The organism is Kribbella sp. NPDC058245, from assembly GCF_042882005.1.
Taxonomy (GTDB): Bacteria; Actinomycetota; Actinomycetes; order Propionibacteriales; family Kribbellaceae; genus Kribbella.
Genome location: NZ_JBHVWY010000001.1, coordinates 588,224 through 642,121, shown reverse-complemented (window position 1 = coordinate 642,121; position 53,898 = coordinate 588,224). Strand labels below are relative to the sequence as shown.

The 53,898-nt window shown below is 67.2% G+C and carries 65 protein-coding genes and 3 pseudogenes (2 of these 68 only partly in view); 7 read left to right on the top strand and 61 right to left on the bottom strand.

Annotation, left to right across the window (positions count from 1 at the left end):
* The 5 genes in view from ACFVWG_RS03210 to ACFVWG_RS03190 are tightly spaced (each overlapping or abutting the next) and all read right to left on the bottom strand, a layout consistent with a single transcriptional unit that may run on beyond the window.
* A protein-coding gene (locus tag ACFVWG_RS03210) for a class I adenylate-forming enzyme family protein (protein WP_391541463.1) crosses the window boundary here: on the bottom strand, window positions 1-1,270 show its 5' portion. Its footprint begins 317 nt before the window's first position; the window shows 1,270 of its 1,587 coding nt (coding positions 1-1,270); the start codon lies at window positions 1,268-1,270; the stop codon falls past the left edge of the window.
* Window positions 1,267-1,737, bottom strand: a complete 471-nt coding sequence (locus ACFVWG_RS03205) for a hypothetical protein (RefSeq protein ID WP_391541462.1) — start codon at window positions 1,735-1,737, stop codon at window positions 1,267-1,269. The genes ACFVWG_RS03210 and ACFVWG_RS03205 overlap by 4 nt, the downstream gene beginning before the upstream one ends.
* Window positions 1,734-2,747: a beta-ketoacyl synthase N-terminal-like domain-containing protein gene (locus tag ACFVWG_RS03200; protein WP_391541461.1), complete on the bottom strand. Its 1,014-nt coding sequence runs from the start codon at window positions 2,745-2,747 to the stop codon at window positions 1,734-1,736. The genes ACFVWG_RS03205 and ACFVWG_RS03200 overlap by 4 nt, the downstream gene beginning before the upstream one ends.
* The gene (locus tag ACFVWG_RS03195) at window positions 2,740-2,988 is read right to left on the bottom strand and encodes an acyl carrier protein (RefSeq protein ID WP_391541460.1); all 249 of its coding nucleotides are present in this window, start codon (window positions 2,986-2,988) and stop codon (window positions 2,740-2,742) included. Before ACFVWG_RS03195 ends, ACFVWG_RS03200 begins: the two co-directional genes overlap by 8 nt.
* On the bottom strand, window positions 2,988-3,242 hold the full coding sequence (locus tag ACFVWG_RS03190) for an acyl carrier protein (protein ID WP_391541459.1): 255 nt from the start codon (window positions 3,240-3,242) through the stop codon (window positions 2,988-2,990). The genes ACFVWG_RS03195 and ACFVWG_RS03190 overlap by 1 nt, the downstream gene beginning before the upstream one ends.
* A gap of 17 nt (window positions 3,243-3,259) precedes the next feature.
* Between ACFVWG_RS03190 and ACFVWG_RS03185 the strand changes: the two genes are divergently transcribed.
* On the top strand, window positions 3,260-3,868 hold the full coding sequence (locus ACFVWG_RS03185; RefSeq protein WP_391541458.1) for a 4'-phosphopantetheinyl transferase family protein: 609 nt from the start codon (window positions 3,260-3,262) through the stop codon (window positions 3,866-3,868).
* Here the strand turns inward: ACFVWG_RS03185 and ACFVWG_RS03180 are convergent.
* The 14 genes from ACFVWG_RS03180 to ACFVWG_RS03115 form a co-directional block, all read right to left on the bottom strand.
* Window positions 3,799-5,181, bottom strand: coding sequence for a class I adenylate-forming enzyme family protein (locus tag ACFVWG_RS03180; protein ID WP_391541457.1), 1,383 nt, complete (start codon window positions 5,179-5,181; stop codon window positions 3,799-3,801). The two genes, ACFVWG_RS03185 and ACFVWG_RS03180, sit on opposite strands and share 70 nt — an antisense overlap.
* Window positions 5,182-5,490: 309 nt before the next feature.
* Window positions 5,491-6,255 carry a phosphotransferase gene (locus ACFVWG_RS03175; RefSeq protein WP_391541456.1) on the bottom strand — a complete coding sequence of 255 codons (765 nt, stop codon included), beginning with the start codon at window positions 6,253-6,255 and terminating at the stop codon, window positions 5,491-5,493.
* Between the two features lie 9 nt (window positions 6,256-6,264).
* Window positions 6,265-6,972 carry a class I SAM-dependent methyltransferase gene (locus ACFVWG_RS03170; protein ID WP_391541455.1) on the bottom strand — a complete coding sequence of 236 codons (708 nt, stop codon included), beginning with the start codon at window positions 6,970-6,972 and terminating at the stop codon, window positions 6,265-6,267.
* A 980-nt stretch (window positions 6,973-7,952) separates the two neighbouring features.
* The gene (gene murQ / locus ACFVWG_RS03165) at window positions 7,953-8,846 is read right to left on the bottom strand and encodes an N-acetylmuramic acid 6-phosphate etherase (RefSeq protein WP_391541454.1); all 894 of its coding nucleotides are present in this window, start codon (window positions 8,844-8,846) and stop codon (window positions 7,953-7,955) included.
* 91 nt (window positions 8,847-8,937) lie between these two features.
* The gene (locus ACFVWG_RS03160; protein ID WP_391541453.1) at window positions 8,938-9,825 is read right to left on the bottom strand and encodes a MurR/RpiR family transcriptional regulator; all 888 of its coding nucleotides are present in this window, start codon (window positions 9,823-9,825) and stop codon (window positions 8,938-8,940) included.
* Between the two features lie 36 nt (window positions 9,826-9,861).
* The gene (locus tag ACFVWG_RS03155) at window positions 9,862-11,547 is read right to left on the bottom strand and encodes a serine hydrolase (protein WP_391541452.1); all 1,686 of its coding nucleotides are present in this window, start codon (window positions 11,545-11,547) and stop codon (window positions 9,862-9,864) included.
* A 35-nt stretch (window positions 11,548-11,582) separates the two neighbouring features.
* Entirely contained in the window at window positions 11,583-12,863 is a 1,281-nt protein-coding gene (locus tag ACFVWG_RS03150; RefSeq protein WP_391541451.1) for an exo-beta-N-acetylmuramidase NamZ domain-containing protein, read from the bottom strand.
* A 2-nt stretch (window positions 12,864-12,865) separates the two neighbouring features.
* Window positions 12,866-14,653, bottom strand: a complete 1,788-nt coding sequence (locus tag ACFVWG_RS03145; RefSeq protein ID WP_391541450.1) for a glycoside hydrolase family 3 protein — start codon at window positions 14,651-14,653, stop codon at window positions 12,866-12,868.
* Between the two features lie 135 nt (window positions 14,654-14,788).
* A complete protein-coding gene (locus tag ACFVWG_RS03140) occupies window positions 14,789-15,910 on the bottom strand; it encodes a low temperature requirement protein A (RefSeq protein ID WP_391541449.1) in 1,122 nt (373 codons plus the stop codon).
* Window positions 15,911-15,939: 29 nt separating this feature from the next.
* Window positions 15,940-17,025 carry a Gfo/Idh/MocA family protein gene (locus tag ACFVWG_RS03135; protein WP_391541448.1) on the bottom strand — a complete coding sequence of 362 codons (1,086 nt, stop codon included), beginning with the start codon at window positions 17,023-17,025 and terminating at the stop codon, window positions 15,940-15,942.
* Window positions 17,018-17,767: a ThuA domain-containing protein gene (locus tag ACFVWG_RS03130; RefSeq protein ID WP_391541447.1), complete on the bottom strand. Its 750-nt coding sequence runs from the start codon at window positions 17,765-17,767 to the stop codon at window positions 17,018-17,020. The genes ACFVWG_RS03135 and ACFVWG_RS03130 overlap by 8 nt, the downstream gene beginning before the upstream one ends.
* A 10-nt stretch (window positions 17,768-17,777) precedes the next feature.
* Entirely contained in the window at window positions 17,778-18,593 is an 816-nt protein-coding gene (locus ACFVWG_RS03125; protein ID WP_391541446.1) for a carbohydrate ABC transporter permease, read from the bottom strand.
* 12 nt (window positions 18,594-18,605) lie between these two features.
* A complete protein-coding gene (locus ACFVWG_RS03120; RefSeq protein WP_391541445.1) occupies window positions 18,606-19,538 on the bottom strand; it encodes a carbohydrate ABC transporter permease in 933 nt (310 codons plus the stop codon).
* Between the two features lies 1 nt (window position 19,539).
* Entirely contained in the window at window positions 19,540-20,775 is a 1,236-nt protein-coding gene (locus ACFVWG_RS03115; RefSeq protein WP_391541444.1) for an ABC transporter substrate-binding protein, read from the bottom strand.
* Between the two features lie 114 nt (window positions 20,776-20,889).
* On the opposite strand from ACFVWG_RS03115, the gene ACFVWG_RS03110 reads away from it, so the two are divergent.
* Window positions 20,890-21,894, top strand: coding sequence for a LacI family DNA-binding transcriptional regulator (locus ACFVWG_RS03110; protein ID WP_391541443.1), 1,005 nt, complete (start codon window positions 20,890-20,892; stop codon window positions 21,892-21,894).
* Between the two features lie 3 nt (window positions 21,895-21,897).
* Here the strand turns inward: ACFVWG_RS03110 and ACFVWG_RS03105 are convergent, their stop codons facing one another.
* The gene (locus tag ACFVWG_RS03105) at window positions 21,898-22,734 is read right to left on the bottom strand and encodes a LysR substrate-binding domain-containing protein (RefSeq protein WP_391541442.1); all 837 of its coding nucleotides are present in this window, start codon (window positions 22,732-22,734) and stop codon (window positions 21,898-21,900) included.
* A gap of 74 nt (window positions 22,735-22,808) precedes the next feature.
* Between ACFVWG_RS03105 and ACFVWG_RS03100 the strand changes: the two genes are divergently transcribed.
* Window positions 22,809-24,269, top strand: a complete 1,461-nt coding sequence (locus tag ACFVWG_RS03100; protein WP_391541441.1) for a ketol-acid reductoisomerase — start codon at window positions 22,809-22,811, stop codon at window positions 24,267-24,269.
* Between the two features lie 142 nt (window positions 24,270-24,411).
* Here the strand turns inward: ACFVWG_RS03100 and glmM are convergent, their stop codons facing one another.
* From glmM to rplM, 3 genes are read right to left on the bottom strand one after another with little or no spacing between them, the layout of a single operon-like run.
* A complete protein-coding gene (gene glmM, locus ACFVWG_RS03095) occupies window positions 24,412-25,758 on the bottom strand; it encodes a phosphoglucosamine mutase (RefSeq protein WP_391541440.1) in 1,347 nt (448 codons plus the stop codon).
* Window positions 25,759-25,765: 7 nt separating this feature from the next.
* Window positions 25,766-26,287 (bottom strand): 30S ribosomal protein S9, encoded by a 522-nt coding sequence (gene rpsI, locus ACFVWG_RS03090; RefSeq protein ID WP_391541439.1) that lies wholly within the window; start codon window positions 26,285-26,287, stop codon window positions 25,766-25,768.
* Between the two features lie 35 nt (window positions 26,288-26,322).
* Window positions 26,323-26,766, bottom strand: coding sequence for a 50S ribosomal protein L13 (gene rplM / locus ACFVWG_RS03085; protein WP_391541438.1), 444 nt, complete (start codon window positions 26,764-26,766; stop codon window positions 26,323-26,325).
* A gap of 287 nt (window positions 26,767-27,053) precedes the next feature.
* On the opposite strand from rplM, the gene ACFVWG_RS03080 reads away from it, so the two are divergent.
* Complete coding sequence (locus ACFVWG_RS03080; RefSeq protein ID WP_391541437.1) at window positions 27,054-28,340, top strand: citrate synthase; 1,287 nt, start codon at window positions 27,054-27,056, stop codon at window positions 28,338-28,340.
* 105 nt (window positions 28,341-28,445) lie between these two features.
* On the opposite strand, the gene ACFVWG_RS03075 is transcribed toward ACFVWG_RS03080, so the two are convergent.
* The gene (locus ACFVWG_RS03075; RefSeq protein ID WP_391541436.1) at window positions 28,446-28,874 is read right to left on the bottom strand and encodes a nuclear transport factor 2 family protein; all 429 of its coding nucleotides are present in this window, start codon (window positions 28,872-28,874) and stop codon (window positions 28,446-28,448) included.
* A 119-nt stretch (window positions 28,875-28,993) separates the two neighbouring features.
* On the opposite strand from ACFVWG_RS03075, the gene ACFVWG_RS03070 reads away from it, so the two are divergent.
* Together ACFVWG_RS03070 and ACFVWG_RS03065 are read left to right on the top strand one after the other, a co-directional pair.
* Window positions 28,994-29,542: a TetR/AcrR family transcriptional regulator gene (locus ACFVWG_RS03070; protein ID WP_391541435.1), complete on the top strand. Its 549-nt coding sequence runs from the start codon at window positions 28,994-28,996 to the stop codon at window positions 29,540-29,542.
* Window positions 29,539-30,516 carry a hypothetical protein gene (locus ACFVWG_RS03065; RefSeq protein WP_391541434.1) on the top strand — a complete coding sequence of 326 codons (978 nt, stop codon included), beginning with the start codon at window positions 29,539-29,541 and terminating at the stop codon, window positions 30,514-30,516. Before ACFVWG_RS03070 ends, ACFVWG_RS03065 begins: the two co-directional genes overlap by 4 nt.
* Here the strand turns inward: ACFVWG_RS03065 and ACFVWG_RS03060 are convergent.
* The 14 genes and pseudogenes from ACFVWG_RS03060 to infA form a co-directional block, all read right to left on the bottom strand.
* Complete coding sequence (locus ACFVWG_RS03060) at window positions 30,505-32,241, bottom strand: hypothetical protein (RefSeq protein WP_391541433.1); 1,737 nt, start codon at window positions 32,239-32,241, stop codon at window positions 30,505-30,507. The genes ACFVWG_RS03065 and ACFVWG_RS03060 overlap by 12 nt on opposite strands.
* 16 nt (window positions 32,242-32,257) lie before the next feature.
* Window positions 32,258-33,940 carry an ABC-F family ATP-binding cassette domain-containing protein gene (locus ACFVWG_RS03055; protein WP_391541432.1) on the bottom strand — a complete coding sequence of 561 codons (1,683 nt, stop codon included), beginning with the start codon at window positions 33,938-33,940 and terminating at the stop codon, window positions 32,258-32,260.
* A 48-nt stretch (window positions 33,941-33,988) separates the two neighbouring features.
* The gene (locus ACFVWG_RS03050; RefSeq protein WP_391541431.1) at window positions 33,989-34,765 is read right to left on the bottom strand and encodes a hypothetical protein; all 777 of its coding nucleotides are present in this window, start codon (window positions 34,763-34,765) and stop codon (window positions 33,989-33,991) included.
* Window positions 34,758-35,294, bottom strand: a complete 537-nt coding sequence (locus ACFVWG_RS03045; protein ID WP_391541430.1) for a SigE family RNA polymerase sigma factor — start codon at window positions 35,292-35,294, stop codon at window positions 34,758-34,760. Before ACFVWG_RS03045 ends, ACFVWG_RS03050 begins: the two co-directional genes overlap by 8 nt.
* A 4-nt stretch (window positions 35,295-35,298) precedes the next feature.
* Complete coding sequence (locus ACFVWG_RS03040; protein ID WP_391541429.1) at window positions 35,299-35,910, bottom strand: class I SAM-dependent methyltransferase; 612 nt, start codon at window positions 35,908-35,910, stop codon at window positions 35,299-35,301.
* The gene (gene truA / locus ACFVWG_RS03035; protein WP_391541428.1) at window positions 35,903-36,715 is read right to left on the bottom strand and encodes a tRNA pseudouridine(38-40) synthase TruA; all 813 of its coding nucleotides are present in this window, start codon (window positions 36,713-36,715) and stop codon (window positions 35,903-35,905) included. The genes ACFVWG_RS03040 and truA overlap by 8 nt, the downstream gene beginning before the upstream one ends.
* 67 nt (window positions 36,716-36,782) lie before the next feature.
* Window positions 36,783-36,953 (bottom strand): annotated as a pseudogene (locus ACFVWG_RS03030) (50S ribosomal protein L17); the annotation flags it as partial.
* Between the two features lie 168 nt (window positions 36,954-37,121).
* Window positions 37,122-37,460 (bottom strand): annotated as a pseudogene (gene rplQ / locus ACFVWG_RS03025) (50S ribosomal protein L17); the annotation flags it as partial.
* 46 nt (window positions 37,461-37,506) lie between these two features.
* Window positions 37,507-38,532: a DNA-directed RNA polymerase subunit alpha gene (locus ACFVWG_RS03020; RefSeq protein ID WP_132402598.1), complete on the bottom strand. Its 1,026-nt coding sequence runs from the start codon at window positions 38,530-38,532 to the stop codon at window positions 37,507-37,509.
* A gap of 102 nt (window positions 38,533-38,634) precedes the next feature.
* On the bottom strand, window positions 38,635-39,243 hold the full coding sequence (gene rpsD / locus ACFVWG_RS03015) for a 30S ribosomal protein S4 (RefSeq protein WP_132402601.1): 609 nt from the start codon (window positions 39,241-39,243) through the stop codon (window positions 38,635-38,637).
* A 25-nt stretch (window positions 39,244-39,268) separates the two neighbouring features.
* Window positions 39,269-39,676: a 30S ribosomal protein S11 gene (rpsK, locus tag ACFVWG_RS03010; protein WP_012923659.1), complete on the bottom strand. Its 408-nt coding sequence runs from the start codon at window positions 39,674-39,676 to the stop codon at window positions 39,269-39,271.
* Window positions 39,677-39,714: 38 nt separating this feature from the next.
* A complete protein-coding gene (rpsM, locus tag ACFVWG_RS03005) occupies window positions 39,715-40,086 on the bottom strand; it encodes a 30S ribosomal protein S13 (RefSeq protein ID WP_391541427.1) in 372 nt (123 codons plus the stop codon).
* A 185-nt stretch (window positions 40,087-40,271) separates the two neighbouring features.
* Window positions 40,272-40,385 (bottom strand): 50S ribosomal protein L36, encoded by a 114-nt coding sequence (gene rpmJ, locus ACFVWG_RS03000; protein WP_008361054.1) that lies wholly within the window; start codon window positions 40,383-40,385, stop codon window positions 40,272-40,274.
* A 35-nt stretch (window positions 40,386-40,420) separates the two neighbouring features.
* Window positions 40,421-40,642 carry a translation initiation factor IF-1 gene (gene infA, locus ACFVWG_RS02995; RefSeq protein WP_012923661.1) on the bottom strand — a complete coding sequence of 74 codons (222 nt, stop codon included), beginning with the start codon at window positions 40,640-40,642 and terminating at the stop codon, window positions 40,421-40,423.
* Window positions 40,643-40,840: 198 nt separating this feature from the next.
* Here infA and ACFVWG_RS02990 point away from each other — a divergent pair, with 198 nt between their 5' ends.
* Entirely contained in the window at window positions 40,841-41,692 is an 852-nt protein-coding gene (locus ACFVWG_RS02990; protein WP_391541426.1) for an NAD(P)-dependent oxidoreductase, read from the top strand.
* Here the strand turns inward: ACFVWG_RS02990 and ACFVWG_RS02985 are convergent.
* From ACFVWG_RS02985 to rplW, 23 genes and pseudogenes are all read right to left on the bottom strand, one after another.
* Complete coding sequence (locus ACFVWG_RS02985; RefSeq protein ID WP_391541425.1) at window positions 41,679-42,461, bottom strand: hypothetical protein; 783 nt, start codon at window positions 42,459-42,461, stop codon at window positions 41,679-41,681. The genes ACFVWG_RS02990 and ACFVWG_RS02985 overlap by 14 nt on opposite strands.
* On the bottom strand, window positions 42,458-42,907 hold the full coding sequence (locus ACFVWG_RS02980) for a DUF1707 domain-containing protein (protein ID WP_391541424.1): 450 nt from the start codon (window positions 42,905-42,907) through the stop codon (window positions 42,458-42,460). The genes ACFVWG_RS02985 and ACFVWG_RS02980 overlap by 4 nt, the downstream gene beginning before the upstream one ends.
* 80 nt (window positions 42,908-42,987) lie before the next feature.
* Entirely contained in the window at window positions 42,988-43,812 is an 825-nt protein-coding gene (gene map, locus ACFVWG_RS02975; protein ID WP_391541423.1) for a type I methionyl aminopeptidase, read from the bottom strand.
* A gap of 16 nt (window positions 43,813-43,828) precedes the next feature.
* Window positions 43,829-44,401 (bottom strand): adenylate kinase, encoded by a 573-nt coding sequence (locus tag ACFVWG_RS02970; RefSeq protein ID WP_391541422.1) that lies wholly within the window; start codon window positions 44,399-44,401, stop codon window positions 43,829-43,831.
* A complete protein-coding gene (secY, locus tag ACFVWG_RS02965; protein WP_391541421.1) occupies window positions 44,401-45,702 on the bottom strand; it encodes a preprotein translocase subunit SecY in 1,302 nt (433 codons plus the stop codon). The genes ACFVWG_RS02970 and secY overlap by 1 nt, the downstream gene beginning before the upstream one ends.
* A 135-nt stretch (window positions 45,703-45,837) precedes the next feature.
* The gene (gene rplO, locus ACFVWG_RS02960; RefSeq protein ID WP_344144621.1) at window positions 45,838-46,278 is read right to left on the bottom strand and encodes a 50S ribosomal protein L15; all 441 of its coding nucleotides are present in this window, start codon (window positions 46,276-46,278) and stop codon (window positions 45,838-45,840) included.
* A 1-nt stretch (window position 46,279) separates the two neighbouring features.
* Complete coding sequence (rpmD, locus tag ACFVWG_RS02955) at window positions 46,280-46,462, bottom strand: 50S ribosomal protein L30 (RefSeq protein ID WP_132167341.1); 183 nt, start codon at window positions 46,460-46,462, stop codon at window positions 46,280-46,282.
* Window positions 46,462-47,061: a 30S ribosomal protein S5 gene (gene rpsE, locus ACFVWG_RS02950; protein WP_391541420.1), complete on the bottom strand. Its 600-nt coding sequence runs from the start codon at window positions 47,059-47,061 to the stop codon at window positions 46,462-46,464. Before rpsE ends, rpmD begins: the two co-directional genes overlap by 1 nt.
* Before the next feature lie 31 nt (window positions 47,062-47,092).
* Window positions 47,093-47,476 carry a 50S ribosomal protein L18 gene (gene rplR, locus ACFVWG_RS02945; protein WP_391541419.1) on the bottom strand — a complete coding sequence of 128 codons (384 nt, stop codon included), beginning with the start codon at window positions 47,474-47,476 and terminating at the stop codon, window positions 47,093-47,095.
* 2 nt (window positions 47,477-47,478) lie between these two features.
* Complete coding sequence (rplF, locus tag ACFVWG_RS02940) at window positions 47,479-48,021, bottom strand: 50S ribosomal protein L6 (protein ID WP_391541418.1); 543 nt, start codon at window positions 48,019-48,021, stop codon at window positions 47,479-47,481.
* Window positions 48,022-48,048: 27 nt separating this feature from the next.
* On the bottom strand, window positions 48,049-48,456 hold the full coding sequence (rpsH, locus tag ACFVWG_RS02935; RefSeq protein ID WP_391541417.1) for a 30S ribosomal protein S8: 408 nt from the start codon (window positions 48,454-48,456) through the stop codon (window positions 48,049-48,051).
* A gap of 91 nt (window positions 48,457-48,547) precedes the next feature.
* Window positions 48,548-48,733 (bottom strand): type Z 30S ribosomal protein S14, encoded by a 186-nt coding sequence (locus ACFVWG_RS02930; protein WP_132167346.1) that lies wholly within the window; start codon window positions 48,731-48,733, stop codon window positions 48,548-48,550.
* 1 nt (window position 48,734) lies between these two features.
* Window positions 48,735-49,304, bottom strand: coding sequence for a 50S ribosomal protein L5 (gene rplE, locus ACFVWG_RS02925; RefSeq protein ID WP_391541416.1), 570 nt, complete (start codon window positions 49,302-49,304; stop codon window positions 48,735-48,737).
* Window positions 49,304-49,693, bottom strand: a complete 390-nt coding sequence (rplX, locus tag ACFVWG_RS02920) for a 50S ribosomal protein L24 (RefSeq protein WP_132402636.1) — start codon at window positions 49,691-49,693, stop codon at window positions 49,304-49,306. Before rplX ends, rplE begins: the two co-directional genes overlap by 1 nt.
* Window position 49,694: 1 nt before the next feature.
* Window positions 49,695-50,063 carry a 50S ribosomal protein L14 gene (rplN, locus tag ACFVWG_RS02915; RefSeq protein WP_077019238.1) on the bottom strand — a complete coding sequence of 123 codons (369 nt, stop codon included), beginning with the start codon at window positions 50,061-50,063 and terminating at the stop codon, window positions 49,695-49,697.
* A gap of 121 nt (window positions 50,064-50,184) precedes the next feature.
* Entirely contained in the window at window positions 50,185-50,481 is a 297-nt protein-coding gene (gene rpsQ, locus ACFVWG_RS02910) for a 30S ribosomal protein S17 (RefSeq protein WP_391541415.1), read from the bottom strand.
* Window positions 50,478-50,768, bottom strand: a complete 291-nt coding sequence (gene rpmC / locus ACFVWG_RS02905) for a 50S ribosomal protein L29 (protein WP_391541414.1) — start codon at window positions 50,766-50,768, stop codon at window positions 50,478-50,480. Before rpmC ends, rpsQ begins: the two co-directional genes overlap by 4 nt.
* Window positions 50,768-51,187 (bottom strand): 50S ribosomal protein L16, encoded by a 420-nt coding sequence (gene rplP, locus ACFVWG_RS02900; RefSeq protein WP_391541413.1) that lies wholly within the window; start codon window positions 51,185-51,187, stop codon window positions 50,768-50,770. Before rplP ends, rpmC begins: the two co-directional genes overlap by 1 nt.
* A gap of 3 nt (window positions 51,188-51,190) precedes the next feature.
* Window positions 51,191-52,048 carry a 30S ribosomal protein S3 gene (gene rpsC / locus ACFVWG_RS02895; RefSeq protein WP_391541412.1) on the bottom strand — a complete coding sequence of 286 codons (858 nt, stop codon included), beginning with the start codon at window positions 52,046-52,048 and terminating at the stop codon, window positions 51,191-51,193.
* A 127-nt stretch (window positions 52,049-52,175) separates the two neighbouring features.
* A pseudogene (rplV, locus tag ACFVWG_RS02890) lies at window positions 52,176-52,649 on the bottom strand (50S ribosomal protein L22); the annotation flags it as partial.
* Window positions 52,650-52,700: 51 nt separating this feature from the next.
* On the bottom strand, window positions 52,701-52,982 hold the full coding sequence (gene rpsS / locus ACFVWG_RS02885) for a 30S ribosomal protein S19 (RefSeq protein WP_130441496.1): 282 nt from the start codon (window positions 52,980-52,982) through the stop codon (window positions 52,701-52,703).
* A gap of 15 nt (window positions 52,983-52,997) precedes the next feature.
* Entirely contained in the window at window positions 52,998-53,831 is an 834-nt protein-coding gene (rplB, locus tag ACFVWG_RS02880) for a 50S ribosomal protein L2 (RefSeq protein ID WP_132167354.1), read from the bottom strand.
* Window positions 53,831-53,898: the 3' end of a 50S ribosomal protein L23 gene (gene rplW, locus ACFVWG_RS02875; protein ID WP_329003464.1), read on the bottom strand. The gene runs 238 nt beyond the window's last position; the window shows 68 of its 306 coding nt (coding positions 239-306); the start codon falls outside the window, past its right edge — the gene reads right to left on this strand; the stop codon is at window positions 53,831-53,833. The genes rplB and rplW overlap by 1 nt, the downstream gene beginning before the upstream one ends.

The following is a 53,898-nucleotide window of genomic DNA, read 5'->3' as shown; positions in this document are numbered from 1 at the left end:
TGCGATCCAGATGGAAGTAGTGCCCGCCTTCATCTCGGTACACGAGGTCGCCGGTCACGAACCAACCGTTCAGTCGGAAGCGGTACGTGTTGACCGAGTCGTTCCAGTACCCCGGTGACACCGTCGGCGAGCGGAACCCGAGGATCCCCGCCTTACCCGCCGGCAACTCCCCACCCGTCGAGCTCAGCACGGTCGCCGACGCGAACTCGTACGGCTTCCCGATACACCGCCCATAGTGCTCAGACTCCAGCGTGTGCGTGATGTGGAACCCGTTGTGCCCCATCTCGCTGGACCCCAGCCCATCAATGAAGTGCGACCCCGGCACCATCACCCGGCCGGCCCGCGTCACCGTCTCCCGCGACCCAACAGCAACCAGCTTCCGGATATGCGGCTCATGCGCGCAGTCCCCCGTGTTGAACCACATCCGCACCGAATCCAGGTCCCGCTGAGCCAAGTCCTCGCGCGCCAGACCAGCCCACGTCACCGCGAACCCATACACCGCATGCGGCTTCCACCGCTCGATCTGCCGCAGTACGCCGTCCGCGTCCTGGCTGGACAGCAGCAGCATCTCCGCACGATTCCCCAGCACCTGGTTCACCATGAGAATGGTTGCCGTATGCGGAATGGGGAGCGCATTGAGAATGCGATCCGTACCCTGGGCCTGCGGCATCGTGAGCAGATGCTTCAACGCGGCGTACAACGTCGTCTGCGTATGTAAAACCGCCTTCGGTACGCCGGTCGTCCCGCTCGTGTGCGTGATCACCACCGGATCGTCGCGGTGATGCCGATAGTGGACAGGCGCCTTCGCCGGATCGGCCGTCCCCAGCTCCCGCGGCTCAGCCAAGACGTCAGCGGTCAGGAGCCCTTTGTGATGTGAGTCAGCCAGTACGGCGGTCACTCGCAACCGCCGGATGTACTCATCCGCGATCGCCGGCGCCATCTTCCCGTTCAGCAAGGCCGGAATCGCGCCGACCCTCGTGAGCGCTAAGAAACTCAGCACGATGTCCTGGGCCTCAGTCGCCCAGATCGCCACTACGTCCCGCCGCCCGATCCCGTGCTCGTGCAGCCACGCCGTACGGGCCTGAACCCGCTCGTCCAACTCACCCAACGTCAACGGATGCTCAGCCGGAAACCCGTCCACAGCCGTGTCGAACGTCAGCCCCGGGCCACCGAGATCGGCGCCCTGGGCAATCACCGTCGCCAGGACGTTCCCGGTACCGATCCCCGGATCCGCCGCCAACCGCGCCCGCCAGCCCCGCACACTCTTCATCCCGGGTCTCCCTCACTCACAATCCGTGCGAACGCCTGGTCCGCCTCCACCTGCACGATCAGCATGTGATCGGCATCGCCGTCTCCGATCAGCAACGCGGCCTCGTCGAAGCCGCCGTCCGTCACGCACACCACCGGCCCGCGCAGCTCCCAGCGCGCCGCGATCCAGCCCGCGATGCTGTTCGGTACCGACTGGAAGAAGTGCAGCGGGCCCACTCGCTTGCCCTCAGCAACCAACCGCCGGACAGTCTCCGCACTCACGCGATCCCCCGGCGTCACCATGACGATCCCGGTCGTCTCCCCGAGCACGCCGCCGCGCTCGAGACAGCGCCCAGCCGCGGCCGCTGCCAACGGGCTGAACGCGGACTCGACAAACCCCGGCACCCCCGGCGGACCCGCCGCCAGGTCGTCGCCCGGCTCCGGCCAACTCCCCTCGGCCAGCACCACCAAGTCGTGGACCTCGATCATCCGGCCCTCACCACCAGTGCGGTGTTGGCGCCACCGAACGCCGAGTTCACCGTCAACCCGTACGCCGATCCGGCCCGCCGCGGCGCATCGAGAATCAGATCCAGCCCGCAAGACGGATCCGCCTCCAGGAATCCACCGTTCACCGGCAGCTTCCCCTCCAGCAGCGCCTGCACAGTCACCACGAACTCGACGACCCCCGATCCCTCCAACGCATGCCCATGCAGACTCTTGGTCGAGCTCACTGGCGGACTGCTCTCGAAAACCGCACCCAGCGCAGCGGCCTCGGCCGCATCACTGAACGCAGTCCCAGTGGCGTTCGCATTCACATAGCCGATCGCTTCCGCAGGGACGCCGGCTTTCGCCAGTGCGCGCTCGATCGCGCTTGCGAGACCGCGACCGTCCGGTGCCGGCTGGCACGGGTGGTACGCATCCCCGGTCCGAGACCAGCCCATCAACTGCGCCTGCCCCGCCCCGGCCTCCAGCACGACCGCCGCCACACCGTCACCGAGCAGCGTCCCGCGCCGATGCAGACTGAACGGCCGGACCACGTTGTCGTCCGCCAACGCCCGTCCGGCGTCGAACAGCGCGAACTGGTACGGCTCCACCAGATACCCGCCGGCCACGACAATCCGCTCGGCCCGGCCGCTACTGATCAACGCGGCCGCATCGGCGAGCGCCGTACTGCCTGACACACAAGCGCTCGTGTAAACGCGCGCCTGCCCAAAGTCGAAGGCTGGCGCACTGTGCAGGGCGAGCAGGAGCGGTGTCGCGTTGCGGTCGACACCTGTCTGCGCGCACGCCGTAGCGATCGCCAGATCGAGCTCTTCCTCCAGAGTCCCCGGCTCGGCGGCCAGAGCGGCGTACCGGACTCGCAGTGCGTTGGTGTCAAAGCGCCGTACCTCACTGAAGGCGGGCACACCACTGAGCTGCGCCTCGGGACCACGCCCAAGGGCAGTCAGCACGGAGAGGCCGGTCACTGCGACCGGACGGCGCTGTTGGGGCTCAGACATGGCTGGGCAGCACCTCAGCCAGTACGGCGACCGCCGCGTCGATGGTGGTCATCCGTTCGAGCTGTTCATCCGGCAGCTCCACGCCGTACCGCTGCTCGACCTGGTGAACCAGCCACGCCAGCTCCATCGAGTCGATCCGCTCGGTACCAGGTGGACGCTGACCGAGTCCGGCCAGCCAATCGATGACTTCGGCCCTCCCGGGCGGAGGCTGTGTTTCACCGTGCGCAAGCTGGGAGCTCATCAGACCTGCTGTGCGACCCGGCCGGCCACCTCAGTGGTGAACTCGCCGACCGTCATCAACGCCAGCTGCTCGGACTCGTCGTCGGAGAACCGGACGCCGTACTTGTCCTCGACCCGCACCGACAGGTCGGCCAGTGCGAGCGACTCCAGGTCCACTCCGGCCGGGCCGAGGGTCGTCTCGTCGTCGATCCCCTCGACGTCGTAGTTCATGTCCTGCAGTTGCGCGATGACGAAAGCGCGAACCTCGTCCTTCATCGGGTTACCTTCCTTCTGTGAGTGATGCTGCCGTGAGTGACGCTGTTGTTGAGGTCTGGACTGCGCCGGCCGGCGCCGACTCGCGCGCCACCGCCCACGCCCTGCTGCTCTCGCTCGCCGGAACCCTCGTGAGGGGTCCCGTGCTCTCGCATGCTGCCGACGGCCGGCCGGAGATCGCCGGACTGGCGGTGAGCATCAGCCACAGCCGCTCGCTCGTCGCCGTGGCGGCCCGCCGTACCGGCGTCGTCGGGATCGACGTCGAGGACGTCTATCCGCGGGAGGTGAGCGGACTCGCCCGCCGCTGGTTCGACCCCGCCGAGCTGGACTGGATGGCCGGCGACCTGCTCGCGTTCCTGCAGCTGTGGACCGCGAAGGAGGCCGTCGGCAAGGCGCTCGGCCTCGGACTGCGCAACTCCGGGCTCCGCCGTCGCGTCCCCTTCGAGGATGGTCCCGTCGACTCCGTGCCCGGTCTGTACCTCGTCCGCCTGCCGCTCGACGGCGCCGTACTGGCTGTCGCGCTCGACGAACCACCTCACGAGATCGTTCTGACCGAGCATCACGACACCGCCTTGCGCAGTACGGTGAGGTCGCGGACCAGCTTCCCGGTCGTTGTCCGCGGCAACTGATCGAGTACGTAAAGGGTCCGCGGCCGCTTGTACGACGCGAGCCGCTGCGACAGCTCGGCCTCCAGCCGGGCGGTCTCGCGCCGCTCCTTCAGCTGCAGGTAGGCGGTGATCGACCCGTCGTAGACGACCACCGCGGCCTCGACGCCGTTGAGGGTTCCGAGCGTGTACTCCACCTCGGTCAGGTCGACCTTCAACCCACCGACCGAGACCTGCGAGTCCAGGCGCCCCTTGATGCTGACCAGACCGGTCTCGTCATCGACGACGCCCGCGTCGCGCGTCCGCAACCAGCCGTCGGACCAGCGCGACGGATCGGACAGACCGAGGTACGGCGATTCCTTCCGCGCGATCTGCAGTTCGCCGTCGACGGTCCGGACGTCGATCCCCGGAGCCGGCTGGATCGCCGGCCGGTGGCGTCCGTACAGATCGGTGCCGATGACACCGACCTCGGTCATCCCGTACATGTTCCCGAGCGGAACGCCGTACTTCTGCTCGAACGCATCCGACACAGCCTTGGGAACCAGCTCGCCGCCGGTCGTCATACGCTTGAACTGCGGCAACCACGGCGGCTGCTGAACCGAAGCCAGCAAGCCGATATGGAACGGCACGCCCAGCACAGTCGCCGGCGTGGTCTCGGCCGCGATCGCCTGAATGATTGCGTCACCCGTGAGGCGTGCGGGCGGGATCAGCTCAACACCGGCGTGCAATCCATAGAGCAGACCGCCAACCAGGCCGAGTACATGCACCATCGACGGCAGCAGAATCAGTCGCTCGTTCTTGACCGGTACGCCGTCGATTCGCGTGTACCGCATGACCTCCTCGACCAGATCCTCCGCGGTCCGGCCGATCACCTTGGACGGGCCGGTCGAACCCGAACTGAGCTGGACGACGGCATGCGTCGTACTGGCTGGATGTCCTGAATAGCTGGCGATACTCGCGTCGACGTCGACGAATGTGCGCAGTCCCGCCTGCACCGGGCGGTCCGGCGACACCACCACCTGCGGCACCAGCCGCTCGATCGCTCGCCGCACCTCGTAGTCGGTCAGCCGGTGATCGAGCAGGATCGCCTGCCCACCGCTGCGCCACACCGCCAGCAAATGCGTCACGAATGCCAGCGACGGCGGTAAACGCAAAGCCGCCGCACCGCCCGGACGCATTCCGGACTGGGCCAATTCAATTTGCCGGTCCCGTACCAATCGGCGCAGTTTTGCCCGATCGATCACTTCCGGCAGCCGCAAACACACCTGCTCGTCCGGCCCGCACAACAGCACGTCGTCGACCCACTCCGCACCGGGCGCGACAACAGACCCGTCCATGGCCATCCGAGCTCCAAAGGCTTTGTACACAAAGGATTCGAAGGCCAGCACCCCCACCAAGGCCTGGCGATGACTGGACGATACGACACGATCACACGGGTGCGCTATGGACCAGAAGTAATGATCCCATCACGCGAAGCAACCCCTCAAAACAAACGTTCCACCCCCCGAAAAACAAACTGTCCCTAATGTGTGGAGTGGTTAGAAATGGCCTCCCCGCAACACGCACCGAAGGGTTCCCCGCACCCCTTCACGAGCCGCACTCAAAACTCACCAAAACATTTTTCGATACATCCCGAGCCGCCTGGTTCAGGGGGCGAGCAGCAGTGCGCGGTTGGCCAGGATGTACGAGACCGCGGTCCGGTATCCGCCGGCGTGGTCCTCGTCGCGATGGACGTCGAAGGCGGGATCGCCGGCCTTCACCTGTTGCTCGATGTTCGCCGCGTGCCCCAGCAGCCGGAGGCCGATGAGGTCCACCAGTTCGGCCGGCTCGACACCCAGGCCGTAGGCATCACAGAACAGCCGCAACCGCTTGGCGCGGTCCGGCTCGTCGTCCCATCCGAACGGCTCCAACCAGGCCGGCGGATGAAACGGCACGAACTGATGGGCGGCGTACGCGAGATCCCACCGGCGATTGGACGGCCGGATGGTGTCCCAGTCGATGATCCCCACCACCTCGGACCCGTCGAACACGAGGTTCCAGGGCGCCAGGTCGTGGTGGCCGATGCAGTCCACCTGCACCGGCGCCGCCACCTCCAGGTCGTGCCAGGCTCCGTCGACCGGCTCGAACCCTGCCGTCGCATCGTGCAGTCGCCGGATCGCTTGTGCGACACTCACCAACGCCTCGTCGGATCGGATCGCTGCGGTCAACGGCGGGTACCCGGCCGCGCCCTCGACGTACGTCAGGGTCTCGGTCTCGGCATCCACCTCGATGATCCGAGGCGCGAGGTCGAACCCCGCCCGCTCGAGATGCCGCAGCAGCGCCTGTGAGTTCGCCGACCCACGCCGCCGTACGACGGTGTCGCCACGCCGTACCGGCTTCGAGAACCGCCCACCGCTCAGTTCCTCATCCACCTTGGCAGCCTAAACAGTCGCCACGACCAGTCCCGTCCCTACCGACCGCACGTCAGCGAACCCAGCCTCCCGCAGGACCGTGGCGAGCTCACCCACACTGATCACCCTGCGCCGCAGTACGTCGACATCCGTGGTGCCGTCGTCATGCCGCCAGGTCCGATGCGTCACCTGCAGCCGCCGTACCGAATCCCAAGCCGACATGACCTCAACAGTCGCCGCGATCGCCCCAGCCTCAACGCGAACCGTCTGCTTCACCGACTCGACCCGAGGAGTCGTCAGCGTTGAGAGCACTACGAGCCCACGGTCTCCGACGTGCACTCGCAACGTCTCCGCTGCCGCCCGTAGATCCTCGTCGCTTCGCAGATACGAGAGGCTGTTGCCGAGACACATCACCAGCTCGAACCGCCGGCCAAGCCGCACCGCCGTCAGGTCGCCGTACCGAAGATCCACCCCGTGCCGGCGCCGGCCGTACTCAACCATCTGGCTCTGCAGATCGACCCCGACCGCCTCAGCCCCGAACTCGTCCCGCAACGCCGCCAGATGCCGCCCAGTCCCACACCCAAGATCCAAGACGCTGCTCGGCGGTACGGCGTACTCACCGACCAACCGCACAACCTCGGCGACAACACCGTCATCACCCATCATCGCGTCGTACAACTCAGGTCGCCGGTACGAAAGATTCGCCCCCGCCAGCAGTCGCCCATCCCCGTCATCCACCGGCAGACCCACCCAGCCCTCTCCCCGCCAGCGTCCCACACCCCTCGAGCGAGCTCCTGCCAGCAGGTCGGCCGTCCCCTGGGCATTTCAGTGGATATCCCCTCAAATTGCCCCTTCTCCGTCCACCTCTTGGCTCTGGTGACGACGGCGTGGGTGGTTCGCGCGTTGTCGCCCCGGCGGGCTGCCGTCCGATCGCAGGGTCCCGGGCGATCCGGTCCGCGAGTATGGGGAGCGAGTCGCCGACTGAACGCACTGTGCTGCTGGATATCGATTTCTGGCGGCAAACTCCTCCCACTCGACGTCAGACCGCTGTTTTCTGCACAGCGACTGAACCCACCGTGCTCGCCGGGGGCAGAGGGATACGGCGGGCGGGCGTTGAGGGGTGGCGGGGGCGGACCGCCAGCACCGTCTAACCCTGCGCGGCTCGGACCCTTCACGCTCAGCATCACCCGCACGAGCAGCCGCGCGCGAGGTTAGACGGTGACCCAGGTCCGGTACCCGGAGGGAGCGCCGGATACGACCCGGGGGGTGCGCAGAATACGACTCGGGGGTGTGCACACCCCGCAGGGACCTTGAACAAGCTATGCCTTGTTCACAGCCCCCGTTTCCTGTCCCCACCCCCAGCAACCGCAACCAGGTCACCTACTGCCAACGATGGAACAGCGCCCAGCCAGCCCACCAGCACGCCAGTCAACTGACCCACCACACCGGGCAGAGACCGGTACGCCACGACCAAGCCCGTCCGGTCGCCGACCATTTCAGGGGAGATCCCCTCAAGTTGCCCCTTCTCTGCCCAAAATCTCAGGGGAGAAGGGACAATCTGAAGGGATATCCCCTCAAATTGCCGCAGGGGTCGGCGGCGGTGTCGCAGGGGTCGGCGGCCGGTGTCGCACAGGTCGACGGTGCCGCACCCCTGTCCACGCCGGCCACCCAAGCGGCCGAGCCGGAGGCGGTGTCTTTTTGCCCGCGGGAGGTGGGGGTCAGGCGTGGGCGTTGAGGGTGGTTAGGGCGGTGGCTACTCGGCCGTGGGCGGCGTCGAGGGCGGCTCGGGCGGCGGGGATGGGTGCGCCGGTGAGGAGGTGGACCAGGGCCGGCTTGAGTTCGCCGTCGGCTGCGGCAAGGGCGGACTCGCAGGAGTCGTGGTCGGCGCCAGTGGCTTCGGCCAGGATGCGGAGCATGCGGTTGCGGAGCTTCTGATTCGTCGCCACCAGGTCGACCATCAGGTTCGACCAGGTGCGGCCGAGTTTGATCATCAGCGTTGTCGAGAACGCGTTCAGGATCATTTTCTGCGCCGTACCGGCCTTCAAGCGCGTGGACCCCGCGATCACCTCAGGTCCGGTATCAGCCGCGATCACGATGTCGGCCAGCGGCGCCAGCGGCGCATCCGGGTTCGACGTGACCAACACAGTCGCCGCACCAGCAGCCCGCGCGGCCTTCAAGGCGCCAGCCACATACGGCGTGCTACCCGAAGCCGCCAGACCGATCGCGATATCCCGAGCCGTGACAGCCACAGCATCGTCGGCCCCACCTTGCTCCGAGTCTTCGACGTTTTCGACGGCGCGGAGCAGCGCTTCCATCCCGCCGGCGTGGTGGGCGACCACCAGACCGTCGGGAACGTGGAACGTCGGGAGCAGCTCGGCGGCGTCGAGCACTGCCAGGCGTCCGGACGTACCGGCGCCGAAGTAGTGGACGCGGCCGCCGCCGCGGACCGCCTCGACCGCGCGGTCGACTGCTTCGGCGAGCTGCGGGACGACCGCGGCGACGGCGCCGGCGACCGAGGCGTCCTCGGCGTTCACCATCCGCAGGATCTCGGTCGTCCCCACCGCGTCGATGGCGAGCGTGCGGGGGTTGCGCTGCTCCGTCGGTGTGGTCACGTGATCGATGTTAGTTTTCTACTGAAGGATTTTCAATTCTGTTCATCGTTGACAGAAACGATTGACGTAACGATCCGTACCCACTCGACTCCTAATCCGAACCCTTGAGCCGGTGGCCGCGCACCGAAGTTGCCGTCTCCTCCAGCGCCTTCACAGCGTCCGGCAGCACCTGCTGGGCCACGCCGATGAACAGGCAGTCGATCACCGTCAGTTGCGCGATCCGGGACGACATCGCGCCCGACCGGTACGTCGTCTCGCGCGCGGCCGTGGTCAGCATCAGATCGGCGGTCCGGGCCAGCGGGGAGCGCGGGAAGTTGGTGACGGCGACCGTGGTGGCGCCGTGCTTGGCGGCCTCCTCGAGCGCCTCGACGACCTCGACGGTGACACCGGTGTGCGAGATGCCGATCGCGACATCACCCTCGCCGAGCAGCGCGGCCGAGGGCAGCGCCATGTGTACGTCGGACCAGGCGAAGGCGACGCGACGGATCCGGTGCAGCTTCTGCTGCAGGTCGAGCGCGACGAACGCGCTCGCGCCGAAGCCGTAGATGTCGACCCGCGGCGCGTTCACGACCGCGGTCACCACCTTGGCCAGGGCGTCGACGTCGACCTGCTGCGCGGTCTCGCGGACCGCGCGCTCGTCGGCGAACGCGACCTTGCGGACGACGTCGTCGAGCGAGTCACCAGGCTCGATGTCGCCGCCGACCTCGGGCCGGATGTTCTCCGTCGCCGACTGGGCCGCCAGCTGCAGGCGGAGCTGCGGGTAGCCGGGGACGCCGATCTGCTTGCAGAACCGGATGACCGTGGTCTCCGAGGTGGAGGCCACCTCGGCCAGTTCGGAGATCGTCATCGCAGCCACTCCGCCCGGGTCCGCGAGGACCGCGTTCGCCACCCGCTGCTCGGCCGGCGCCAGCGCGGGCATCACCGCGCGGACTCGGACCAGCAGCGGCCCCGTGGGTTCTGGAGAGGTTGTTGAACTCATGACAGCCACGGTACGGCGACTATGCACCAGATGGGATCACCGACGCGAAAGTCTCCAACCTGTTGCGGTAAATGACTCAGGCGTTCGTTCGCCGTCGAGAAGAACATCACGCCCACTCGTGATCTTCACACCATCGACGTAGATACCGCGGCCTTGGTACAGCGGATCGGTCGTGTACCGCCACCGCAACGACCGCTGCCCAGCGGCCAATTCGGCCGTGACCTGGTGCCAGTGCCGGTCACCGGACCCACTGATCGTCCCGTCGGTATCGATCACCGTGCCCCGGTCCCGGACCGTGAACGGCACCTTGGCCCAGGTCTGCCCGTCCGCCGACGTCTCCAGATACAGCAGATCCGAGTCCTCGGTGTCCACGAACAGGTCGAACGCCAGCTTCGCCCCAGCAGCCGGTACGGCGACCGACGTGGCGAGCGTGGTCGTCGCGGCATCCGTCGTCCCGGAGAACCACGCGTCCTTGCCGTGCCGCGGGCCGACCCCGAGCGCGAGCGCGAGTCCCTGCGCCACCGCCCGCCGGGCCGGGTTGTTCGAACCCCAGTTGCGGCTCGGGTGCACCCGGTTGGTGAGCAGGATCGCGAACGACCGCGAGTCGAAGTCGATCACGAGCGACGTACCGGTGTAGCCGGTGTGCCCGGCGGTGCGCGGCCCGGACAGCCCGCTCATGTACCAGCGCTGGTTCAGCTCGAAGCCGAGGCCGTGATCGTTCCCCGGGAAGCCCTGGTTGAAGTTGGTGATCATCGCGGTGACCGAGGATTCCTTGAGGATCCGGGCTCCGCGGTAGCTGCCGCCGTTCAGGAAGGTCTGCGCCAGCACCGCCATGTCGTCCGCCGTACTGAAGACGCCGGCGTGCCCGGCGACACCACCGAGCGACCAGGCGTTCTCGTCGTGCACCGAGCCCCAAACCATGCCGCGGTCCGGCGCAGTTTGGTACTCGGTCGCGGCGATCCGCGGCTTCTTCTTGGGATCCGGATTGTAGCCGGTGTCGCGCATCTGCAGCGGCTTCGTGATTCCGTCGGCAACCAGTCGGTCGAGCGGCTTGCCGCTCACGCGGTGCGCGACCTCACCGAGCGAGATCAGGTTCAGGTCGCTGTACAGGTACGTCGTCCCGGCCGGGCTGGTCGGCTTCGCGGTCAGCGCCATCTGCAGTCGCGAGGCCGGATCAGGCCGTGAACTCCACAACGGCAGCCACGACGGCAGTCCAGTGGTGTGCGTGAGCGCCTGCCGGATCGTGATCGCGGCCTTGCCGTTCTCGGCGAACTCCGGGACGTAGGTCGCGATCGGCTCGTCGAGCCCGACCTTCCCCTTCTCGACCAGCTGCAGCACCACGATCGAGGTGAACAGCTTCGAGACCGAGGCCATGTCGAAGATGGTGTCGGGCCGCATCGGGATCTGCTGGTCGGTCGGCAGCTCGGTCCCGCTCCCGTCGGCGTACTTGAGCGCGAGTCCCGTCGCCTGGCGGGCGACCACGTGCCCGTCATGCCCGAGCAGCGTCACCGCCCCGGCGTACAGAGGTTTCGCCGTACCGGCCGGGCGTGTCCAGCCGTCGACCTGGGCCAGCGCCGCGTCGATCGGCACCGGATCGAGACCGGCCTTCGCCGGAGTCGCTTCGCGGAGCAACGTGCCCTTGGGCGCGTAGCCCTCGAAGGGCTGGTCGAACCGGCCGGACTTGTTGCTATGGGCAACCGCAGGGGAAGTCATCGTCAGCATCACCGCAGAGGCTATCGTGAGCGCAACGACGCGATTCACCGGTGCGCTCCCTTGTAGAGCAGGTATTTTGCCCGCCGCGCGGTCCACGCGTCGGTCTCGGGCTTCCAGGCTGCCACGATCTCCTCGGCCGTCGCATCCGCCAAAAGCATGGTCCGGAAGCGGTCGGACCCGGTGAGCAGGTCGATCCAGCGGCCAGGCGGGTTCTCGGCCCGCCAGGCGAAGCCCGGGTAGAGCTTGCGCGCCTCCACGATCATGTGAGTCGCCGCTGTGATCGCCTCGACCTTCGAAGGGTCGGTGATCTGCACCTGCACGCCGCCGCACAGCACGTTCGCGTTCTTGCTGATCGTCGGCGTGAAGTAGGCCTCCCGGAACGCGACGCCCGGAATCTTCTTCGCCTGCAACGCCTGCGCCCAGCGATAATCGATGTAGGGCGCTCCGATCAGCTCGAACGGCCGGGTCGTGCCGCGCCCCTCGGACAGATTGGTCGCCTCGAACAAACACATGCCCGGATAGAGCAGCGCGGTATCCGGAGTCGGCATGTTCGGGCTCGGCATCACCCACGTGAGCCCGGTGTCGTCGTACAGCTGGTCGCGCGTCCAGCCGCGCACCTGGATCACCTGGAGCTCCTTCAGCCGCGCACCGTTGGTGTCGAGCGGCAGGTACTCCGCGTTGAAGATGCGGGCCAGCTCGCCCACCGTCATCCCGTGCTGCTGGATGATCTCCCGCTTGCCGACCCCCGACGTGTACCCGGGCTTCAGCATCGGTCCGCGCGCAGAACCACCGGTGGGGTTCGGCCGATCCAGTACGACGAAGCGCGCGCCGGTGCGGACCGCGGCCAGCATCGCCTCGTACATGGTCCAGATGTAGGTGTAGAACCGCGCACCGACGTCCTGGATGTCGAAGACGACGGTCTCGACACCGGACTTCGTGTAGAGGTTCACCAGCTTGTCCGCGGTCGCGCCGTACGCGTCGTAGACCATGATCCCGGTCCGCGGATCGACGTGGTCGCCCTCGGACCCACCTGCCTGCGCGGAACCGCGGAAGCCGTGCTCGGGTCCGAAGACCGCGACCACGTTCACCTTGCCGGACGCGTGCATGACGTCGACGACGTGGTTGAGGTCGGACAGGATGCCGGTCGGGTTGCTGATCACTCCGACCTTCTGCCCGGCCAGCGCCTTCCAGTCATCCTTGGCCAGCACCTCGGCCCCGGTCATCAAGCTCCGACCACCTCCTGGATGCGCAGCTGCAGCCGGTACGTCGAGCAGCGGCGCAGCGGCGATCACGCCGGCACCAGCAAACAGGGTGCGTCGTTTCATCGTCACCAGCTCATTCCGTGGCCGAAGGTGTACAGGGGTGTCTGCGGCTGCCCGGCGACCGGGATGTCGACTGGCAGCTTGCCGGTCGGCCTGATCTCGCCGTACAGGGTCTTGGCCAGCGACTCCATCGACACGGCCGCATAGCCGTAGGTGGCCAGGTATGTCGGCGCAGCGTCGAAGTACGCGATGTCGTAGGGGTCCTGGACCGCTACGACGATCACGGGCTTGCCTGTGGCCAGTAGGTCGTTGACCAGCTTGCGTTGTTTGCCCAGCTTGTCGGTGACCTTCGAGTCCCACGCCTTGCGCGTCAGGACGACAGTGACGTCGTTGGCGGCAGCCTTCGCCACTGAGCCCGCTATGGCCGCGTCACTCGGCGCTGCGCCGGTCTGAGCGACAGTGGTGGTCGCACCGCGCTTGCTGAGGCTGTTGGCCAGGCTCTGCGTTGTCGAGACGCCCCACCCGGTCACCAGGATGCTCCGCGGGGTGTTGCTCAGCGGCAGCGTCTTCGCGTTGTCCTTGACCAGCGTGATGCTCTTGTCCACGATCTGCTGGGCCGTCGCCAGGCTGGCCGCCGGTCCGATCGCAGTGGCCTTGGCGACGTCGACGTACGGCTGGAAGAACACACCGTTCTTCAGTTTGAGCAGCAGGATCCGCAGCAGGCTCTCGTCGATCCGCCGCTCACTGATCCGCCCGGAGCGCACCGCGTCCAGCACCGCGTTGAACTGCACGTCCGGCGCCGGCGGCAGCAGCAACTGGTCAACTCCCGCCTCGATCGCGCGGACCGCGGCCTCGGCATCGCCGTACTGCTTGCGAACCGCGGCCATCTCCAGCCCGTCGGTCACAATCACGCCCTGGAACCCGAGCTGTTTCCGCAGCACACCGGTCAGAATCGGCTTGCTCAGCGTCGCCGGGTCACCCGACGGATCAAGCGCCGGTACGACGATGTGCGCGGTCATGATCGAGTCGATGCCGGCCTTGATCGCGGCCTTGAACGGCGGCGCGTCGATCGTGTTCCATTGCTCGAGCGTGTGGTTGATCGTCGGCAGCGCGGTGTGGCTGTCGTCGACCGTGTCACCGTGGCCGGGGAAGTGCTTGGCGGTCGCCGTGATTCCGGCGTCCCGTTGGAACCCCTGGACCTGCGCAGCGGTCATCTCGGAGACCAGCTTCGGATCACTCGAGAAGGAGCGGACGCCGATCACCGGGTTGAGCGCGTTGATGTTCACGTCGGCGTCCGGCGCGTAGTCCTGCCGGATCCCCAGCGCCTTCAGCTCGCGGCCGGTGATCGCAGCGGCCGTCCGGGCATCCGCCGTACTGCGGGAGGCGCCGAGCGCCATCCCGCCACCGAACTGCGTGGCCGGCGGCCCGATCCGGGTCACCACGCCCTGCTCCTGATCGGTCGAGATCAGCAGCGGCACATGCAGCCCGGTCCCGATCGCGGCCTGCTGCAGTTCGTTGGACATCGTCGCGACCTGGGTCGGGTTCTGCACGTTGCCCCGGCCGTCGAAGTAGATCCAGCCACCCGGTTTGTACTTCGCGACCACCTCGGCCGGCGTGGCGACGCCGTACAGGCTGGTGTTGCGCGCGTCCGGCTGCTGCGCGCCGGGACCGTAGGCGAACAGCACGAACAGCTGCCCGACCTTCTCCTCCAGTGACATCCCCTGGATCGCCCGACCGGCTTGCGCCAGCGGTGTGTCCGGAGATGGAGGTTTGGCAGCGGCGGTCATCGACACTCCCGCAACGGTGGTGACAAGGGCCAGTCCGGCAAGACTGAGGCGGCGTAGGGCGGGCATGGCGGACCCCCAACAGTAAGTGACTTACAGGCGCATCCCCCAGTAGCGAAAGTTAACCACAACATCGCCACAGTGGGTCAAGGGGAAACTACTGCTCGCCACCGACACTTTTCCTTCCCCACCCCACCGCCCCGGTCAGGCAGTTATTGGCGGCCTGATCACGAGCACTGCCACGATCGCCACCATCAAGACCGCCGTGACTACGAACGGCACCGGAATGACTGGGTCGAACAACACCAGCAGCGCACCCACCGGTACGACGATGTTCACCACCCGGTCCGCGCTCTGGCGCAGCGCGATCCACCAGATCCCGAGCACGAAGATGGCGATCGGCAGCGTCACCGTGAACGAGGCCAGGAACTCGCTCAGCTTGCTGTGATGCGTGATGACATCGATCTGCACCTCGACCCCGGCCGAGAACGCGCCGGCCGCCGCGAACACGAAGAAGTGGACGTAGCCGTAGCGCAGTGAGCTCGCGAACGACGTGATCGCGTCGTGGTGCGGCGGCCAGAAGTAGATCCACCACAGGGCCGCTGTGACGACCAGGGTGAGCACCGAGACCGCGATCAGCGGCGGCAGCTCCTCGTGCTCGTGCACGGCCTCGATGATCGCGTTGGCCGAGGCGAGCAGGCTCTCGCCGAGCAGGATCAGCGTGAAGAGGCCGTACCGCTCGGTGATGTGGTGCGGGTGCCAGGGCGTGGTCCGCCCCTGCCGCTCGGCCAGCACCGGCACGGCCAGTTCCGCGAGCGCGAAGAGCGCCCAGCCGATGATGGTGACCTCGTGCGGCAGGAACAACAGGATGATCCACAGCACCTGCACCACGGCGATTCCACCGGCGTAGAACTGGGTGACCCGCCGATGCTCCGAGGCCCGGCTCGCCCGCAGCCACTGCGCGATCATCGCGACCCGCATCACGACGTACCCGACCACGACGACCCGGAAGTCCTCGTCGGCGAAGACGCGCTCGATCCCGGCCGCCAGCACCAGGACGCCGCTCATCTGCAGGATCGTCAGCACCCGGTAGAGCCAGTCGTCGACCGCGAACGACGTGGCGAACCAGGTGAAGTTCATCCACGCCCACCAGATCGCGAAGAACACCACCACGTACGACAGCACGCCGTGCGCGATGTGCTTCTCGGTGAGCGCGTGGTGCAACTGCGCGGCCGCCACGCTCACGGCGACCACGAACACCAGGTCGAAGAACAGCTCCAGCGTGGACGCCACGCGCCCGGGCTCGTGCGGGTCCCGCGGTCGCATTGGAACCAACCGTGACCGCGAAAGGGTCGTCATACCTCCAGAGTCTTCAGTACGTCCGGCCATGACTCCAAGCAGGCACGCACAGCGGGGTCAGTCGCAGTAGCGATCGCTTCGGCATGCGCAGTCGTCAGTACGTCGGCAATCCGCACCGCCGCACCAGTAGCGGCGGACTGTACGGCGGCCTCCACCATGGCCACGCTGATCACGTTGGAGTGCACCTCGGACTGCGGCACGTCGCCGAAGCGAACCGCAGCGACGAACTCAGCCAGCGAACCAGCGATCTGCTCCGGCTCTTCGCCCAGCTCCGCCACCACCGCCGTACCGTCAGCTAGTTCTGCGGTCGGTGCGTTGTCGCCGTCCCAGTACGCCGTCCCCTCAGCCGCGCTGGCCCGCCAGGTGCCGTTCCACGAGGTCTCGAGCCCGGGAGCGGACCAGCTGCCGTTGAAAGCGAACCGGGTGCCGTTGGCGAAGGTGAACACCGCGTTGGCGGCCGCATGGCCCTCGAACCAGCTCCACTCCGGGTTGTAGGAGTCGCAGTACACCGAGACTGGCGCCGCACCGATCAGCTTGCGCGCCAGGTCGAACTGGTGGATCGCCATGTCCACCAGCAACGGCTCAGCCATCTGCTCACGGAAACCACCGAACCGCGGTGCCTTATAGAACTCACACGACAGCGACCCGACCACACCGAGCTGAGCGATCTGCCGAGCAAACGCGTTGCCGGCCCGGAAGTACCGCCGGGACTGCGACACCATCAGCAGCTTCCCGCTGACCTCCGCAGCGGCCACCATCTGCAGCCCCTCGCGAACAGTCGACGCCAACGGCTTCTCCGACAGCACCGGCAGCCCATGCCGCAGCGCAGTCGCACTGATCACTGGATGCGCGGCCGGTACCGTCACGTCGACCACAGCATCAGCCAGCGACGCCAGCTCGTCGATCGACGCAGCCACCGGTACGTCGCCGTACCCGTGCTCGTCGGCCGCACTGCGAGCCAGTCCGGTGTCGAGGTCGACCAGACCGACCAGTCTGGCGTCGGGACTCTCGGAAATCGTGCGGAGCCACGCACGGCCCATGCCGCCGGCTCCCACCTGGAGGACGCGGAGAGGCTCAGCCATTGGTGTAACCGTGTCCGTTGAAGAAGTCACCGGTCTCGTAGCGCAGCAGCGTCGGTACGGCGCGCTCCGGGCGATCCGACTTCGCCCACGCGACGCCGTTCGCGATCACCCGGCGGATGTCCTTGTGGTGATAGACCGGGTAGTCCTGGTCACCAGGCGAGAAGTAGAAGATCTTCCCGTGCCCCCGGCGGAAGGTGCAGCCGGACCGGAAGGCCTCGCCGCCACTGAAGGTCGAGATGAAGATCAGCTCGTCCGGGACCGGGATGTCGAAGAACTCGCCGTACATCTCCTGCTGCTCGATCTCGATCGGATGCGGTACGCCCTGCGCGATCGGATGGGTCGGACTCACCGTCCAGACCAGCTCCCGGTCACGCTCACTCCGCCAGCGCAGCGTGCACGACGTCCCCATCAGCTTGCCGAAGATCTTCGACCAATGACCCGAGTGCAGGACGACGAGGCCCATCCCGGCCAGCACGTGCTGGTAGACCCGCTCGACCACCTTGTCCTCGACCTCACCGTGCGCCACGTGTCCCCACCAGACGAGGACATCGGTGGCTGCCAGCACCTCCTCGGTCAGCCCGTGCTCCGGCTCGTCCAGAGTCGTGGTGGAAACGTCGGCGTCGAGGTTTTCGCGGATACCGGCGGCGATGGTGCTGTGCATGCCGTCGGGGTAGATCGCCGCGACGTGCGGTTCGGTCTGCTCGTGCCGGTTCTCGCCCCAGACGAGTACGCGTAACGTCATCTGCAACTCCTCATTTGACCGCTCCGCCGACGGCGCCGGCGGCGATGTACTTCTGGGCGGCGATCAGCAGCACGACGGCCGGGATCGCCGACAGGACCGCGGTGGCCATCACCGCGTTCCAGTTCTGCACCTGGGTCCCCAGGTACTGGTAGATGCCGAGCGTGACCGGGCGGACGCCACCCTTGGTGGTCAGGGTCAGCGCGAACAGGAAGTCGCTCCAGGAGAACAGGAAACTGAACAGTCCCGCGGTGATCAGGGAGTTCCGGCTGATCGGCAGCACGATCGCGACGAAGGCCCGGAACAGGCCGGCGCCGTCGACCCGCGCGGCCTCCACCAGCGACGGCGGCAGCGAGAGCATGAACGACCGCAGGATCAGGATCGCGAACGGTACGCCGCTGCTGCAGTTGGCCACGATCAGCCCGGGGATCGAGTTCAGCAGGCCGATCCGTTCGTAGGCCGTGTAGAGCGCGTTGGCGATCACGATCCCCGGGATCATCTGCGAGATCAGGATCGCCAGCAGGCCGATCGACACCCAGCGGGACCGGAACTGGGACAGCGCGTAGGCGCAGGGCGCCGCGATCGCCAGGCTCAGCACGACCGTCCCGGTCGCGATGATCAGGCTGGTGACCAGATTGCCGCCTTGCTCGCTGAGCGCCCGCCGGTACCCCGCGAAGCTCGGGTCGAGCGGCAGCAGCCCGGCCGTCAAGGTGTTGCCGGACGGCTGCAGCGATGCGTTCAGCATCCAGTAGACCGGGAACAGCATCACGGCCAGGATCAGGAGGCCGAGCACCGTGTACGCCGCTCGGCGGGTGGCCGAATCCGTCATCGCCGGGCCTCCTTACTCGTCGACGGCACGGCGGGTGCCGCGCAGGTAGAAGATCGCGAACACGAACGAGAGAGCGATCAGCAGATTGCTCAGCGCCGCTCCCTCACCGAACTTGAAGTCGACGAAGGACCGCTCGTACGACTGCGTCGCGAGCGTCTGCGTCGCATTGGCCGGCCCACCGCCGGTCAGGCCGAGGATGATGTCCAGCACCTTGATCGTGTAGACGACACCGAGCATCAGCAGCACGCTCGCCACCGGGCGCAGGTTCGGCCAGGTGATGTGCACGAAGGCGCGCCGCCCGGTCGCGCCGTCGAGTTGCCCGGCTTCGTAGAGCTCATCAGGGATGTCGGCCAGACCGGAGTACAGCAGCGTGACGTTGAACGGGATCCCGATCCAGATGTTCACCCCGATCACTGCGATCAGCGCGACCGACGGTGAGTTCAGCCATGGCACCGGCTGGTCGATCAGATGCAGACCGGTGAGCGTCCGGTTGAGAATGCCGCTGTCCTGCTCGAGAATCGAGCGCCAGGTCGCGCTCGACACGATCAGCGGCAACAGCCAGGGCAGCAACAGCAACGACCGCAGCAGGCCGCCGAGCGGGAACCGCCGCCGGAAGAACAGCGCGAGGGCCAGGCCGATGCCGAACTGGAAGGCGATCGAGCCGATGGTGAACAACGCGGTGTTCACCATCGCCTGCGAGAACAACTGGTCGCTCACCATCGCCGAGTAGTTCCGGAGCCCGACGAACGGCGCCTGGCCGGTGAAGAACGTGCGCAGGGTGTAGTCCTGCAGGCTCATCACCAGGTTCTTCAGCACGGGGTACCCGAACAGCGCGCCCATCGCGATGACCGCCGGCAGGACGAACAGGATCTTGGTCAGGCTCTCGCTCCGCCGGCCGCGCCCCCGCCGTACGGCGACTGTCCGGGTCAGTGTCGCCTGCGCCATGTCAGCCGCCCGAGGCCTGCTTGAAGGCATCTTGTGCCGAGGCCTTGCCGGTCAGCGCCAACTGGATCGCCTGGTAGATCACCTTCGCCGCCTCGGGCCACTTGTCGCCGAGCTTGCCGGTCCGGGAGCGGGCGGTCTTGACCTGCTCGGCGAACGCCTTCATCGACGGCACCTCCTTGGCGTACTGGTCGAGCAGCGCGGTCTTGGTCGGGAGGGTGAAGCGGGCCTTCGCCCAGGCCAGCTCGTTCTCGTCGGAGTTCAGGCACTTCACGAAATCGGCGGCCTTCTGCTGCTTGGCCTGGTCCTTGTTCAGCGGGATCGTCCAGGCCTCACCGCCGAGCGGCGCGACCGGTGTCTGATCCGGCTTGTTCAGCGGAAAGGTGACGACATCCCACTTGACGTTCGGGGCCGCTTCCAGGGCCGGGATCTGCCAGGGGCCGTTCACCATCATCGCTGCCTTGCCGGCCACGAACTGGTCCTTGGCGTCGCCCTGGGTCCAGTTGATCACGCTCTTCGACGCCGAGCCGGACTGGACGAGATCGACCCACAGTTGCAGGGCTTCCGCCACCTGCGGGCTCTTCAGGTCGGTCTCGTCGCCGCCATTGGTCCACATGGCCGGCAGGAACTGCCACGAACCTTCGTACGTCGCGTTGGCGTTGAACGCGATGCCGTAGCGGCCGGGCTTGGTCAGCTTCTTGGCAGCGGCCTTCAGCTCGTCCCAGGTCTTCGGCGGCTGCACGCCGGCTGCCGCCAGCATGTCCTTGTTGTAGAACAGCGCGATCGTGTTCGTCACCGGCGCCAGTCCGTAGAGCTTGCCTTGGTACGACGTCGCGTCGACCATGCCCTGAATGACTCCGTCCGCGTTCAGACCCAGGTCGTTCAGGGACGCCAGGGCGCCGGTCGCGGCGATCTGCTGGACGTCGGGATTGTCGAGCATCAGCACGTCGGGCAGGGTCTTCGACGACGCCTGCTGGAGCACCTTCTGGATCAAGGTGTCACCAGGCACCGTCTCCCGCTGGATGCTGACGCCGAGCTTGGTCCCGCAGGCGTCCAGGCCCTTCTGGACCAGCGCCTTGTCGGGGTCGTTGTTGTAGTAGTCGAGGACGGTCAGGCTGCTGACCGCTCCACCGGACGACGTACCGCCGCCGTTTCCGCCGTTTCCACCACAGGCCGCCGCAGCGAGTGCGAGGGCGATCGCACCCGCCAGTACGGCGATGGGCCGGTTGCTGCTGATCACATCGGACTCCTTGCACAGTTGCCGGTAAAGCGCTTAACTCCGAAGTGAAAGGACTATGTTCCTTGGGTCACAGTGCTGTCAAGAGTTCACAAGGGGGCGACTTCGGTGGTGACGATGCGCGATGTCGCGGAGCGCGCGGGAGTGTCGATCGCGACGGTGTCGTTCCTGCTCAACGACACCAAGCCGGTGACGCCGGCGACCCGGGCCCGGATCGAGCAGGCGATGACCGAACTGGGTTACCGGCGCAACGTGGTCGCCCGCGCGCTGGCCAGCCGGCGGACGCACATCATCGCGATGGCCTATCCCGCGCTCGAGCACCGCTTCGGGATGTCGACCGCCGAGTTCTTCACCGCCGCGGCCGAGCGGGCGCGCGCGAAGGAGTACCACCTGGTGTTGTGGCCGGTCGGCAACGACGGCGTCGAACTGCGCGAACTCCTCGGCCAGGGACTGGTCGACGGCGTCGTCCTGATGGAGGTCCAGCTCGCCGATCCGCGCGTCGAGGTGCTGCGTGACACCGGGACGCCGTTCGCGCTGATCGGCCGGACGACCGAGCTCGACGGCCTGGCCCACGTGGACATCGACTTCGACGCCACTGTCGAGGCCGCGGTCGGCCACCTGCACGAGCTCGGCCACCGCGAGCTCGCGCTGATCTCAGGCGACCTGGCCGACCCCCGCTTCCACGAATACGGCCCATGGGTCCGGTCAGAGGCGGCGTACCGGCGGGTGGTGGCCGAGTACGGCCTGCGAACCGTCGTCGAGCCCTCTCCCGACACGCCCCGGGCCGGCCGCGAGACGGCCGAACGGCTACTGCGGGAGCATCCGGAGACGACCGCGATCCTGGTCGCGAACGAGTTCGGCACGCTGGGCGTGGTCTCGGCCCTGAAGCGCCAGGGACGCGACATCCCCGGCGACGTGTCGGTGCTCTCGCTGTTCATGGTCCCGGAGGTCGCCGCACTCAGCGACCCCGAGGTCACCTTCATGCGCACCCCGGGCACCGAGCTCGGCCGCCTCGGCATCGAGGCCCTCATCCGCCAACTCGAAGGCGCCGACCCCCTGCCCCCTCAGCTCGTCCCCGCCACCCTCCACCCGGGCACCACCGTCGGGCCACCACCTTCGTGAGGTTCAGTTCATTGGCGCGTTCCACAGCGCAGTGACGAGCGGGCGGTGCAGGTCGGTACGGCGGACGCACAGCCCGATCGGCAGCTGGTCTAGCGGCGGATCGGCCCGGCGCTCGACCAGGCGGCCGGAGAACGTCGAGGTGTCGAGTACCAGCCGCGGGACGATGCCGATGCCGTAGCCGAGGTCCACCAGGGCCAGTAGCGCCTCATGGCCGTCTGGCTCGGCCGCAATGCCCGGACGAAGCCCCCGGTGCCGGAACCACCGGAACGCTGCCTCACGGACCAGTCCGCGCGCCGGAACGACGTACGGGCTGTCTGCAGGCACACCTGGTGCACTGACCAGGATCAGGTCGGTGGTGGCGATGGTGCGGCTGATCAGAGTGTCAGGGAGGCGCTTGGGGATGCCGGCCACGGCGGCGTCCACCTCGCCCTCGTCCAAGCGGGCCAGAGCGACCGCCGCGTCGCCGGTGCGGATGTCGAGGCGGATCTGCGGGTGGGCGTCGCGGAGTGGGGCGAGCAGATCAGGGAGCAGCGACTCGCAGGCGGTCACAGTGGCGAAGATGCGTAGCTCACCGGTCAGGTCCGGCGGGAGGTCGACGCCAGCGCGATAGTCACCCCACAGCGCCAGAACCTGTTCCGCGTACGTCGCGAACCGGCGTCCGTCGGCGGTGAGCACCACTCCGCGCGGGCCGCGGTCGAAGAGCCGGCTGCCGGTGCGGACCTCCAGGCGCTGGATGGTCCGGGTGAGGGTTGCTGCGCTGACGTGGCTCTCCAGGCTGGTGCGGCCGTAGTTGAGCGTGCGGGCGAGGTGCAGGAACAGTTCGAGCTCGCGATGGTCCATGTTTCACCTTTTGCAACGCAGCGATGCAGATCTTGCGCTTGCTGCAACAGTAACTCCGGTCTTCACTGAAAGACATGACCACCATCGACTCGACGGTCTTCCGGACCGAGACCATGACGGTGCCCGGGGGTACCGAGACCATCCTCCGCGGCGGCCGCGACCTGTTCCCGCTGCTGCCCGAGGCCTTCCACGGCATCAGCAAGATCGGCGTCCTCGGCTGGGGACCGCAGGGCCGGGCCCAGGCGCTCAACCTGCGCGACTCGCTGGCCGGCACCGGCATCACGGTCTCGGTCGGTCTCCGGCCGGGCTCGACCTCGGCGGACGACGCCCGCGCCAACGGGTTCACCGAGGAGGACGGCACCCTCGGCGGCCTGCTCAGCGTCGCGGCCGAATCCGACCTGCTCATCCTGCTGATCGCCGACGCGGCCCTCGCCGCCCAGCACGAAACGATCTTCACGGTCCTGAAGCCCGGCGCCACGATCGGCCTGTCGCACGGCTTCCTGCTCGGCCACCTGCAGGCGAGCGGCCGCGACTTCCCGCCCGGCCACCCGGTGATCGCGGTCTGCCCGAAGGGCATGGGCGATTCGGTACGGCGGCTCTACCAGCAGGGCGCGACGGTCAACGGTGCCGGGATCAACGCGAGCATCGCCGTACACGCTGACCCGGATGGCCACGCGACCGATCGGGCGCTGGCCTGGTCGGTCGCACTCGGTTCGCCGTACACGTTCGCGACCACGTTGTCGGCCGAGTACCGCTCGGACATCGTCGGTGAGCGGGCGATCCTGCTCGGCGCGGTGCACGGTCTGGTCGAGGCGCTCTACCGGTACTTCCGGCTCGAGGGGGCCGACCCGGTGACGGCGTACGAGCGTTCGACCGAGGCCGTGACCGGGCCGATCGCGCGGACGATCTCGGCCGCCGGGCTGCCCGCCGTACGGGCTGCTCTGGCTGGAGCGGACCAGGATCTCTTCGACCGCGCGTACAGCGCGACCTATCTGCCGGCGCGTGACCTGGTCGCCGAGATCTACGATGAAGTTGCCGAAGGCACCGAACTCCGCAGTGTCATCCTGGCCGAGCAACGCCTCGCCACCCGGCCGATGACCGCGATCGCGGGCAGCGAGATGTGGTCGCACAGCACCGAAGCGCACGCTCGCCGCGGCGCGGAAGCAGCCATTGATCCGGTGACAGCAGGGCTCTTCGTCGCCACGATGACCGCGCAGGTCGACGAGTTCGCGGCCCGCGGCCATGCCTGGTCGGAGATCGTGAACGAGTCGATCATCGAGGCGGTCGACTCACTGCTCCCCTACATGCACGCCCGCGACGTCGCCTTCATGGTCGACAACTGCTCCCGGACCGCCCGGCTCGGTACCCGACGCTGGGGACCGCGGTTCCAGGCGGCGTACGAACAGCTCGCCCTCCCGGCCCTCACCACCCCCGCAGACCCCAAGGCCATCGAGGCCTTCCTGCACAACCCGGTCCACGAAGCCCTCGCCGTAGCCGCCGAACTCCGCCCCTCGGTCGACATCTCCGTCTCCTGACCCCATTTCGCTCACTAGGCAGTCATATCGGGGGTTCTCCACCCTTATTCAGGGTGCTGAACCCCTGATATCGGTGGCTAGCCAGGGAAATTGCGGCGGCCCCGGAACCTGGTGGGGTTCCGGGGCCGCGTGGAGCTGGTGCTCAGAGCTTCAGTGAGGTTGCCACGACGTCGGCGAGTGAGTGCGCGATCTCGTCGGCCAGGTCGGACGACTCAGCCTCCACCATCACCCGAACCAGCGGCTCCGTGCCCGAAGGACGAAGCAGCACGCGCCCGGTGTCGCCGAGCCGCGCAGTGGCCTCGGAAACAGCAGTCTGTACGGCGGTATCCGTGCCGGCGCGATCCTTGTCCACGTTCTTGACGTTGACCAGGACCTGCGGCAGGCGGGTCATCACACCGGCCAGATCGGCCAGCGTCTTCCCCGTCTGGGCGATCCGGGCCAGCAGCATGACCGCGGTCAGCGTGCCGTCGCCGGTGGTGGCGTGGTCGGACAGGATCACGTGCCCGGACTGCTCACCGCCGAGCTTGTGGCCGCCGGCCTTCATCGCCTCCAGCACATACCGGTCGCCGACCTTGGTCTGCTCGACCGCGATCCGCTCCCGCACCATCGCCTGGACGAAGCCGAGGTTGCTCATCACGGTGGCGACCACGGTGTCGTTGGACAACCGGCCGCTGTCGCGCATCGCCAGCGCCAGGATCGCGAGGATCTGGTCACCGTCCACCAGGTCGCCGTTGGCGTCGACCGCCAGGCAGCGGTCGGCGTCGCCGTCCAGGGCGATGCCCAGGTCGGCGCGGTGCCCGATCACCTCACGCTGCAGACCCTCCAGGTGGGTGGATCCGCAGTTCAGGTTGATGTTCAGGCCGTCCGGTGCCGCGGCGTACGTGATCACTTCGGCGCCGAGACGCCGCAGCGCCTCCGGAGCCGTCCCGTAGGCGGCACCGTTCGCGCAGTCGATGACGACCTTGACCCCGTCGAACCGGTTCGGCGCCGAGCGGACCAGGTGCGAGACATACGTCTCGAAGCCCTGCCCGTCGTCGACCACGCGGCCGACAGCGGCACCGGTCGGGCGCTGCCACTGTTCGCCGACCCGGACCTCGATCGCGTCCTCGATCTTGTCGTCGAGTTTGATCCCGCCGCGGGCCAGGAACTTGATGCCGTTGTCCGGCATCGCGTTGTGGCTGGCGGACAGCATCACGCCGAGATCGGCACCGGTCGAGCCGGTCAGATAGGCGACGGCCGGGGTCGGCAGCACGCCCAGCTTGAAAACGTCGACGCCGGCGCTGGCCAGTCCGGCCACCACAGCGGCTTCCAGGAACTCTCCACTGGCGCGTGGATCCCGCCCCACAACGGCGCGTGGCCGGTGCCCTTCGAAGGCACCGGCCTCGCCGAGTACGTGAGCCGCAGCGACCGAAAGGTCGAGTGCGAGCTCCGCGGTCAGGTCCACGTTTGCCAGGCCACGGACTCCGTCCGTGCCGAACAAACGCCCCATCAGGTGATCAGCGCTTGCTGTACTGAGGAGCCTTGCGGGCCTTCTTGAGACCGGCCTTCTTACGCTCCTTGATGCGCGCGTCGCGGCTCAGCAGACCGGCCTTCTTGAGGCCAGGACGGTTCGCCTCCTCGTCGGCGGCGTTCAGGCACCGGGCGATCCCGAGCTGCAGCGCACCGGCCTGGCCGGTGATGCCGCCGCCGTTGATCCGCGCGATCACGTCGTACGAGCCCTCGAGGCCCGCGACGACGAACGGCTCGTTCACGTGCTGCTGGTGAACCTTGTTCGGGAAGTACACGTCGATCGGCTTGCCGTTGACGGTGATGCTGCCCGTGCCGGGCACGAGGCGGACGCGAGCGACGGCCTCCTTGCGGCGGCCGGTGGCGCCGGCCGGGTTGATGACCGCGACCCGTCCGGTCTCGGCGCGCTGCTCCGGCGACGGGTTCGTCTCGGAGGTGTAGGCAACCGGGCCGTCGGTCTCGATGGGGACCTCGGGGTCGAACTCTTCGGTCTCGGTGGTGATGTCGCTCACGCTGAAAATCCTCGTTTACCTGGCTCGTCGATCGCTTACTGGGCGATCTGGGTGATCTCGAACGGCTTCGGCTGCTGGGCCGTGTGCGGGTGCTCCGGACCGGCGTAGACCTTCAGCTTGGTGAGCAGCTTCCGGCTGAGACGGTTCTTCGGGAGCATGCCCCAGACAGCCTTCTCGACGGCCTTGCGAGGGTCCTTGTCCAGGATCTCGCCGATCGGCGTGGCCGTCAGACCACCCGGGTGACCCGAGTGGCGGTAGGCCAGCTTGTCGGTGCGCTTCTTACCGGACAAGGAGACCTTGGAGGCGTTGATGACGACGACGAAGTCGCCGCCGTCGACGTGGGGAGCGTACGTCGGCTTGTGCTTGCCGCGCAGAAGAGTGGCGATCTGAACGGCGAGCCGACCGAGCGTCACATCGGTAGCGTCGATCACGTGCCACTCGCGAGTGACGTCCGCAGGCTTCGGGCTGTACGTGCGCACGGTCGTTGACCTTCGTTTCTCAGAGGTTGACAAATCAAGTACGTCGGCGAGCGGTCCGCCGACAGGATTGAACCTCTTCGGGACCTGAAACGCACAACAGCAGCCCAGAATACCGGCGTACGCCACCTGGGGTCAAAGTGAGACCTGACGGCTTGGGCACCCCGGCTTGGAAGGAGCTGCGGACCGCACTAGTTTAGCGGTGAAGATTGCAGTCCGAATCGCGTCCCGCCGGCTGATATACACCCTCACTCACCCGGGCGATGACGCCAGCTTCCGAAGAGGGCATCGTGACCGAACAGTCGCTCACCGTCCGGGACAACCGGACCGGCAAGGACTACGACCTTGCCATCACCGATGGCACCATCCGTGCCGCAGATCTCAAGCAGATCAGCGCAACCGACGGAGACGGTGGCCTGGCCACCTACGACCCCGGCTTCGTCAACACCGCCTCGACCCGGTCCGCCGTCACCTTCATCGACGGCGACAAGGGCATCCTGGAGTACCGGGGCTACCCGATCGAGCAGCTCGCCGAGCAGTCGAACTACCTCGAGGTGGCGTACCTGCTGGTGAACGGTGCACTGCCGAACAAGGCGGAGTACGAAGCCTGGGTGCACGACGTGACATATCACACCTTCGTGCACGAGAACCTGAAGACCTTCATGCAGGGCTTCCGGTACGACGCGCACCCGATGGGCATGCTGCTGGCCTCGGTCGGCGCGCTGTCCACGTTCTACCCGGAGTCGCGGGAGATCTTCGACGAGGAGTCCCGCGCGCTGCAGATCCGCCGGCTGATCGCCAAGATGCCGACGCTGGGCGCCTTCTCCTTCCGGCACGCGCAGGGCAAGCCGTACGTCTACCCGGACAACGAGCTCAGCTACGCGGCCAACTTCCTCTCGATGCTGTTCAAGATGAGCGAGCCCAAGTACGCCGCCGACGACCGGCTGGTGCGCGCGCTGGAGATCCTGTTCATCCTGCACGCCGACCACGAGCAGAACGCGTCCACCAACGCGGTCCGCGCGATCGGCTCCACCCAGGTCGACCCGTACTCCGCGGTCACCGGTGGCATCGCCGCCCTCTACGGCCCGCTGCACGGTGGCGCCAACGAGGCGGTGCTGAAGATGCTGCGCCGGATCGGCACCGTCGAGAACGTCGGTTCGTTCATCGAGGGCGTCAAGAACGGTGAAGAGCGGCTGATGGGCTTCGGCCACCGGGTCTACAAGAACTACGACCCGCGCGCCAAGATCATCAAGAAGGCCGCCGACGACGTCTTCGAGGTGACGGGGATCAACCCGCTGCTGAAGATCGCCGTCGAGCTGGAGAAGATCGCGCTGGAGGACGAGTACTTCGTCTCCCGCAAGCTCTACCCGAACGTCGACTTCTACTCCGGCCTGATCTACGAGGCCCTGCAGTTCCCGCCGGAGATGTTCACCGTGCTGTTCGCCATCCCGCGGACCTCGGGCTGGCTGGCGCAGTGGTCGGAGTCGCTCGGCGACACCGACCAGAAGATCGCGCGTCCGAAGCAGATCTACACCGGCTCCCGGGGCGTCCAGTACGTCCCGATGGGCGACCGCTGATCTAGTTCCACCACCTTCCCCGCCCCACCATCCCGGTCGGGCATTGGGAACGGCCCCGGTCCGGCTTCATCGCCAGGGACCGGGGCCGTTTCTGCGCTTCTGGAGCTACGACGCAGCGTCCGTGGCGCCCGGTTCCGCGAGCCGTTCCCGAACCTGCGCCATCGCCGCGTGGTCGACGTAGTCCCGCGACTCCACGATCTCCCCGTCCCGCACCCGCACCACGAACACACACGGCACGTGGAAGGTCTCCCCGGTCGCCGCGGCGGTTCCGGCGTACGCGAACTCCCCGACGATCACCTCGGGATCCGCGGTCTGGTGCACGACGATGTCCACCGCCTCGAACCGGACGGCGGGATCCGGCCCGCCGTCGCCGAAGTGCGCGCGCAGCTCCGCCCGGGACCGCAGCGGCCCGGGACGGGCGGGATGCATCGGATGCCGTACGTCGGTCTGTTCGGCGTACAGGTCCGGAAGTCCGGCGTACCGGCCGGCGGCGACGCCGTGGACCAACGTCCGGAAGACCTCTTCAGGAGTCATGGGCGCAGCCTAGAACCGGACCGGGTTCCGGAGAATCGACTTCGGTTACAACCAAACAGGTCCGGTGGAGCGTCTCTGTATCTGAGGCACGGGGGTTGCCATGAGGAGAGGGGTCTGGGGTGCGAGCTGACGCGAGGGACAATCGGGCGCGAATTCTGACGGCGGCTGACGAGGTGTTCGGGCAGTCGCCGAACGCTTCGACGGATGCGGTCGCCAAGCTGGCGGGAGTCGGGATCGCGACCGTTTTCCGGCACTTCCCGACCAAGACGGACCTGCTGGAGGCAGTGCTCACCCAGCGGCTGGAGCGGTTGCGGAACCAGGCTCTGACCCTGGCGTCCGGCGAGAACGCCGGGCGGGCCTTCTACGCGTTCTTCAGCCAGGTGGTGGCGGAGTCCGCGGTCAAGCTCGCGATCGGCGAGGCACTGACCACTGCTGGGATCGCAGCCGGCGACGACGCTCGTAAGGCGGCCGCCGGACTGCGGGAGGCGTTCGGCTCCCTGCTGGCCGAGGCACAGCGCGTCGGCGCGGTACGGCGTGACGCCGGCCTGCCGGAGGTCTACGCGCTACTGATCGGCGCGTCCCGGGGCGCGACTGCCCGGAACCTCGACCCCGAGGTCCGGACTCGGATGCTGGGCCTCGTGTACGCCGGTCTGCGCCCTGCTGCGTGAGACGTCGGCGCAGGGTTGTCCTGCTGGTCCTCCTGGTCTTCGCACTACTCGTCCCGGTACCGCTAGGCGCCTACGCCCTCTCGCTCCGCATCCAGTACGACGGTGAGCCGTCAGCCCGCACGCGGAACCACGACGCGTTCTGGCTCGGCCATGCCTGGGTCGACGGCCGCAAGACGCAGGCCGATGTCACCGCACTGGCCAAACAACTGCAGGGCACCGGCATCCGCGACCTGTACGTGCACACCGGTCCCCTCGAGCACGACGGCACACTGGCGCTGGCCAAGGTGTCGCCACGCGCCCAGTGGTTCACGACCGCGATGCGGGCGGCAGCACCCGACGTACGGGTGCAGGCTTGGCTTGGCGACGTCGTACAGCCGGGGAAGAACCCGGGCATGAACCTTGAGGATGCGGCTGTGCGCAAGCAGGTGGTCGCATCCGCGAAAGCCGTGCTGGCACAGGGGTTTCAGGGCATCCACTACGACTTCGAGCCGGTACGGTCCGGGTCACGCGGCTACCTCGCCGTACTGGATGAGACGCGTGCTCTGGGTGCACCGCTGTCTGTAGCGGCTCACCAGATCGATCCGCTCTGGCAACTGCACCGGATCCCGATCGACAAGTGGTGGTCGCAGGACTACTTCCGTCAGGTCGCCGAACGGGTCAACCAGATCGCAGTGATGTCCTACGACACCGCCATGCCGCTGGAGTCCTTGTACGGCGGCTATGTCGCCAAGCAGACCAAGCTGGCGCTAGAGGTCACCCCACCGGGCACGGACCTCCTGATGGGCCTTCCTGCCTACTGGGAAAGCAATCCGTCGCACTGGGGACATGCAGAGACCGTCGCAGCAGCAGTCCGCGGTGCTCGGCTCGGACTGGCCGATTCACCCCGCCAGAACTTCGGACTGGCTCTGTACGTCGACTTCACCGCCACCGACGAGCACTGGGCCGCATACCGCGCTGGCTGGCTAGGTCAGTAGCAGCACTGCCACACACACGACCACCAGCACGGCGTCGACCACCGCGAGCGGCGAGAGCCTCCTGCTGGCGAGTCCGGGCTCGGACCGCTGCCGCAAGGCCTGAAACACGCCAGCCACCTGCTGCACCTGGTCAGTGGCAACACCACCGACGACGACCCACTCATCGGCGGCCGTTTCCAGATCCAGCCGGTCCTTGGTCACGTCGATCGACCGGACCGACCGCCACGGTGTACTGCGTTCGAACCACCCGCTGCGCACCCGTACCTCGGACGGCGTGGCGATGACCCGGTAGAACACCTGGCTGCCCGCGAAGTGCACCAGATTGACGCCCAGCACAGCCGCCGTGACGCCGGGCACCTTGTCGTCCAGCAACAGCGGCAGCACCCACGCAGCAACCGGCGTCAGCACCAGCGCCGCGACCCACGCAGGCCGTTCCCACCACTGCTCAGGCTGCAGCGGAACCGTCCACGGCAACCCCGGCAGGTCCTGAGCCGCCTCGATCTCTTCAGGCTCGTCAGAGGTGTCCTCGTCGTCGTCGTCCCAGCTGTCGGCCAGTCCTTCGAACGACTCGCTGCGCAGCCCCCGACGCGGCGCCCGGAACGGACTCGCCGGCCGCATCACCTGCTCCGTGAGCACGATCGTCGGCCAACTGCCGTCTGCAAGGTCTCCGACCAGCAGTGCCTCGCTCCGGTACCTCTGGAGCGTCCGCTCCCACTCGCGCCGGAGCCGGCCGGGTGCTTCGTCCTCCTCCTCGTCCAGCGCGTCGAACGCCTCGGACAGCTCCGCATCACGGTCGTCGTCGTCCAGTTCGAGGCCGAGAAACCCCAGCAGTACATCGCCGTCGGCCGACAGCACCGCAAAGGTTCCCGAGGCGTCCGGCTCGATCCGAACCGGCAACCCCTGCCCGGTCCACAGGCGGCGCGGTCGAGCCCTCCGGAGCTGCAGGTCGCGCACAACGAGCAGGAGCGCCAGCACCCAGGCACTGCCCGCGGCGGTGGACCAGGGGGTGTTGTCGGCCAGTTCGGCACGCGCCCGGATCCAGCCGGTATCCGCGGGGTCAACGAGGACTGGGATCTCCGCACCGATGGCGTAGTCGTCGGACATGGTGACCGTGCGCTTGCTGCCGTCCGGCAACTGGAGGACCAGGTCCCCGTCCTTGGTCTGGCTCTCGACGACCGCGGTCTGCGCGACAGCACGCCGTACATGCACGTCCTCGCGGTGGTCCTGCCAACGCATCACGAACAGCGCAGCGACACCGACCACGATCAGTACGCCGGCCGCCAGCAGCCTGATGGACAGGCCGACCCGCTCTGCCGCCGGAATGCTCACCTGGCGCCGCGGCAGCCCCGAAACCAGGCTGCGTTGCCGCACGCGACTGACGACGAGCCAGCCGAACATTAGGGCGCAGAGAATGGCGTAGACCGTCCAGGCGGTCTGTGCGCCCGCAGCGTCAGCCAGCTCGTGGTCGCAGACGGCGAACAGCATGCCTGCAGCTGCAGCCAGGATCGGCTGCCACCACCACAGGAGGAGCGACGCGATGCAGAGAATCATCGCCAGTGAGAACGCCTGGTCCGGTCCACACACTGTGGGGTCCGTGACGGAGCAGCGGCCGGTGGCAACCGCCGACGCCACCACCGCGCCGAGCCAGCCCACCGGCATCAGCCACCGGTAGATCCAGCTCGGCACAACTGCACGGACCCACTGGGCGGCGAGCTCGCCTGTCATCCCAAGACTGTAAGGCTCAGCGAGCCCGCTGCACACGACCTTCATCCCAGACCGGCTCGTCGGACTCGTAGACGGTGCCATCGGCACCGAAGACGAGGTGACGGTCGAAGCCGCGGGCGAACCAGCGGTCGTGGGTGACGGCCAGCACCGTGCCGTCGAAGGAGTCCAGGCCCTCTTCGAGAGCCTCGGCGGATTCGACGTCCAGGTTGTCGGTGGGCTCGTCGAGCAGCAGCAGGGTCGCTCCGGACAGCTCCAGCAGGAGGATCTGGAAACGCGCCTGCTGACCGCCGGAGAGGCTGTCGAAGGTCTGCTCGGCGGCGTGCGCCAGCTCGTAGCGGTCCAGCTTGCGAGAGGCCAACTCACGCCCCATGCCGTCCCGGTGGTCATCACCGCGGTGCAGGATCTCCAGCAGCGTCTTGCCGACCAGCTCCGGGTGCTCGTGGGTCTGGGCGAACCACCCCGGCCGCACGCGCGCACCGAGCTTCACCACACCGGAGTGCGCGACCGGAGCGATCGGGACCTCACCGATCGGCTGGTGCTCGATGTCCGGGTCGGTGCCGCCATTCGCCAGCAGGCGAAGGAAGTGCGACTTCCCCGAGCCGTTGGACCCCAGTACCGCGACACGTTCGCCGTACCAGACCTCTACGTCGAAGGGCTTCATCAGACCGGTCAGCTCGAGCCCGGTGGCCACCACTGCCCGCTTGCCGGTGCGGCCGCCGGTCAGGCGCATGCTGACCTTCTGCTCGCGCGGCAGCTCCTGCGGCGGGCCGATCTCCTCGAACTTGCGCAGCCGGGTCTGGGCGGCCTTGTAGCGCGAAGCGAGGCCGTCGTTGTACGCCGCCTTCGTCTTGTACATCAGCACCAGAGCCTTGAGCTTCGCGTGCTCCTCGTCCCAGCGCCGGCGCAACTCCTCGAACCGCTCGAAGCGATGCTGCCGGGCCTCGTGGTACGTGCGGAAACCACCGCCATGCGTCCACGCGGTGTTGCCGGCCGCACCGAGCTCGACAGTGATGATCCGGGTCGCAGTGTTGGCCAGCAGCTCACGGTCGTGGCTGATGTAGAGCACCGTCTTGTCGCTGCTGCGCAGCTGCTCCTCGAGCCAGCGCTTCGCCGGTACGTCGAGGTAGTTGTCCGGCTCGTCCAGCATCAGCACCTGGTCCGGGCCGCGCAGCAGAGCCTCGAGCACCAGGCGTTTCTGCTCACCACCCGACAGCGTCTTCACCTCACGCCAGCGGCAGTTGTCGAACGGCACTCCGAGCGCAGCCATCGTGCAGACGTCCCAGAGCACCTCAGCGTCGTAGCCGCCGACCTCACCCCAGTCCGACACCGCTTGGGCGTACTTCAGCTGGGTCTTCTCGTCCTCAGCCTCCATCATCGCCAGCTCGGCCTTCTCCAGCGTCTCGGCCGCCTGCTGGATCGCCTGCGGGGCGACGCCGAGCAGCAGGTCCCGCACGGTGGACGAGTCCCGGACCGAGCCGACGAACTGCCGCATCACTCCGAGACCGCCAGAGCGGGCGACACTCCCGCTGTGCGGCTTCAGGTCGCCCGCGATGATCTTGGTCAGCGTGGTCTTGCCCGAACCGTTCGCTCCGACCAGTGCGACCTTCGCACCGTCCCCCACCCGGAACGTGACGTCGTCCAGCAGCACCCGCCCGTCAGGCAGCTCGAACCCGATGCCGGCGACTTCTACGTGACCCATTCCCCCAGTCTGACCGGCGGACCCGTCAGCAGGCGAACGGATATCGCGTCACCAGCCCTTGAGGGCATCCAGGTACGTGCTGCCGGCCGGACGGACCGGACCGGTCATGAACAGCTTCAGGGGTGCCGCGAACAGGCCGTAGGTGTGCGATCCGGTGAAGAAGCCCGGTGTATTGCAGCCGGTGTACTCCACCCAGATCTCCCGGATGCCGGCCGCCGTACTGAACCGCAGCACGATCGCCTCACTCGGCTGCGCAGTCTGCGGTGCGCACTTGAACACCGGCAGCGCGGAGTTCATCTCGGGGAGGACCTTGATCGCGTCGACCACCTGCTGTGCGACCGCCGGGCTGAACTGCTGCTGGCCGAGCAGTGCGCTGCCCTTGAGGTCATACCGGCAAGCCAGCAGACCGGACACCGGCGTACTGACATCCAGGCCAGTCCCAGCCGGTACGGCGTTCGTCGCCGGTGCCTTGAGGATCGGGTGGGCCGCGGGACAGCCCGTGGGCGCCAACGGCGGCTGGGTCGCGATGCCCTCCGGAGTCCGCACCGCACCAATGCTCTTGTCGTCCTGGCTGTCTCCGGCACTCGATGCGGTCTCGGAGTTCGAGCCCGACGAGCCAGGCAGCAGATTCCAGACGCCTCCGATCGCTACGACGACCAGCACTGCGGCAGCACCGGACATCACAGCCTGCCTGCGGCGCCGAACGCGCCGACGGGCCTCAGCCACCAGGCCAAGCGCACGTGGACTCTCGGTCGAGTCCGCGTGGTTCTGGAACGCCGAAGTGAACTTGGGGCCGAGCTCCTGCTCAGGATCGTGCTCAGGCATTCTCGGCTCCTCCCTTGCTCAGTGTGGTCTTCAGTGCGGCCAGTGCGCGGTGCACATGCGATCTGGCCGTCGCCTCCGCGCAGTGCAGCAGCACACCGATCTCGGCGTACGAAAGCTCTTCGTAGAAGCGCAGTACGACGGCTGCGCGCTGTTTGTCCGGCAGCGTCGAGCACAACGCCCAGACGGCCTCGGACTCCGCTCTGGCCGCAGTACCGTCCGGTGCGGCGGGCGCCGTACGGACGGGGTCCTCGACCGGTGCCTCGCGGCGACGGAAGCGCCGCCACCAGGAGATGTGTGCGTTCACCACCATCCGCTTCACGTAGGCCTCCGGGTCGTCAGCCTTGCTGACCCGGGCCCAGCGGGCACAGGCGGTCGTCAGGGCGTCCTGGACGGCGTCCTCGGCCAGCGCCTTGTCCCCGGTGAGGACGTAGGCGAAGCGCAGCAGAGCATCGGCCTTCTGAGTGACCCACTGCTCGAAGTCGATCGACTCCGACGACGGTGCCGCTGCTGCCGCCAAGGCTGCCTCCATACCCTCAGGACGGCGCCGGACCCGCGTTCGTTGCACGCAGTACCCGGAACCCCTTGGCACTGCCGACCCGCTCACAGGGATACCCCTGCTCGGTCATCCAGCGCTGCAGCGAGTCGCCGCCGAGGTTCTTGCCGACCACGAACCATGCCACGCCGCCGGGCGCAAGGCGAGCAAGCCAACGCAACAACATCTTGTGCAGCTCGGGCTTGCCGATGTGGATCGCCGGGTTCGACCAGATCTGGTCGAAGAGCAGACCCTCCGGTACGTCGTCCGGCAGCGCCGGGTGCACTCGGTCTGCAACCCCTGCGGTCTTGGCGTTCTCCGCGGTCAGCTCCAGGGCCCTGGTGTTCACATCGACGGCCCAAACCACTGCACTCGACTCAACCGCCAGTGCACACGCGATCGGGCCGTAGCCGGTCCCCAGGTCGAGGAACGTCCCCGAGCCGGTCGGTGCGTCCACCTCGCGCAGCAGGATCGACGTACCGATGTCCAGGCGGTCCCGGGAGAACACACCGCTCGCCGTGGTGAACGAGTACTCCCGCCCCCAGATCCGGCCCGTGACAGTACGGCGTACGTCGGCGGAACCGGGCTCCGCCGCGAAGTAGTGGTCAGCCACGCTGGTGTACCTCTCCCCTGACGTGCCTGGCCTCCAGGGCCCGGGCAGCCAGCTCGTTGTCCGCCGGATACCGCACTTCTTCCAAGGTGAGCCCGTGAGCAGGAACCACCGCCACCGCCGAGTCTCGGACGCCAGCTGAGAGCACTGCGCCCGGCCAGTCGACCTCACGGCGACCGTCACCCACGGGAAGCATCGACCCCACCAGCGCCCGCACCATCGAGTGACAGAAGGCATCTGCAATCACAGTGCCCTCCAACAGCCCAGGGGCCGTGCGCTGCCACGAGAAGTCCAGCAGGGCTCGCACTGTGCTGGCTCCCTCCCGCTTCTTGCAGAACGCCGCGAAGTCGTGCTCTCCCAACAGCTGAGCCGCGGCCGCGTTCATGCGCTCCACGTCCAGCGGACGAGGCACCCGCAGTACATGCCCGCGGGTCAGCGGATCCCACGCGGCCGCCTCGTCGCACAACCGGTAGACATACCGGCGGGCGAGAGCGGAGAACCGCGCGTCAAATCCCTCTGGAGCCGCCGTCACGCCCGTAACAACCACATCTGCGGGCAGGACGCCGTTCAGCGCTCTCAAGAGCCTGTGCGGCTCTACAGCGGCTTCCAGGTCGAAGTGCGTGACCTGCCCACGAGCATGTACGCCGGTGTCTGTCCGGCCGGCGCACGTCACGGCCAGCCGCTCGGGCAACCGCAGCACGGTCTGGAGCGCGTCCTCCAACGAGCCCTGCACGGTCCGGAGACCATCCTGACGAGCCCAGCCATGAAAGGCCGTCCCGTCGTACCTGAGGTCAATCCGCCAACGCACACGTCAATCTAACGCAACAGCGCCCCCACACCCTGAAGTGTGGGGGCGCTGTCAGAACAGCTGAGACTTACTTGTCGTCGTCGGTCTCGCCGGCCTTGGCGAAGCCCGCGGCGGCGGCGTCCTCTTCGGTCTTGAACCAGACCTCGGCGACCGTCTGGTCGTACCAGGGCGACTCGGTGGTGTGGTACTTCATCGAGTTCTCGTTGCCCTTGATGGTGTAGCCCTCCGGCGCCGAGTCGTCGGCCAGCGGAGCCGCCGAGTTCTCGAACTTGCCGGCGACGACGTCCTGGACCTTCTCGTCCTGGACCTCGGCGACCGGGGCCTCTTCCGCCTTCGGAGCCGCGGCCTTCTTGGCCGGAGCCTTCTTCGCGGTCTTCTTGGCGTCGCTCAGTGCCTCGACCAGCTCGATCTTCACCATCGGCGCGTTGTCACCCTTGCGCGGGCCGAGCTTGATGATGCGGGTGTAACCACCCGGACGGTCGGCGTAGCGCTCGCCGATCTCGGTGAAGAGCACGTGCACGACGCTCTTGTCCCGGATCCGCTTCATCACCTGGCGGCGCGAGTTCAGGTCGCCGCGCTTGGCCTTGGTGATCATCGACTCGGCCAGCGGCTGCAGGCGCTTGGCCTTGGCCGCGGTGGTGGTGATGGCGCCGTGCTCGAACAGCGACGTCGCGAGGTTGCTGAGGATCAGCTTCTCGTGCGCCGGGCTGCCGCCCAGCCGGGCACCCTTGGTGGGGGTAGGCATCTCTTACTCCAGAAGGATTCAGGCCGAAGATGGCCCGGGGTGGGTGTCAGTACTGCTCGGTCTCGGCGAAGCTCTCGTCGTCGTCCTCGGACTCCGTGCCGTAGGCCTCGGCGGCCGCACGCAGGTCGAAGCCGGGAGGCGAGTCCTTCAGCGACAGGCCCATCTCGGCCAGCTTCAGCTTGACCTCGTCGATCGACTTGGAGCCGAAGTTGCGGATGTCCAGCAGGTCCTGCTCGCTGCGCGAGATCAGTTCACCCACGGTGTGGATGCCCTCACGTTTGAGGCAGTTGTACGACCGGACGGTCAGCTGCAGGTCCTCGACCGGCAGGGCCAGGTCGGCGGCCATCTGCTCGTCCACCGGCGACGGGCCGATGTCGATGCCCTCGGCCTCGACGTTCAGCTCGCGGGCCAGGCCGAACAGCTCGACCAGCGTCTTACCGGCCGACGCGACGGCGTCGCGGGGCAGCATCGACGGCTTGGTCTCGACGTCGACCACGAGGCGGTCGAAGTCGGTGCGCTGCTCGACACGGGTCGCCTCGACCTTGTAGGTGACCTTGAGGACCGGGGAGTAGATCGAGTCGACCGGCATCCGGCCGATCTCGGCGTCCGCGGACTTGTTCTGGATCGCGGACACGTAACCGCGGCCGCGCTCCACGACCAGCTCCATCTCGAGCCGGCCCTTCTCGTTCAGGGTGGCGATCTTCAGGTCCGGGTTGTGCACCTCGACACCGGCCGGCGGCGCGATGTCCGCGGCGGTGACGTCACCGGGGCCCTGCTTGCGCAGGTACATGGTGACCGGCTCGTCGTGCTCGGAGGAGACGACCAGGTCCTTGAGGTTCAGGATCAGCTGGGTGGCGTCTTCCTTCACCCCGGCGACGGTCGAGAACTCGTGCAGGACACCGTCGACCTTGATGCTGGTGACGGCCGCGCCCGGGATGGACGACAGCAGGGTCCGGCGGATCGAGTTACCGAGGGTGTAGCCGAAACCCGGCTCCAACGGCTCGATGACGAACCGCGAACGGTGCTCGTCGACGACCTCTTCGGTCAGGGTGGGACGCTGTGCGATAAGCAACTTCGTGTTCCTTCACTGTTTCGCGACGACCACTATTTGAGGCCGCGAGTGGCTGAAGAACACCGATCCGGCCGGCGGCCGAAGCCACCGGCCGGAACCGGGTCAGTTCTTCGAGTAGAGCTCGACGATCAGGTGCTCGGAGACCTGGGTGTCGATCTGCTGCCGGGTCGGCAGCTGGTGGACGAGGATGCGCAGACGCTCCGGCATGACCTCGAGCCAGGCCGGGACCACACGCTCGGCGTGCGTCTCCCGGGCGATGATGAACGGCGTCGTCTCGACCGACTTCGCCTTGACATCGATGATGTCGTGGGCGGAGACCCGGTACGACGGGATGTTCACCTTGATGCCGTTCACCGTGAAGTGTCCGTGCGTCACGAGCTGACGGGCCTGCCGACGCGTCCGGGCCAGGCCCGAGCGGTAGACCACGTTGTCGAGGCGGGACTCCAGGATGATCAGCAGGTTGTCACCGGTCTTGCCGGAGCGCCGCGAGGCCTCCTCGTAGTACCGGCGGAACTGCTTCTCCAGAACGCCGTACGAGAAGCGGGCCTTCTGCTTCTCGCGCAGCTGGAGCAGGTACTCGCTCTCCTTCGGACGGCCGCGGCCGTGCATACCCGGGGGGTACGGACGACGCTCGAACGCCTTGTCGCCACCGACGAGGTCGACCCCGAGACGGCGCGACTTCTTGGTCATGGGTCCGGTGTAACGGGCCATTGTTAGTTACCTGCCTCTCTCTGGGTCAGACCCGGCGCCGCTTGGGAGGGCGGCAGCCGTTGTGAGCGGTCGGGGTGACGTCCTGGATGGTGCCGACCTCGAGGCCGACGGCACCCAGCGAACGGATCGCGGTCTCACGGCCGGAGCCGGGACCCTTCACGAACACGTCGATCTTGCGCATGCCGTGCTCCATCGCGCGGCGTCCGGCAGCCTCGGCGGCCATCTGCGCGGCGAACGGGGTGGACTTGCGCGAACCCTTGAAGCCGACGGTTCCCGCGGAGGCCCACGAGATGACCGCGCCGGTCGGGTCGGTGATCGTCACGATCGTGTTGTTGAACGTGCTCTTGATGTGCGCGTGGCCGGCGGCCACGTTCTTCTTCTCCTTGCGGCGCACCTTCTTCGCGCCGGCCGCGGTGCGGCTCTTGGGAGGCATAAGTCAGATACTCCTGGCAAAATCGAGGGTCATCCGGGTCACTTCTTCTTCTTGCCGGCGATTGCCTTCTTGCGACCCTTGCGGGTGCGGGCATTCGTCTTGGTGCGCTGACCGCGCACCGGCAGACCGCTGCGGTGCCGGCGGCCCTGGTACGACCCGATCTCGATCTTGCGGCGGATGTCCGCGGTGACCTCACGGCGGAGGTCACCTTCGATCTGGTAGTTGCCTTCGATCCAGTCGCGAAGCTTGACCAGCTCGTCGTCGCCCAGCTCGTGGACGCGCTTGTCACCGGAGATCCCGGTGGCTTCGAGCGTCTTGAGGGCGCGGGTGCGGCCTACTCCGAAGATGTAGGTGAGTGCGACCTCGATGCGCTTGTCGCGCGGCAGGTCGACTCCTACGAGGCGTGCCATGTGGCGGTGATCCTTTCGTCGGCAGAGGTGTGGTGGCGCGCTGCGTCCTTGCCCGCCTCGGTGTCAGTGGTGCTCACCGGCAAGGCCCCGGCCTCTGTTCCGGGGGCAGCGTCCAGCGTGTTACCGGTGCTGGACGAGCATGCGCGCTGTGGTGCGAAAGTGCCGTGCTGCTCGAACTGAGCTTTTCAGCCCTGCCGCTGCTTGTGCCGCGGGTTCTCGCAGATCACCATGACCCGGCCGTGACGGCGGATCACCTTGCACTTGTCGCAGATCTTCTTGACGCTCGGATTGACCTTCATCGAGCTTCTTTCTTCGACAGGTGTTGGTGGTCGTGTTACTTGTACCGATAGACGATGCGACCCCGGGTGAGGTCGTACGGCGACAGCTCCACGACAACCCGGTCCTCGGGGAGGATCCGGATGTAGTGCTGCCTCATCTTGCCGCTGATGTGCGCGAGCACCTTGTGCCCATTGGACAGTTCAACACGGAACATCGCGTTCGGCAGGGCCTCGACGATGGTGCCCTCGAGTTCGATAACTCCCTCTTTTTTGGGCATGTCCTCGCACTTCTGTAGATGGAACACATTCGTAGACGTGACTGACTACGGCTCCAAAAGAGCCAACAACCGAGTGTACGTCACTACCACACCCGAAACCCAATCGGCCCTGAACCAACCATACTTACCAATCGGTTAGTACCCAACAAGTTAGTGGGTACTTGTCCGTCCCGCAGCCCCAGCGGCAGGGTTGCGGACATGAAGACACCAGTCACCGTTCTCGGCCTGGGCGCGATGGGGACAGCCCTCGCCCGGACCTTTCTGGCCGCCGGCCACCCGACCACCGTCTGGAACCGCACCCCCGGCCGCTCCCCCGAACTCGAAGGCGTCACCCGCGCCGCCACCGCCGCCGAGGCGGTCGCCGCCAGCCCGCTCGTGGTCGTCTGCCTACTCGTCGACGCCACAGTCCACGACACCCTCGAGGGCGTCGACCTCACCGGCAAGGTGGTCGTCAACCTCACCAACAGCACCCCGGACCAGGCGCGCGCCCTCGAAACATCCCTCCGCGGAGCGTCGTACCTGGACGGCGGCATCATGGCCGTCCCCGCGATGATCGGCGGCCCGAACGCCTTCATCCTCTACAGCGGTGACAGCACGGCGTTCAAACAGCACGAGGCTGACCTCGCCGTACTGGCTCGTCCTTTGTACGTCGGTGCTGACGCCGGCCTGGCCGCCCTGTACGACATCGCCCTGCTGAGTGCGATGTACGGCATGTTCGGCGGTGCCGAGCACGCACTCGCCTTGATGCAGAGCGCCGATATCCCGGCCGTCGAGTTCACCCGGCAACTGCTGGTTCCCTGGCTGACCGCGATGCTGGGCTCGGTCCCGCGGATCGCGGCCGACCTCGACGATCCACCGGAGTCCGGTACCGCTGGATCCAACCTCGCCATGCAGGCAACGGCGTACCACAACCTGATCGACACGTCCGTCGCGCAAGGAGTCGATCCCTTGCTGATGACGCCGATGGGTGACCTGCTCCAGAAGGCTGTTGCCACTGGTCATGGCGACGAGGACTCGGCCGCCCTGATCAGGTTGCTCAGGACGACTTAGTAGCTGCCCACTGCTCGCCCTCGCGCCACAACTGCTCGGGCATCAGGTCGAGGAGATCGCAGGCGGCATCGAGCTGGGCGAGCGCTGTGGTGGTGTCCCGGTACGCCGGGAAGATCGCCACGAACCGGCGTCCCTCGCAACTGAAGCCGAAGGGCGCGACGCCGGTGAGCACCTCGACCGCACCGGGGTGCAGGAGCGCCTGAGCGTGGTCCTCACGACCGTTGAAGAGGTCGTAGCGACCGGGCAGCCCGGCGACCTCCAGACGCAGTGGCAACAGACTGGCGGCCGCGACCGATCCCAGCCCGGCCGGCAGGACCTGCAGCGGCGGGAGCGGGCGGTCGACCTGCAGATCAAGGAAGTCGAAGCCAAGGTTGCGACGCCGGACGCGGTGCCGGAACTCACCGGCGACGAACTCCCGGCCGCGGTGCCGGCCGGTGGTCACCTCGGCCACCCCGGCCTGCGGATCCGCATCGAACGGCGGGAACGGCCAGCGCTCCGCCACCTCCGGCCCAGCCGCGGAGATCCGCCAGCCGAGCTCCCCGGCCGCCCGTGCCCAAGCCTTCTGAAGCCGTACGTCGGCCCGCCGCATCGCGAGCGTGAACACCAGCAGCACCGCGAACCAGGCAAGCATGATCCAGCCCACCCAGCGCGGTTCGACCAGCAACCCGACGATCACCAGCGGTACGGCGACGCCGAACCAGATCACGTAGACGAGCACGGATCCCTGCCGCAGCTGCCAGGCCAGGGCCGGCCGGAGCGGCCGGGTCAACGGCGCTTTCCGAGGTTGCCCAACGCGATGATCCCCCACGGGATCAGCAGCCACACCGGCCAGAAGTTCCCGAACTTCGCGCCATGCGCGAGCCCGGTCACGAACCAGACCAGCACGCAGATCCCCAGGACACCGGTGAAACCACCACCCAGCGCCAGCATCCCGCCGTTACGGCGCCGCTGCACCTCCTTCGTCGGGAACTCCCCCGGCGCAGGGGCCGGCTTCTGATCCTGAACGACAGCAGGCGTCTGGTACGTCTTCGTCGGCGGCAGGTCGCGCACCAGCGGCTCCAGCTCGCCGTACGTCTGCACGGCGTAGAGCTTGTCGAGCCGCGACGAGAACTCGGTCTGATCCAGCCGGCCGTCGGCGAACGCGTCCCGCAGCCGCCCGGCGATCTTCTCGCGGTCGGCTTCGGTGAATCGCTGGTACGGCTGGTACTGGGACATGCCTCAAGTGTGCCTCAGGCCCAGGGCCGCCGCGTCCCCCGATGGACGGACGCGGCGCATCGTCGTACTGGCTGACAGCCTCAGTCCGCGAGCGCGCCGCAGGTGACGCCGAGCTCGGCCAGCTTGGCCGCACCGCCGTCCAGCGACGTCAGCACCCAGGGACCTTGCGGAGTGAGAGTGAACGTGTGCTCGGTGTGAGCGGCCGCGCGACCGTCGTCGGTCACCACGGTCCAGTCGTCGTCGAGCGTGTGATTGTCCTGCTTGCCCAGCGTCAGCATCGGCTCGACCGCCAGCGCCAGACCCTCGACCAGCTTCGGGCCACGCCCGGCCTTGCCGAAGTTCGGCACGTTCGGCGGCTGGTGCATCGCCGACCCGATCCCGTGCCCGACGAAGTCCTCGACGATCCCGTACGACGAGTTGGCGCGCACGTGGGCCTCGACCGCGGCCGAGATGTCGGTCAGCCGGCCACCGAGCTTCGCCGCGGCGAAGCCCCGCCACATCGACTCCTCGCAGATCCGGGCCAGCTCGAGCAGGTCGTCGCCGACCGTGCCGACCGGCACCGTGATCGCGGCGTCGCCGTGCCACCCGGCCACGATCGCACCACAGTCGATCGAGATCAGGTCGCCCTCGGCGAGCACTCGCTCGCCCGGGATGCCGTGCACGATCTCGTCGTTCACCGAGGCGCAGATCGACCCGGTGAAGCCGTGGTAGCCCTTGAACGACGGGGTGGCGCCGGCGGACCGGATGGTGTCCTCGGCGATCGCGTCGAGCTCGCCGGTACTGATCCCGGGCTTGACCGCCTCGCGGAGCAGCTCCAGCGTGCGGCCGACCACCAGGCCGGCCGCTCGCATGGCGAGGATCTGTTCGCGGGTCTTGATCTCGATCCCGCGGTCCTTAAAAATCACAGCAGATCATTCCGCTTCAGTCGGTCAGGGACTTGAGCGCGGCGATGACGCGCTCGCTGACCTCGTCGATCTCGCCGACGCCGTCCACCTCGACCAGCAGGTCGCGCTGGCCGTAGACGGCCAGCAGCGGCTTGGTCTCGGCGGCGTACACGTCCTGCCGGTGCCGGATGACCTCTTCGGAGTCGTCCGTGCGGCCGTCGGTGTGGGCGCGCTTGGACATCCGGTCCACCAGCACGTCGATGTCGGCGACCAGCGCCACCACCGCGTCCAGCTTGTGGCCGTGCTCGGCCAGGATGTCGTCCAGCGTGCCCACCTGGGCGAGGGTGCGCGGGTACCCGTCGAGCAGGAACCCGTCACCGGCGTCGGCCTCCGACAACCGGTCCCGCACCATCGCGTTGGTGACCTCGTCGGGGACGTAGTCCCCGGCATCCATGAAGCGCTTGGCTTCGAGCCCGAGCGGCGTCTCGTCCTTCACGTTCGCTCGGAAGATGTCGCCGGTGGACACGGCCGGGATATTCAGGCGTTCCGCAAGCACCTTTGCCTGCGTGCCCTTGCCCGCCCCGGGCGGACCCATCAGCAACAGTCTCATCAGCGCAAGAACCCTTCGTAGTTGCGTTGCTGCAGCTGAGACTCGATCTGCTTCACCGTGTCCAGGCCCACGCCGACCATGATCAGGATCGACGTACCACCGAAGGGGAAGTTCTGGTTCGCGCCGGCCAGGACCAGCGCGATCAGCGGAATCAGCGACAGCACGGCCAGGTAGATGGCACCCGGCAAGGTGATGCGGTTCAGCACGTACGCCAGGTATTCCTCGGTCGGCCGACCGGCCCGGATGCCCGGGATGAAGCCGCCGTACTTCTTCATGTTGTCCGCGACTTCCTTCGGGTTGAAGGTGATCGAGACGTAGAAGTAGGTGAAGAACAGGATCAAGGCGACGTACGTAGCCATGTAAATGGGGTGGTCGCCCTTGACCAGGTTCCCTTGGATCCAGATCGCCCAGGGTTTGTCGGCCTGGAACTGGCTGACAAGCACCGGGAGGTACAGCAGGCTGGAGGCGAAGATGACCGGGATGACGCCGGCCTGGTTCACCTTCAGGGGAATGTAGGTGGAGGTACCGCCGAACATCTTGCGGCCGACCATCCGTTTGGCGTACTGCACCGGGATCCGGCGCTGCGCCTGTTCGATGAAGATGACCGCGGCCATGATCACCAGACCGACGGCGATCACGATGAAGAAGGTCGCGAAACCCTTCGTCTTCCGGATGCTCCACAGGTTGGTCGGGAAGGTGGCGACGATCTGGGTGAAGATCAGGATCGACATCCCGTTACCGACACCACGGTCGGTGATCAGCTCACCCAGCCACATGATCACGCCGGTACCGGCGGTCATGGTCAGCACCATCACGGTGACGTGGAACCAGTCGTCCTTGTACAGCAGGGGCTCGGTGCAGCCCTGGAACAGCCGGCCCGGGGTCCGGGCGAGCGCCACGAAGGCCGTCGACTGCAGGATCGCCAGTCCGACGGTCAGGAACCGGGTGTACTGGGTGATCTTCGACTGGCCCGCCTGGCCTTCCTTCTTCAGCGACTCCAGCCGCGGGATCACCACGGTGAGCAGCTGCAGGATGATGCTGGCGGTGATGTACGGCATGATGCCCAGCGCGAAGATCGCGAGCTGGAGCAGTGCGCCGCCGGAGAACAGGTTGATCAAGTTGTACAGATTGGCGTTGGTGCCAGTCTGGGTCCCCTTGATACACGTGTGCAGCGACTGGACGTTCACGCCGGGGGCCGGCACGACGGAGCCGATCCGGAAGATCACGACGATGAAGAGCACGAACAAGATCTTCCGGCGCAGGTCCGGAGTCTTGAACGCGTTGGCAAAGGCGCCTAACACCCTGTCCTCCCACATGTTTCCTCTGCCCCGGGCAGGGCAAGGGTCTGGCATAGCAGCCGGGCAAGAGACGAACCAGGGCCCGTCCGACCGGTGCAGAGTATCAAGCACCGGGCGTTACGAGCCCTGGACCGCATGTCACACCTCGGTGGTGGTCCCCCCGGCGGCCTGGATCTTGTCCAGAGCCGACTTCGAGAACTTGTGCGCCGAGACCTGCAGGGCGACGGTCAGTTCGCCGTCACCCAGCACCTTCACCGGCTGACCACGACGGACCGCGCCCTTGGCGACGAGTTCGGCTACGCCGACCTCTCCACCTTCGGGGAACAGTTGTCCGAGCTTGTCCAGGTTAACGACCTGGAACTCCACTCGGTTCCTGCTCTTGAAGCCCTTCAGCTTCGGGAGCCGCATGTGCTGCGGCATCTGGCCACCCTCGAAGTACTCGGGGATGTTGTTCCGGGCCTTGCTGCCCTTGGTACCGCGACCGGCGGTCTTGCCCTTGCTGCCCTCACCACGACCCACACGGGTCTTGGCGGTCTTGGCACCGGGCGCCGGACGCAGGTGATGAACCTTCAGCGCCATGTCAGTCGACCTCCTCGACGGTGATGAGGTGGCGAACCGCGCGGACCATGCCGCGAACCTCGGGACGGTCCTCGTGGACGGCGCTGTCGCCGATCCGCTTGACGCCCAGGGTGCGCAGGGTGTCGCGCTGGTTCTGCTTGCCACCGATGCCCGAACGGGTCTGGGTCACCTTCAAGCGTGCCATCAGGAAGCCACCTCCGCCCGCGCCTTCAGCAGCGCTGCCGGAGCGACGTGCTCGACCGGCAGGCCACGACGTGCGGCCACGGCCTCCGGGGTCTCCAGGGCCTGCAGCGCGGCCACCGTGGCGTGCACCACGTTGATCGCGTTGGAGGAACCCAGCGACTTGCTGAGGATGTCGTGGATCCCGGCGCACTCCAGTACGGCGCGCGCCGAGCCACCCGCGATCACACCGGTACCGGGAGCGGCCGGACGCAGCATGACAACGCCTGCGGCCTTCTCGCCCTGGACCGGGTGCGGGATGGTGCCCTGGATCCGCGGCACCTTGAAGAACGACTTCTTGGCCTCCTCGACACCCTTGGCGATCGCCGCGGGCACCTCCTTGGCCTTGCCGTAACCCACACCGACGGTGCCTTCGCCGTCGCCGACGACCACGAGGGCGGTGAAGCTGAAGCGACGACCACCCTTCACGACCTTGGCCACACGGTTGATGGCTACCACGCGCTCGATGTAGGCGGTCTTGTCAGCTGCCTGACCGCGACCACCGTCGCGGCCGCGGCGCTCACCACCGGCGCCGCCTCCGCGACGCTGCTGGCCTCCGCTCATTTCGAACTACCTTCTTCCTTGTGTGTCGCCATCAGAAACCGAGCCCGTTCTCACGAGCGGCGTCGGCCAGGGCCGCGATCCGTCCGTGGTACTTGTTCCCGGCGCGGTCGAAGACGACCGCCTCGATGCCCGCGGCCTTCGCCCGGTCGGCGATCAGGCCGCCGACGGTCTTGGCCTTGTCGGTCTTGTTGTCCGACGCACCGCGCAGGTCGGCCTCCATGGTGGAGGCGGAGACCAGGGTCTTGCCGGCCACGTCGTCGATGACCTGAACGAACAGGTGCTTCGCCGACTTGGTGACCACCAGGCGCGGCCGGTCCGGCGTACCGTTGATCTTCTTCCGGACGCGGATCTGGCGGCGCAGACGCGACGCCGTCTTCTTGGCGGAGTGCTTGTTGTGACGCAGTCCGATCGCCATGGTTACTTACCAGCCTTTCCGACCTTGCGGCGGACCTGCTCGCCGGCGTACCGCACACCCTTGCCCTTGTACGGCTCGGGCTTGCGCAGCTTGCGGATGTTGGCAGCGACCTCGCCGACCGACTGCTTGTCGATCCCGATGACCGAGAAACGGGTCGGGGCCTCGACGTTGAACGTGATGCCCTCGGGGGCGTCCACGGTGATCGTGTGGCTGTACCCGAGCGAGAACTCCAGCTGGGTCGGTCCCTTGGACAGGACGCGGTACCCGACGCCGACGATCTCGAGCTTCTTCTCGTAGCCGTCCGTCACGCCGGTCACCAGGTTGGCGATCAGTGTGCGGGACAGGCCGTGCAGTTCCTTGCTCTTGCGCTGGTCGTCCGGACGGCTGACGGCGATCGTGCCGTCCTCGTCCTTGCCGACCACGATGGGCTCAGCGACGACGTGCGTGAGCTGACCCTTGGGACCCTTGACGGTGACCGTCTGGCCGTCGATCGTGACGTCGACGCCGGACGGGACCGAGATCGGGAGCTTACCGATGCGAGACATGAGAGTGGTCCTCCTTCCGGTTCTTCGTCACCAGACGTAGGCGAGGACTTCCCCGCCAACGCCCTTGTTCTTGGCCTGACGGTCGGTCAGCAGTCCCTGGGAGGTCGAGATGATCGCGACACCCAGGCCACCGAGGACCTTCGGCAGGTTGGTCGACTTCGCGTAGACCCGCAGGCCCGGCTTCGAGATCCGCCGAACGCCCGCAAGGGAGCGCTCCCGGGTCGGGCCGAACTTGAGGTCGACGATCAGGGTCTTGCCGACAGCGCCCTCTTTGGGCTCCTCGACCTTGTAGGAGGAGATGTAGCCCTCCTGCTGGAGGATGTCGGCGATGCCCTGCTTGATCTTGCTGTACGGCATCGAGGTCGACTCGTGGTACGCCTGGTTGGCGTTGCGCAGACGCGTCAGCATGTCTGCGATCGGGTCGGTCATTGTCATGGCCTGGGGCCTCTTTCCCGCCGTGGTTTCGCCGGCCGGCGACCTACGGTGACTAGATGATGAAGGGAGAAACGTTCCGGGGTGGAGACGGTCACCAGCTGGACTTGGTCACACCGGGCAGCTCGCCCCGGTGCGCCATCTCCCGCAGGCAGATCCGGCACAGGCCGAACTTGCGGAAGACCGCCTTCGGCCGGCCGCAGCGCTGGCAGCGGGTGTAACCGCGCACCGCGAACTTCGGCGTCCGGGCCTGCTTGACCTTCAGTGCTGTCTTCGCCACGTCAGTTCTCCTTGAACGGGAAGCCGAGTGCCCGCAGCAGGGCCCGGCCCTCGTCGTCGTTCTTGGCGGTGGTCACCACGGTGATGTCCATGCCGCGGACCCGGTCGATGCGGTCCTGGTTGATCTCGTGGAACATCACCTGCTCGGTCAGACCGAAGGTGTAGTTCCCGGTGCCGTCGAACTGCTTCGGCGACAGACCGCGGAAGTCGCGGATCCGGGGCAGGGCCAGCGAGAGCAGCCGGTCCAGGAACTCCCACATCCGGTCGCCGCGCAGCGTGACGTGCGCGCCGATCGGCATGCCCTCACGCAGCTTGAACTGGGCGATCGACTTGCGGGCCTTGGTCACCTGCGGCGCCTGGCCGGTGATCGCGGCCAGGTCCTTGACGGCACCCTCGATCAGCTTGGAGTCACGGGCCGCCTCGCCGACGCCCATGTTCACCACGATCTTGGTCAGACCGGGCACCTGCATGGCGTTGGCGTAGCTGAACTCCTCGTTCAGCTTGCCGACGATCTCCTCGCGGTACTTGGTCTTCAACCGGGGCAGAACCCGCTCGGTCACTGTCTCGGTCATCAGATCTCCTCGCCGGTACGCCGCGCGATCCGGACGCTCCGGAAACCGGCGTACGTCGAACCGTCCGGGCGCCGCTTCTGCACCTCGACGCGGTTGTAGCCGACGCGGGTGGTCACCTTCTGCTTCTTGCCGTCCTTCTCGACCTCGACCAGAAGCATCACGTTGGAGACGTGGATCGGGGCTTCCTGGGTGACGATGCCACCCGTGGTGCCGCCGCGCTGGGCCTGCTGCACCTTGGTGTGCTTCTTGACCCGGTTCACGCCCTCGACGATGACCTTCTCGGCATCCGGCAGGACCTGAATGATCTTGCCTTCGAGACCCTTGGACTTACCGGCGATCACGCGGACCTGATCGCCCTTCTTCACGTGCAGTTTGCGCTGTGCAGCCATCTCAGAGCACCTCCGGTGCGAGCGAGATGATCTTCATGAAGCGCTTCTCGCGCAGCTCCCGGCCGACCGGCCCGAAGATACGGGTACCGCGGGGCTCACCGTCGGCCTTGAGGATCACCGCGGCGTTCTCGTCGAACCGGATGTAGGAGCCGTCCGGACGCCGGCGCTCCTTCACGGTGCGAACGATGACGGCCTTGACGACGTCGCCCTTCTTGACGCCGCCACCCGGGATCGCGTCCTTGACGGTGGCGACGATCGTGTCACCGACACCGGCGTAGCGCCGACCGGAGCCACCGAGAACCCGGATGCAAAGAATTTCCTTTGCGCCCGTGTTGTCGGCGACCTTCAGTCGCGACTCCTGCTGGATCATCTGTTGATCTCCTGGTTGTCTCGCTGGTTCTCACTCACGTGAGCCTTGCGGAACGAATAATTTCGATTGGTTGCCGAGCCGGTACTCGCGGTGGTGACCACCGCGGGGCCGGCCGGAACGCTTACTTGGCCTTCTCGAGGATCTCGACGACGCGCCAGCGCTTGGTCGCCGACAGCGGCCGGGTCTCCATCAGGAGGACCCGGTCGCCGATACCGGCGGCGTTCTGCTCGTCGTGTGCCTTGAGCTTGCTCGTGCGGCGGAGGACCTTGCCGTAGAGCTTGTGCTTGACCCGGTCCTCGACCTCGACGGTGACGGTCTTGTCCATCTTGTCGCTCAGCACCAGACCCTCACGGGTCTTGCGGGTGCCTCGCGCCTCGGGGGTCGTGCTCACGGTCTCGTCCTTCACGTTCTCGGTCATGCCTTCGCCTCGGCCTTCTCGGAGTCATCCGCAGTCTCAGTCTCTTCGACCTCAGCTGCGGCAACCGGAGCGTCGACCTCTTCGGTGATGCCGAGCGCACGCTCGGTCAGCACCGTGTAGATGCGGGCGATGTCCTTACGGACGGCGCGCAGCCGGCCGTGCGACTCCAGCTGTCCGGTGGCAGCCTGGAACCGGAGGTTGAACAGCTCCTCCTTGGCTTCACCGAGCTTGCTCAGCAGCTCGTCCCGGCCCAGGTTCCGCAGCTCGGCGGCGGTCAGGATAGCCATCAGTTCTCACCTGCCTCTCGGGTGATGAAGCGGCACTTCATCGGCAACTTGTGAATCGCGCGGCGCATGGCCTCGCGGGCGACGTCCTCGGTGACTCCGGAGAGCTCGAACATCACGCGCCCGGACTTCACGTTGGCGATCCACCACTCCGGCGAACCCTTACCGGAACCCATCCGGGTCTCGGCCGGCTTCTTGGTCAGCGGGCGGTCCGGGTAGATGTTGATCCAGACCTTTCCGCCACGCTTGATGTGCCGGGTCATCGCGATACGCGCCGACTCGATCTGCCGGTTGGTGACGTAGTGGCTCTCCAGGGCCTGGATGCCGAACTCGCCGAACGCCAGCGTGGTACCGCCCTTGGCAGCGCCGGAGCGCTTCGGGTGGTGCTGCTTGCGGTGCTTGACCTTGCGGGGGATGAGCATGGTTCAGCTCTCCGTTCCGGTCGTCGCGGCGGGCTTGTCGGCAGCCGGGGCAGTCGCCTCGGCGGCCGGGGCCGCGTTCCGTGCGTTGTCGCGGCCACCGCCGCTGTTGCTGCGGCCACCGCGGTCGCCGCCACGGTCGCGGTCGCCACCACGGCCACCACGGTCGTCGCGACGGGCCGGCCGGCGCTGCTGGGTGGCAGCGCGAGCCGCAGCCTGCGCCTCGCGCTCGGCCCGGGAGCCGGCCACGTCACCCTTGTAGATCCAGACCTTCACGCCGATCCGGCCGAAGGTCGTGCGGGCCTCGTAGAAGCCGTAGTCGATGTCGGCGCGCAGCGTGTGCAGCGGCACCCGACCCTCGCGGTAGAACTCCGACCGCGACATCTCGGCGCCACCAAGACGGCCCGAGCACTGGATCCGGATGCCCAGGGCGCCGCCACGCATGGTGGTCTGCATCGCCTTGCGCATCGCGCGGCGGAACGCCACGCGGCCGGACAGCTGCTCGGCCACACCCTGGGCGACCAGCTGAGCGTCGACCTCGGCGTTCTTGACCTCGAGGATGTTCAGCTGCACCTGCTTGCCGGTGAGCTCCTCCAGGCTGCCCCGGATCCGGTCCGCCTCGGCGCCGCGGCGACCGATGACGATGCCCGGACGGGCAGTGTGGATGTCGACCCGAACCCGGTCACGGGTGCGCTCGATCTCCACCCGGGAGATACCGGCGCGCTCCATGCCCTTGCTCAGCAGCTTGCGGATCTTGACGTCCTCGCCGACGTAGTCCTTGTACAGCTTCTCGGCGTACCAACGGCTCTTGTGATCAGTGCTGATGCCGAGACGGAACCCGTGCGGGTTAACCTTCTGTCCCACGTCAGGACTCCTTCTTCTCAGCGGTGGCCTTCTTGGCTGCCGCCTTCTTGGCGGTGGCCTTCTTGGCCGGCTTCTCGGCTGCGTCCGACTTCTCGGCCGCCGCCTTCTTCGCCGTCTTCTTGGCCGGGGCCTTCTTGGCAGTGTCTGCCTTGGCCCCGTCCGCCTTGGCGGTCTTCTTGGCCGGCGCCTTGGCGGCGGGCTCCTCGATGACGCGCGGCTGCACCACAACAGTGATGTGGCTGGTCCGCTTGTCGATCCGGGTGGCCCGACCCTGGGCGCGGGGGCGGTGACGCTTCAGCGTCGGTCCCTCGTCGACCAGGATCTTCGAGACGATCAGCTCGTCCCGGCTCAGGTGCTCGGTGCCCTCGGCGTTCGCCGCGGCGCTGTCGACGACCTTGTACACGGTCGCGGCAGCGGCCTGCGGGGCGAACTTCAGAGTGGCGAGTGCGTCGTCGACGCCCACACCGCGCACCAGATCGGCCACGCGACGCGCCTTCATCGGCGTCACGCGGACGAAGCGCGCGACCGCGAAGGCCCCGGGCTGCTCGCCCAACAGGCTCTCGCGACGGGCACTGACGGCCCTACGCTCTTGAACGCTCATGATGTTCGAATCTCTCCGTAGGTTGCTTTCGCGTCGTCAACTGACCAGCGGTCAGCGACGCCGTGACTTCCGGTCGTCCTTCTCGTGACCCTTGAACGTCCGGGTCGGGGCGAACTCGCCGAGCTTGTGCCCGACCATCGCGTCCGTCACGAACACCGGCACGTGCTTGCGGCCGTCGTGCACCGCAATCGTGTGGCCGATCATGTCCGGCACGATCATCGATCGGCGGGACCAGGTCTTGATGACATTCTTGGTGCCCTTTTCGTTCTGCACCTCCACCTTCTTTGCCAGGTGGTGGTCGACGAACGGGCCCTTCTTCAAGCTGCGTGGCATTCTGGCCGGCTCCTATCAGCGCTTCTTGCCGGCCTTGCGGCGCCGGACGATCATGCGGTCGCTTTCCTTGCGGGTACGGGTACGGCCCTCGGGCTTGCCCCACGGTGACACCGGGTGGCGTCCACCCGAGGTCTTACCCTCACCACCACCGTGCGGGTGGTCGACCGGGTTCATCGCGACACCGCGGACGGTCGGGCGCTTGCCCTTCCAGCGCATCCGGCCCGCCTTGCCCCAGTTGATGTTCGACTGCTCGCCGTTGCCGACCTCACCGAGGGTGGCGCGGCAGCGTACGTCGACCATCCGGACCTCGCCGGACGGCATCCGCAGGGTTGCCATCCGACCCTCCTTCGCGACCAGCTGAATGCTGGTACCGGCGGAGCGGCCCATCTTGGCGCCACCGCCCGGACGCAGCTCGACAGCGTGGATCGTGGAGCCGACCGGGATGTTGCGCAGCGGCAGGTTGTTGCCGATCTTGATGTCGGCGGCCGGACCGTTCTCGACGACCGTGCCCTGCTTCAGGTTGGTCGGGGCGAGGATGTAGCGCTTCTCGCCGTCGACGTAGTGCAGCAGTGCGATCCGCGCGGTGCGGTTCGGGTCGTACTCGATCTCGGCAACCTTCGCCGGGACACCGTCCTTGTCGTACCGCTTGAAGTCGATCAGGCGGTAGGCGCGCTTGTGGCCGCCACCCTGGTGCCGAGTGGTGATCTTGCCGCTGTTGTTGCGGCCACCCTTCTTCGGCAGCGGGCGCAGCAGCGACTTCTCAGGCGTCGATCGGGTGAGCTCGACGAAGTCGGCCACGCTCGAGCCACGACGGCCCGGCGTTGTCGGCTTGTATTTGCGGATACCCATTACGACTGGCCTCCGAAGATATCGATGCGGTCGTCACCCTTGAGGGTCACGATCGCGCGCTTGGTGT

Bases quoted from the DNA above. Each gene is read 5' to 3' on its own strand.
- rpmD (WP_132167341.1), bottom strand. From the start codon at position 46,462: ATGGCACGCTTGAAGGTGACCCAGACCCGTTCGGGCATCGGTGGCAAG.
- ACFVWG_RS03055 (WP_391541432.1), bottom strand. From the start codon at position 33,940: ATGGGTCACGTAGAAGTCGCCGGCATCGGGTTCGAGCTGCCTGACGGG.
- rplN (WP_077019238.1), bottom strand. From the start codon at position 50,063: ATGATCCAGCAGGAGTCGCGACTGAAGGTCGCCGACAACACGGGCGCA.
- ACFVWG_RS03190 (WP_391541459.1), bottom strand. From the start codon at position 3,242: ATGAAGGACGAGGTTCGCGCTTTCGTCATCGCGCAACTGCAGGACATG.
- ACFVWG_RS03160 (WP_391541453.1), bottom strand. From the start codon at position 9,825: ATGAGTTCAACAACCTCTCCAGAACCCACGGGGCCGCTGCTGGTCCGA.
- ACFVWG_RS03195 (WP_391541460.1), bottom strand. From the start codon at position 2,988: ATGAGCTCCCAGCTTGCGCACGGTGAAACACAGCCTCCGCCCGGGAGG.
- ACFVWG_RS03180 (WP_391541457.1), bottom strand. From the start codon at position 5,181: ATGGACGGGTCTGTTGTCGCGCCCGGTGCGGAGTGGGTCGACGACGTG.
- rpsK (WP_012923659.1), bottom strand. From the start codon at position 39,676: ATGCCTCCCAAGAGCCGCACCGCGGCCGGCGCGAAGAAGGTGCGCCGC.
- rpsS (WP_130441496.1), bottom strand. From the start codon at position 52,982: ATGCCACGCAGCTTGAAGAAGGGCCCGTTCGTCGACCACCACCTGGCA.
- rpmC (WP_391541414.1), bottom strand. From the start codon at position 50,768: ATGGCTATCCTGACCGCCGCCGAGCTGCGGAACCTGGGCCGGGACGAG.
- rpsH (WP_391541417.1), bottom strand. From the start codon at position 48,456: ATGACAATGACCGACCCGATCGCAGACATGCTGACGCGTCTGCGCAAC.
- ACFVWG_RS03150 (WP_391541451.1), bottom strand. From the start codon at position 12,863: ATGAAACGACGCACCCTGTTTGCTGGTGCCGGCGTGATCGCCGCTGCG.
- rpsE (WP_391541420.1), bottom strand. From the start codon at position 47,061: ATGAGCGGAGGCCAGCAGCGTCGCGGAGGCGGCGCCGGTGGTGAGCGC.
- ACFVWG_RS03050 (WP_391541431.1), bottom strand. From the start codon at position 34,765: ATGCCTGAGCACGATCCTGAGCAGGAGCTCGGCCCCAAGTTCACTTCG.
- ACFVWG_RS03125 (WP_391541446.1), bottom strand. From the start codon at position 18,593: ATGACGGATTCGGCCACCCGCCGAGCGGCGTACACGGTGCTCGGCCTC.
- rplF (WP_391541418.1), bottom strand. From the start codon at position 48,021: ATGTCTCGCATCGGTAAGCTCCCGATCTCGGTCCCGTCCGGCGTCGAC.
- ACFVWG_RS03110 (WP_391541443.1), top strand. From the start codon at position 20,890: ATGCGCGATGTCGCGGAGCGCGCGGGAGTGTCGATCGCGACGGTGTCG.
- ACFVWG_RS03140 (WP_391541449.1), bottom strand. From the start codon at position 15,910: ATGCGACCGCGGGACCCGCACGAGCCCGGGCGCGTGGCGTCCACGCTG.
- ACFVWG_RS03205 (WP_391541462.1), bottom strand. From the start codon at position 1,737: ATGATCGAGGTCCACGACTTGGTGGTGCTGGCCGAGGGGAGTTGGCCG.
- rpsQ (WP_391541415.1), bottom strand. From the start codon at position 50,481: ATGACCGAGAACGTGAAGGACGAGACCGTGAGCACGACCCCCGAGGCG.
- ACFVWG_RS02990 (WP_391541426.1), top strand. From the start codon at position 40,841: ATGAAGACACCAGTCACCGTTCTCGGCCTGGGCGCGATGGGGACAGCC.
- ACFVWG_RS03060 (WP_391541433.1), bottom strand. From the start codon at position 32,241: ATGACAGGCGAGCTCGCCGCCCAGTGGGTCCGTGCAGTTGTGCCGAGC.
- ACFVWG_RS03130 (WP_391541447.1), bottom strand. From the start codon at position 17,767: ATGACGTTACGCGTACTCGTCTGGGGCGAGAACCGGCACGAGCAGACC.
- rplR (WP_391541419.1), bottom strand. From the start codon at position 47,476: ATGGCGATCGGACTGCGTCACAACAAGCACTCCGCCAAGAAGACGGCG.
- rplO (WP_344144621.1), bottom strand. From the start codon at position 46,278: ATGGCGCTGAAGGTTCATCACCTGCGTCCGGCGCCCGGTGCCAAGACC.
- ACFVWG_RS02970 (WP_391541422.1), bottom strand. From the start codon at position 44,401: ATGAGACTGTTGCTGATGGGTCCGCCCGGGGCGGGCAAGGGCACGCAG.
- rplX (WP_132402636.1), bottom strand. From the start codon at position 49,693: ATGGCTGCACAGCGCAAACTGCACGTGAAGAAGGGCGATCAGGTCCGC.
- rplP (WP_391541413.1), bottom strand. From the start codon at position 51,187: ATGCTCATCCCCCGCAAGGTCAAGCACCGCAAGCAGCACCACCCGAAG.
- ACFVWG_RS03045 (WP_391541430.1), bottom strand. From the start codon at position 35,294: ATGGAGGCAGCCTTGGCGGCAGCAGCGGCACCGTCGTCGGAGTCGATC.
- rplB (WP_132167354.1), bottom strand. From the start codon at position 53,831: ATGGGTATCCGCAAATACAAGCCGACAACGCCGGGCCGTCGTGGCTCG.
- ACFVWG_RS03105 (WP_391541442.1), bottom strand. From the start codon at position 22,734: ATGGACCATCGCGAGCTCGAACTGTTCCTGCACCTCGCCCGCACGCTC.
- infA (WP_012923661.1), bottom strand. From the start codon at position 40,642: ATGCCCAAAAAAGAGGGAGTTATCGAACTCGAGGGCACCATCGTCGAG.
- ACFVWG_RS03120 (WP_391541445.1), bottom strand. From the start codon at position 19,538: ATGGCGCAGGCGACACTGACCCGGACAGTCGCCGTACGGCGGGGGCGC.
- ACFVWG_RS03075 (WP_391541436.1), bottom strand. From the start codon at position 28,874: ATGACTCCTGAAGAGGTCTTCCGGACGTTGGTCCACGGCGTCGCCGCC.
- ACFVWG_RS03155 (WP_391541452.1), bottom strand. From the start codon at position 11,547: ATGCTGACGATGACTTCCCCTGCGGTTGCCCATAGCAACAAGTCCGGC.
- ACFVWG_RS03100 (WP_391541441.1), top strand. From the start codon at position 22,809: ATGACCACCATCGACTCGACGGTCTTCCGGACCGAGACCATGACGGTG.
- ACFVWG_RS03145 (WP_391541450.1), bottom strand. From the start codon at position 14,653: ATGCCCGCCCTACGCCGCCTCAGTCTTGCCGGACTGGCCCTTGTCACC.
- glmM (WP_391541440.1), bottom strand. From the start codon at position 25,758: ATGGGGCGTTTGTTCGGCACGGACGGAGTCCGTGGCCTGGCAAACGTG.
- ACFVWG_RS02980 (WP_391541424.1), bottom strand. From the start codon at position 42,907: ATGTCCCAGTACCAGCCGTACCAGCGATTCACCGAAGCCGACCGCGAG.
- rplE (WP_391541416.1), bottom strand. From the start codon at position 49,304: ATGACCGAGACAGTGACCGAGCGGGTTCTGCCCCGGTTGAAGACCAAG.
- rpsD (WP_132402601.1), bottom strand. From the start codon at position 39,243: ATGGCCCGTTACACCGGACCCATGACCAAGAAGTCGCGCCGTCTCGGG.
- ACFVWG_RS03135 (WP_391541448.1), bottom strand. From the start codon at position 17,025: ATGGCTGAGCCTCTCCGCGTCCTCCAGGTGGGAGCCGGCGGCATGGGC.
- rpsM (WP_391541427.1), bottom strand. From the start codon at position 40,086: ATGGCACGCCTCGTAGGAGTCGACCTGCCGCGCGACAAGCGCATCGAG.
- rpmJ (WP_008361054.1), bottom strand. From the start codon at position 40,385: ATGAAGGTCAATCCGAGCGTCAAGAAGATCTGCGACAAGTGCAAGGTG.
- ACFVWG_RS03200 (WP_391541461.1), bottom strand. From the start codon at position 2,747: ATGTCTGAGCCCCAACAGCGCCGTCCGGTCGCAGTGACCGGCCTCTCC.